The 56,989-nt window shown below is 72.3% G+C and carries 49 protein-coding genes (2 of these 49 only partly in view); 22 read left to right on the plus strand and 27 right to left on the minus strand.

Annotation, left to right across the window (positions count from 1 at the left end; translation table 11 throughout):
* The 6 genes from AB0N02_RS04675 to AB0N02_RS04700 all read left to right on the plus strand — a co-directional run.
* Positions 1-477 carry the 3' portion of a decaprenyl-phosphate phosphoribosyltransferase gene (locus AB0N02_RS04675; RefSeq protein WP_363943425.1) on the plus strand. It extends 363 nt beyond the left edge of the window, so the window shows 477 of its 840 coding nt (coding positions 364-840); its start codon lies off the left edge, out of view; its stop codon occupies positions 475-477.
* The gene (locus AB0N02_RS04680; protein WP_363942749.1) at positions 474-1,799 is read left to right on the plus strand and encodes an FAD-binding oxidoreductase; all 1,326 of its coding nucleotides are present in this window, start codon (positions 474-476) and stop codon (positions 1,797-1,799) included. Before AB0N02_RS04675 ends, AB0N02_RS04680 begins: the two co-directional genes overlap by 4 nt.
* Before the next feature lie 97 nt (positions 1,800-1,896).
* Positions 1,897-2,640, plus strand: a complete 744-nt coding sequence (locus tag AB0N02_RS04685) for a decaprenylphospho-beta-D-erythro-pentofuranosid-2-ulose 2-reductase (protein WP_363942752.1) — start codon at positions 1,897-1,899, stop codon at positions 2,638-2,640.
* A 228-nt stretch (positions 2,641-2,868) separates the two neighbouring features.
* Positions 2,869-3,411: an RICIN domain-containing protein gene (locus AB0N02_RS04690; protein WP_363942755.1), complete on the plus strand. Its 543-nt coding sequence runs from the start codon at positions 2,869-2,871 to the stop codon at positions 3,409-3,411.
* A gap of 137 nt (positions 3,412-3,548) precedes the next feature.
* Positions 3,549-3,950: a DUF1622 domain-containing protein gene (locus AB0N02_RS04695; RefSeq protein ID WP_363942757.1), complete on the plus strand. Its 402-nt coding sequence runs from the start codon at positions 3,549-3,551 to the stop codon at positions 3,948-3,950.
* Positions 3,943-4,254: a hypothetical protein gene (locus AB0N02_RS04700; RefSeq protein WP_363942759.1), complete on the plus strand. Its 312-nt coding sequence runs from the start codon at positions 3,943-3,945 to the stop codon at positions 4,252-4,254. The genes AB0N02_RS04695 and AB0N02_RS04700 overlap by 8 nt, the downstream gene beginning before the upstream one ends.
* Here AB0N02_RS04700 and AB0N02_RS04705 read toward each other — a convergent pair.
* The gene (locus AB0N02_RS04705; RefSeq protein WP_363942761.1) at positions 4,223-4,867 is read right to left on the minus strand and encodes a LysE family translocator; all 645 of its coding nucleotides are present in this window, start codon (positions 4,865-4,867) and stop codon (positions 4,223-4,225) included. The two genes, AB0N02_RS04700 and AB0N02_RS04705, sit on opposite strands and share 32 nt — an antisense overlap.
* 102 nt (positions 4,868-4,969) lie before the next feature.
* A complete protein-coding gene (locus AB0N02_RS04710; RefSeq protein ID WP_363942764.1) occupies positions 4,970-5,836 on the minus strand; it encodes a LysR family transcriptional regulator in 867 nt (288 codons plus the stop codon).
* Between the two features lie 75 nt (positions 5,837-5,911).
* Here AB0N02_RS04710 and AB0N02_RS04715 point away from each other — a divergent pair, with 75 nt between their 5' ends.
* A complete protein-coding gene (locus AB0N02_RS04715; RefSeq protein WP_363942767.1) occupies positions 5,912-6,436 on the plus strand; it encodes a cysteine dioxygenase family protein in 525 nt (174 codons plus the stop codon).
* A 22-nt stretch (positions 6,437-6,458) separates the two neighbouring features.
* Here AB0N02_RS04715 and AB0N02_RS04720 read toward each other — a convergent pair whose 3' ends face one another.
* The 7 genes from AB0N02_RS04720 to AB0N02_RS04750 all read right to left on the minus strand — a co-directional run bounded on the left by AB0N02_RS04720 (position 6,459) and on the right by AB0N02_RS04750 (position 15,294).
* A complete protein-coding gene (locus AB0N02_RS04720) occupies positions 6,459-7,205 on the minus strand; it encodes a PspA/IM30 family protein (RefSeq protein ID WP_363942770.1) in 747 nt (248 codons plus the stop codon).
* A gap of 9 nt (positions 7,206-7,214) precedes the next feature.
* Positions 7,215-7,949 carry a hypothetical protein gene (locus AB0N02_RS04725; protein WP_363942773.1) on the minus strand — a complete coding sequence of 245 codons (735 nt, stop codon included), beginning with the start codon at positions 7,947-7,949 and terminating at the stop codon, positions 7,215-7,217.
* Positions 7,949-9,796, minus strand: a complete 1,848-nt coding sequence (locus AB0N02_RS04730) for a substrate-binding and VWA domain-containing protein (RefSeq protein ID WP_363942775.1) — start codon at positions 9,794-9,796, stop codon at positions 7,949-7,951. The genes AB0N02_RS04725 and AB0N02_RS04730 overlap by 1 nt, the downstream gene beginning before the upstream one ends.
* A 247-nt stretch (positions 9,797-10,043) precedes the next feature.
* Positions 10,044-10,793, minus strand: coding sequence for a TetR/AcrR family transcriptional regulator (locus AB0N02_RS04735; RefSeq protein ID WP_363942778.1), 750 nt, complete (start codon positions 10,791-10,793; stop codon positions 10,044-10,046).
* A 14-nt stretch (positions 10,794-10,807) separates the two neighbouring features.
* Entirely contained in the window at positions 10,808-13,111 is a 2,304-nt protein-coding gene (locus AB0N02_RS04740; RefSeq protein ID WP_363942781.1) for a YhgE/Pip domain-containing protein, read from the minus strand.
* A complete protein-coding gene (locus tag AB0N02_RS04745) occupies positions 13,108-13,776 on the minus strand; it encodes an ATP-binding cassette domain-containing protein (RefSeq protein WP_363942783.1) in 669 nt (222 codons plus the stop codon). Before AB0N02_RS04745 ends, AB0N02_RS04740 begins: the two co-directional genes overlap by 4 nt.
* A gap of 171 nt (positions 13,777-13,947) precedes the next feature.
* The gene (locus AB0N02_RS04750; protein ID WP_363942785.1) at positions 13,948-15,294 is read right to left on the minus strand and encodes a M20/M25/M40 family metallo-hydrolase; all 1,347 of its coding nucleotides are present in this window, start codon (positions 15,292-15,294) and stop codon (positions 13,948-13,950) included.
* Between the two features lie 292 nt (positions 15,295-15,586).
* Between AB0N02_RS04750 and AB0N02_RS04755 the strand changes: the two genes are divergently transcribed.
* Together AB0N02_RS04755 and ald are read left to right on the plus strand one after the other, a co-directional pair.
* Positions 15,587-16,981 (plus strand): aspartate aminotransferase family protein, encoded by a 1,395-nt coding sequence (locus tag AB0N02_RS04755; RefSeq protein WP_363942787.1) that lies wholly within the window; start codon positions 15,587-15,589, stop codon positions 16,979-16,981.
* Between the two features lie 114 nt (positions 16,982-17,095).
* Complete coding sequence (ald, locus tag AB0N02_RS04760; RefSeq protein ID WP_363942789.1) at positions 17,096-18,211, plus strand: alanine dehydrogenase; 1,116 nt, start codon at positions 17,096-17,098, stop codon at positions 18,209-18,211.
* A gap of 300 nt (positions 18,212-18,511) precedes the next feature.
* On the opposite strand, the gene AB0N02_RS04765 is transcribed toward ald, so the two are convergent.
* The 8 genes from AB0N02_RS04765 to AB0N02_RS04800 all read right to left on the minus strand — a co-directional run bounded on the left by AB0N02_RS04765 (position 18,512) and on the right by AB0N02_RS04800 (position 26,299).
* Positions 18,512-19,927, minus strand: a complete 1,416-nt coding sequence (locus AB0N02_RS04765) for a sel1 repeat family protein (protein WP_363942791.1) — start codon at positions 19,925-19,927, stop codon at positions 18,512-18,514.
* Between the two features lie 93 nt (positions 19,928-20,020).
* On the minus strand, positions 20,021-20,776 hold the full coding sequence (locus AB0N02_RS04770; RefSeq protein ID WP_363942793.1) for a heme ABC transporter ATP-binding protein: 756 nt from the start codon (positions 20,774-20,776) through the stop codon (positions 20,021-20,023).
* Positions 20,773-21,804, minus strand: a complete 1,032-nt coding sequence (locus tag AB0N02_RS04775) for an iron ABC transporter permease (RefSeq protein ID WP_363942795.1) — start codon at positions 21,802-21,804, stop codon at positions 20,773-20,775. Before AB0N02_RS04775 ends, AB0N02_RS04770 begins: the two co-directional genes overlap by 4 nt.
* A gap of 77 nt (positions 21,805-21,881) precedes the next feature.
* A complete protein-coding gene (locus AB0N02_RS04780; RefSeq protein ID WP_363942797.1) occupies positions 21,882-22,859 on the minus strand; it encodes an ABC transporter substrate-binding protein in 978 nt (325 codons plus the stop codon).
* Complete coding sequence (locus tag AB0N02_RS04785; protein WP_363942799.1) at positions 22,856-23,470, minus strand: DUF3386 family protein; 615 nt, start codon at positions 23,468-23,470, stop codon at positions 22,856-22,858. Before AB0N02_RS04785 ends, AB0N02_RS04780 begins: the two co-directional genes overlap by 4 nt.
* Positions 23,471-23,677: 207 nt before the next feature.
* Positions 23,678-24,358, minus strand: a complete 681-nt coding sequence (locus AB0N02_RS04790) for a Uma2 family endonuclease (RefSeq protein WP_363942800.1) — start codon at positions 24,356-24,358, stop codon at positions 23,678-23,680.
* A 160-nt stretch (positions 24,359-24,518) separates the two neighbouring features.
* The gene (locus tag AB0N02_RS04795) at positions 24,519-25,166 is read right to left on the minus strand and encodes a response regulator transcription factor (protein ID WP_363942802.1); all 648 of its coding nucleotides are present in this window, start codon (positions 25,164-25,166) and stop codon (positions 24,519-24,521) included.
* Positions 25,163-26,299 (minus strand): sensor histidine kinase, encoded by a 1,137-nt coding sequence (locus tag AB0N02_RS04800; protein WP_363942804.1) that lies wholly within the window; start codon positions 26,297-26,299, stop codon positions 25,163-25,165. The genes AB0N02_RS04795 and AB0N02_RS04800 overlap by 4 nt, the downstream gene beginning before the upstream one ends.
* 129 nt (positions 26,300-26,428) lie before the next feature.
* Between AB0N02_RS04800 and AB0N02_RS04805 the strand changes: the two genes are divergently transcribed.
* Complete coding sequence (locus AB0N02_RS04805; protein WP_363942806.1) at positions 26,429-28,177, plus strand: gamma-glutamyltransferase family protein; 1,749 nt, start codon at positions 26,429-26,431, stop codon at positions 28,175-28,177.
* Positions 28,178-28,294: 117 nt separating this feature from the next.
* Here the strand turns inward: AB0N02_RS04805 and AB0N02_RS04810 are convergent, their stop codons facing one another.
* Together AB0N02_RS04810 and AB0N02_RS04815 are read right to left on the minus strand one after the other, a co-directional pair.
* Complete coding sequence (locus AB0N02_RS04810) at positions 28,295-29,752, minus strand: NAD(P)/FAD-dependent oxidoreductase (RefSeq protein ID WP_363942808.1); 1,458 nt, start codon at positions 29,750-29,752, stop codon at positions 28,295-28,297.
* A gap of 162 nt (positions 29,753-29,914) precedes the next feature.
* Complete coding sequence (locus AB0N02_RS04815) at positions 29,915-30,082, minus strand: hypothetical protein (protein ID WP_363942810.1); 168 nt, start codon at positions 30,080-30,082, stop codon at positions 29,915-29,917.
* Between the two features lie 143 nt (positions 30,083-30,225).
* On the opposite strand from AB0N02_RS04815, the gene AB0N02_RS04820 reads away from it, so the two are divergent.
* Positions 30,226-30,978, plus strand: a complete 753-nt coding sequence (locus tag AB0N02_RS04820; protein ID WP_363942812.1) for an SURF1 family protein — start codon at positions 30,226-30,228, stop codon at positions 30,976-30,978.
* A gap of 55 nt (positions 30,979-31,033) precedes the next feature.
* Positions 31,034-31,345 (plus strand): DUF3817 domain-containing protein, encoded by a 312-nt coding sequence (locus AB0N02_RS04825; protein WP_363942813.1) that lies wholly within the window; start codon positions 31,034-31,036, stop codon positions 31,343-31,345.
* Between the two features lie 146 nt (positions 31,346-31,491).
* On the opposite strand, the gene AB0N02_RS04830 is transcribed toward AB0N02_RS04825, so the two are convergent.
* Positions 31,492-31,683, minus strand: a complete 192-nt coding sequence (locus tag AB0N02_RS04830; protein ID WP_363942815.1) for a hypothetical protein — start codon at positions 31,681-31,683, stop codon at positions 31,492-31,494.
* Positions 31,684-32,024: 341 nt separating this feature from the next.
* Here AB0N02_RS04830 and AB0N02_RS04835 point away from each other — a divergent pair, with 341 nt between their 5' ends.
* Positions 32,025-32,957, plus strand: a complete 933-nt coding sequence (locus AB0N02_RS04835) for a helix-turn-helix domain-containing protein (protein ID WP_363942816.1) — start codon at positions 32,025-32,027, stop codon at positions 32,955-32,957.
* A 44-nt stretch (positions 32,958-33,001) separates the two neighbouring features.
* Here the strand turns inward: AB0N02_RS04835 and AB0N02_RS04840 are convergent, their stop codons facing one another.
* The 4 genes from AB0N02_RS04840 to AB0N02_RS04855 all read right to left on the minus strand — a co-directional run bounded on the left by AB0N02_RS04840 (position 33,002) and on the right by AB0N02_RS04855 (position 39,925).
* Positions 33,002-34,348, minus strand: a complete 1,347-nt coding sequence (locus AB0N02_RS04840) for a hypothetical protein (protein ID WP_363942818.1) — start codon at positions 34,346-34,348, stop codon at positions 33,002-33,004.
* A gap of 75 nt (positions 34,349-34,423) precedes the next feature.
* Complete coding sequence (locus AB0N02_RS04845; protein ID WP_363942820.1) at positions 34,424-35,941, minus strand: protein kinase; 1,518 nt, start codon at positions 35,939-35,941, stop codon at positions 34,424-34,426.
* Positions 35,934-38,195 (minus strand): hypothetical protein, encoded by a 2,262-nt coding sequence (locus tag AB0N02_RS04850; RefSeq protein ID WP_363942822.1) that lies wholly within the window; start codon positions 38,193-38,195, stop codon positions 35,934-35,936. The genes AB0N02_RS04845 and AB0N02_RS04850 overlap by 8 nt, the downstream gene beginning before the upstream one ends.
* Positions 38,192-39,925, minus strand: coding sequence for a serine/threonine-protein kinase (locus AB0N02_RS04855; protein WP_363942824.1), 1,734 nt, complete (start codon positions 39,923-39,925; stop codon positions 38,192-38,194). The genes AB0N02_RS04850 and AB0N02_RS04855 overlap by 4 nt, the downstream gene beginning before the upstream one ends.
* 286 nt (positions 39,926-40,211) lie before the next feature.
* Here AB0N02_RS04855 and AB0N02_RS04860 point away from each other — a divergent pair, with 286 nt between their 5' ends.
* Positions 40,212-41,024 (plus strand): hypothetical protein, encoded by an 813-nt coding sequence (locus AB0N02_RS04860; RefSeq protein ID WP_363942826.1) that lies wholly within the window; start codon positions 40,212-40,214, stop codon positions 41,022-41,024.
* Positions 41,025-41,401: 377 nt separating this feature from the next.
* Here the strand turns inward: AB0N02_RS04860 and AB0N02_RS04865 are convergent, their stop codons facing one another.
* A complete protein-coding gene (locus tag AB0N02_RS04865; protein WP_363942828.1) occupies positions 41,402-42,250 on the minus strand; it encodes an arylamine N-acetyltransferase in 849 nt (282 codons plus the stop codon).
* A 570-nt stretch (positions 42,251-42,820) separates the two neighbouring features.
* Between AB0N02_RS04865 and AB0N02_RS04870 the strand changes: the two genes are divergently transcribed.
* The 3 genes from AB0N02_RS04870 to AB0N02_RS04880 all read left to right on the plus strand — a co-directional run bounded on the left by AB0N02_RS04870 (position 42,821) and on the right by AB0N02_RS04880 (position 49,098).
* Positions 42,821-43,762: a GNAT family N-acetyltransferase gene (locus AB0N02_RS04870; protein WP_363942830.1), complete on the plus strand. Its 942-nt coding sequence runs from the start codon at positions 42,821-42,823 to the stop codon at positions 43,760-43,762.
* A 278-nt stretch (positions 43,763-44,040) separates the two neighbouring features.
* The gene (locus tag AB0N02_RS04875; RefSeq protein WP_363942831.1) at positions 44,041-44,730 is read left to right on the plus strand and encodes a response regulator transcription factor; all 690 of its coding nucleotides are present in this window, start codon (positions 44,041-44,043) and stop codon (positions 44,728-44,730) included.
* 45 nt (positions 44,731-44,775) lie between these two features.
* Positions 44,776-49,098 carry a DUF4153 domain-containing protein gene (locus AB0N02_RS04880; RefSeq protein WP_363942832.1) on the plus strand — a complete coding sequence of 1,441 codons (4,323 nt, stop codon included), beginning with the start codon at positions 44,776-44,778 and terminating at the stop codon, positions 49,096-49,098.
* A gap of 89 nt (positions 49,099-49,187) precedes the next feature.
* Here AB0N02_RS04880 and AB0N02_RS04885 read toward each other — a convergent pair whose 3' ends face one another.
* Positions 49,188-50,312, minus strand: coding sequence for a glycosyl hydrolase family 8 (locus AB0N02_RS04885; protein WP_363942834.1), 1,125 nt, complete (start codon positions 50,310-50,312; stop codon positions 49,188-49,190).
* A gap of 319 nt (positions 50,313-50,631) precedes the next feature.
* On the opposite strand from AB0N02_RS04885, the gene AB0N02_RS04890 reads away from it, so the two are divergent.
* From AB0N02_RS04890 to AB0N02_RS04905, 4 genes are all read left to right on the plus strand, one after another.
* Positions 50,632-52,155, plus strand: a complete 1,524-nt coding sequence (locus AB0N02_RS04890) for an amidohydrolase family protein (RefSeq protein WP_363942835.1) — start codon at positions 50,632-50,634, stop codon at positions 52,153-52,155.
* A gap of 202 nt (positions 52,156-52,357) precedes the next feature.
* Positions 52,358-53,467, plus strand: coding sequence for an alanine racemase (locus AB0N02_RS04895; RefSeq protein ID WP_363942837.1), 1,110 nt, complete (start codon positions 52,358-52,360; stop codon positions 53,465-53,467).
* Positions 53,468-53,521: 54 nt separating this feature from the next.
* Positions 53,522-53,908, plus strand: coding sequence for a Rid family detoxifying hydrolase (locus AB0N02_RS04900; protein ID WP_363942839.1), 387 nt, complete (start codon positions 53,522-53,524; stop codon positions 53,906-53,908).
* A 32-nt stretch (positions 53,909-53,940) separates the two neighbouring features.
* Complete coding sequence (locus tag AB0N02_RS04905) at positions 53,941-55,152, plus strand: hypothetical protein (protein WP_363942841.1); 1,212 nt, start codon at positions 53,941-53,943, stop codon at positions 55,150-55,152.
* Positions 55,153-55,275: 123 nt separating this feature from the next.
* Here AB0N02_RS04905 and AB0N02_RS04910 read toward each other — a convergent pair whose 3' ends face one another.
* Positions 55,276-56,673: an MDR family MFS transporter gene (locus AB0N02_RS04910; protein WP_363942843.1), complete on the minus strand. Its 1,398-nt coding sequence runs from the start codon at positions 56,671-56,673 to the stop codon at positions 55,276-55,278.
* Positions 56,674-56,751: 78 nt separating this feature from the next.
* Between AB0N02_RS04910 and AB0N02_RS04915 the strand changes: the two genes are divergently transcribed.
* A protein-coding gene (locus AB0N02_RS04915; protein ID WP_363942845.1) for a TetR/AcrR family transcriptional regulator C-terminal domain-containing protein crosses the window boundary here: on the plus strand, positions 56,752-56,989 show its 5' end (the start). It continues 539 nt past the right edge of the window; the window shows 238 of its 777 coding nt (coding positions 1-238); the start codon lies at positions 56,752-56,754; the stop codon falls past the right edge of the window.

Raw genomic sequence — 56,989 nt, forward strand, 5'->3', positions numbered from 1 at the left:
TACCTCAAGCACCAGGAGGTGGTCGACCTCGTCGCGGTCGCGGGCTGTCACGTCATCCGGGCCTTCGCCGGGGCCATCGCCGTTCAGGTGCCGGTGACGAGCTGGTTCCTCGTGGTGATCTCGCTCGGCTCGCTCCAGCTCGTGGCGGGCAAACGGGAGACCGAGCTGCGCGCCTCGGCGGGCAACGCCACACGGGCCATCCTGGCCGCCTACACGCCCGGCTACCTGGCGGGTGTCCGGGCGATGGCCTCCGGTGCCATGATCGTGACCTACTGCCTGTGGGCGCTGAACGAGCACCCGGGTCCCTTCTACCCGATCAGCATCGTTCCCTTCGTGCTCATCGTCCTGCGGCACAATCTCCTGGTCGACCGCGGAGTGGGCGAGGAGCCCGAGGAGCTCGCCCTGCGCGACCGGCCCATGCAGTTGTACGTCGTACTCCTTCTCCTTCCGCTCCTGATCGGGATCTACCTGAGATGACCTTGCTGACCGGCTGGGGCCGTACCGCGCCGACCGCCGCGCGCCTGGCGCGTCCCCGCTCGCCCGAGGAGGTCGCCGACCTCGTACGGCGGGCGTCCGACCGAGGCGTGGCGGCCCGCGGGCTCGGCCGCTCCTACGGCGACGCCGCGCAGAACGCCGGAGGGCTCGTCCTCGACTGCACCGCGCTGACCTCCTGGTCCCTGGACGAGACCACGGGACTGGTCACCGCCGCCGCCGGGCTGAGCCTGCACGACCTGATGGCGGCCCTGGTGCCCCGGGGCTGGTTCGTCCCCGTGACGCCGGGCACCAGGCACGTGACGGTCGGCGGGGCCGTGGCGGCCGACGTGCACGGCAAGAACCACCACGCGGACTCCTCCTTCGGCGCCCACCTGCGCTCCCTCACACTGGTCACGGCCGGGGGCGAGAGCCGTACGCTCACGCCGGAGGACGACCTGTTCTGGGCCACGGTCGGCGGCATGGGGCTCACCGGGGTGATCACCGAGGCGGTCTTCCGGTGCCTGCCGATCGAGACCTCGCGCATGCGGGTCGACGTCGAGCGCACCCGGGACCTGGACCACACCCTTGAGGTCATGACCGCGACCGACGACCGCTACCGCTACACGGTCGCCTGGATCGACCTGCTGGCCTCGGGCGCCAGGATGGGCCGCAGCGTGCTCACCCGGGGCGACCACGCGGGCCGTGACGAGCTGCCGCGCGGTACGGACCCGCTGGCCTTCGGCCCGGGATCGCTGCTGACGGCCCCGCCGTGGGCGCCGAACGGCCTGCTCAACCCGCTGACCGTGCGGGCGTTCAACGAGGCGTGGTATCGCAAATCGCGTCCCGCGACCGGCGTGATCCAGGAGATCTCGCCGTTCTTCCACCCGCTGGACTTCGTGGACGGCTGGAACCGGATGTACGGCTCGAAGGGCTTCGTCCAGTACCAGTTCGTGGTGCCGTTCGGCGAGGAGACGACGCTGCGGCGGATCGTCTCCCGTCTCTCCGCCGAGGGCGTGGTCTCCTTCCTGACCGTGCTCAAGCGGTTCGGTCCCGGCACGCTGGGAATGCTGTCGTTCCCGATCCCCGGCTGGACGCTGGCCCTGGACATTCCGGCGGGCCAGCGGGGGTTGGCCGGGCTGCTGCGGGAGCTCGACGGCTGGATCGCGGAGGCGGGCGGGCGGCTCTACCTGGCCAAGGACTCGCGGATGTCGGCGAGGACGATGGCCGCGACGTATCCCCGGCTGGAGGAGTGGCGTAAGGTCCGCCACGAGGCGGATCCCGCGGGGATCTTCCGCTCCGACCTGGCGAGAAGGCTCGGCCTGTGAGCCGGAGCCTGTCATGTGAGGCCGGTCCCGCGAGACCGGCGAGGAGGTGCGTTCCTGTGAGGTTCGGTTCCGCGCGGCCGCCGAGGAGGGCTGCCCGGTGAAGAACGCCCTGGGCTCGGTCGACACCGTGCTGCTGCTGGGCGGCCGCAGCGAGATCGGCCTGGCGATCGTCGAGCGGCTGGTCCGGAACGGCGCGAGCAGGGTCGTGCTGGCGCTGCGCGATCCCGGTGACACGCCCCCGGCCATCGGGGGCGCGGAGGTGCACCTGGTGGAGTTCGACGCCTCCAGGCCCGAGACGCACGGCGAGGTGATCGAGACGGCCGTGAAGCTGGTCGGCGACCTCGACGTGGTGATCCCCGCCTTCGGCGTCCTGGGCAGCCAGGCCGTCTACGACGACGACCCGGTCGCCGCCGTGCGGGCGGTCGCGGTCAACTACGGCGGCCACGTCTCCGCCGGGCTCTTCGCCGCCCGGCGGCTGCGCGAGCAGGGCCACGGCACGCTGGTGGTCCTGTCCTCGGTCGCGGGGGTGCGGGTGCGCCGGGCCAACTTCGTGTACGGCTCGGCCAAGGCGGGCCTGGACGGCTTCGCGCAGGGACTGGGCGACGCGCTGCACGGTTCCGGCGCCCGGGTGATGATCGTACGGCCCGGCTTCGTCATCGGCAGGATGACCAGGGGCATGTCCCCCGCGCCGATGTCCTCGACCCCGGGCCAGGTCGCCGACGCGGTGGTGGACGGGCTGCGCTCCGGCGCCGAGATCGTCTGGGTGCCCGGCATGCTGCGCGCCTTCTTCGCGGTGATGCGCGTCCTGCCCCGCGCGATCTGGCGGAGAATGCCCCGCTGAGACCTCGCCGAGACGGGGCCGCTTCCCGCCCGCGCCTCCGCTCCCTCCGCCTCCCCTCTCGCGTGTGCGCTCACGCGGGACGGGGGCGGGGCCGTGGAGGCGACGGTTACCGCCGGCCCCAGGAACGGTCTCCACACCTTCAACTACGCGGTGTCACCTTTCGGCGGATCTTGGCGCCCGTGCTACGACGGGCTCAATGATCTTTCAGAGAGCGTCTCAGGAGGCCTGATGGCACCCGTCCGTGCTGTTCGCACCGTAGCCCTCGTCGCCGTTCTGCTCGCCGGTCCACTCGCTCTTCCGGCCGCCGCCGCGCCGGCCGTACGCGCCGACGGTTCTCCCGCGCGGGCGGGGGCGATATTCACCGCCAACCTCATCGCCCGCCAGAGCGACAGATGCCTGTCGGTCTCCACGGGCAGCACCCGGAACGGCTCACCCGCGATCCAGTGGGACTGCGGCTCCCAGCTCGACCAGCTGTGGAGGATGGTCTCGATGGGGGGCGGCTTCTACCACCTGCGGGCCACCCACAGCAGCAAGTGCCTGTCGGTGGCCAACGGGAGCACCGAGGACGGGGCCGTCGTGATCCAGTGGGAGTGCGGCCCCCAGTACGACCAGCAGTGGAAGCTCGTCCAGAAGGAGGGCGGCTTCTTCGCCTTCGTCGCCCGGCACAGCGGCAAGTGCCTGTCGGTGTACGACGGAAGCGCGCAGAGCGGCGCCTCGGTGATCCAGTGGGAGTGCGGCACCCAGCACGACCAGCAGTGGAAGTTCGCCTGACAGGCCGACCGCCTGATCACCCGGCCGTCCGGCGACCCGCCGGACGGCCGTCTCCCCGAGAGGGGGCGTGCCCGCCGAGGCGGGAGAGGGGCCGGTGTGAGCTCTTGGACGGCGCTCCCGCGGGGTACCGGTAGCGCATGGGGGATGTTCTGCCCCAGGAGGTCCTCCGGGAGGTGGTCGACCTTCTCGTCCGCCTGGTCGAGGCGGCCGGGGCGATCATCATCTTCGTCGGGGCGGCGATGGCCTTCGCCCGCTTCCTGGTGCTCGTCGTGCGCCGGCGCGACGGTGGCGGGTTCGTCGCCGTGCGCCTGTTCCTGGGCCGGTTCCTCGCGCTGGGGCTGGAGTTCCAGCTGGCGGGGGACATACTGCGTACGGCCATCTCGCCGAGCTTCGCGCAGATCGGCCAGCTGGCGGCGATCGCGGCCATCAGGACCGCGCTGAACTTCTTCCTGAGCAGGGAGATCGAGCGGGAGGGGCGCGAGGTGGACGCGGCGGGGAAGCCGGGTGGCCGCCCCGTGACCGGTGCCGGAAGTGGCTGACACCGTGCGGGCGACCGTCACCCTGGCCGTCACGCTGGTCGTCGCCATGGGGCTGGTCGCCGCGCTCGCCGTACTGCTGCTCGGCGGGGGACCCGGGGGCGCGATGGCGACGCTGCTGGACTTCCTCCTCGCCGCCGGGCTCCTGCGCCTGTCCCAGACCCAGACGTGGGCGGCGATCGCGGTGGCCGCGCTCACGGTGGTGATCCGCAAGGTCGTCGCCGCCGGGTTCCTGCGGTCGCGGCAGGTCGTCGCGGGTGGGGCGGGGCCGGGCCTCAGGCCCTGGCGGCGGCGCTCTCGCCGGTGAACGCGGCCACCGCGCCCAGACCGAGATAGACGACGCCGCTGGTGACGTCCAGCCGGCGGCGGGCCCGGGCCGAGCGGCGCAGACGGCCCGCCATGGCCGAGGCGAGCAGGGCGAACGCGCCGTCGCTGGCCATGCCGAGCGCGATCCAGACCAGGCCGAGCACCACGACCTGGACGGCCACCGGGCCGCGTGCGGGGTCGGTGAACTGGGGGAGGAAGGCCAGGAAGAAGATCGCGGTCTTCGGGTTGAGCACGTTGATCACGAAGCCCTCCCAGAACAGCCGTGTCCTGGACGCGAGCGGTGGTTCGGCGGCCTCGTCGCCGCCGGAGCGGGCCGTCAGCTTACGGATGCCGAGCCAGACCAGATAGGCCGCGCCCAGATACTTGACCACGGTGAACGCGGTCGCGGACGCGGCCACCAGGGCGCTGACGCCCAGGGCCGCCGCGACCACGTGCACCACGGAGCCCAGATGGATGCCCAGGACGGACACCAGCCCGGCACCGCGGCCCTGGGCGACGCTGCGGGTCACGATGTAGAGCACCGCGGGACCCGGTACGAGGAGGAGGGCGAGGGTCGCGGCAGCGAAAAGGGCGAGTGTCATCACATCTGGCATATCCGGATCGTAGGCTCGGCGGGTTTCGGCCGCCTCGTATTTTCCGCTGGGGTTCCGCTGGGGTTCCGCGGAGGCTCGGTGGGCTGTGCGGAAGGGAACGGCCTACGTGTTCACCGTCGCGGTCAGGGCGGCCAGGAGGGCGGCGGTCGCCGGCGGGAGCGGGGGCTCGCCGTACGTGGCGGCGTAGACGTGCCGGATCGAGCCGGGCACCTCGATCGCGTCGACCCCGGGATGACGGTGCGCCTGCAGGGCCAGTCCGGGCAGGACCGTCACCCCGATCCCGGCGGCGACGAGGGCCTGGACGGCGACGACGTCGTCGGTGGTGAAGGCGATCTCCGGTTCGAAGCCCGCCCGCGCGCACAGGTCGAGCAGGTGGCTCCGGCACCGGTCGCAGCCTCCGATCCACGGGGAGTCGCGGTGCGCGCGCAGCCCGTCGGCCCGTCCCGAGGTGACCAGGTAGCTGGGGTCGTCCAGCAGGGGGACCAGCCGGATCCCCTCGGCCTCCGGGGCGGTGTCGTCGTAGCGGAAGATGACCGCCACGTCCACGTAGCCCGCGCGGAGCATGCGCAGGGCCTCCGGCGGCTCGGTCTCGGTCAGGCGCAGTCCCAGCCCCGGATGCTCCCGGGCGAGCAGCGAGGCCGCCTGCGGTACGAACGTGCCCAGCGCCGAGGGGAATGCCGCCAGCCTGACCCGGCCCGCGCGCAGGCCGACGTGCGCGGAGAGCTCGGCGGAGGCGGAGTCGACGCGGCCGACGATCTCGGTGGCCCGCTCGGCCAGCAGACGGCCCGCCTCGGTGAGCCTGATGCCCCGGCCGACCCGCTGGATCAGCTTCGCGCCGGTCTCGGCTTCGAGTCTGGCGAGATGGTGGCTGACCGAGGGCTGGGAGTAGTGCAACTCCTTGGCGGCGGCGGTGACCGAGCCGTGTCTTGCCACGGCGGCCAGTACGCGAAGCCTGACGAGATCGAGCATGTATTAAAATTATCGATGAATTACCAGAAAGATAGACATTAGACGTTATATATTGCCGCGGCGCACGCTTGGGGCATGGGAATCACGACGCTCACCCGTCCCGGCCTGGCGGAACTGGTGACGAAGGTACGAGAACTGACCGATCGGCCGACAAATCCCCGCGTCACGGCATTCGCCGTGGCCGACGCGCTGCGTGAGCAGCTGCCCTCGCCGGAGATCCTGACCGCCGAGGAACGCCTCGGAGACCCCGACCGCTACGTCAGCCACACCCTCCATGCCGAGGCGGGTTTCTCGATCGTGGCCCTGGTCTGGCGGCCCGGACAGGAGACCGTGATCCACGACCACATCGCGTGGTGCGTGTTCGGGGTCCTGCAGGGGGTGGAGTACGAGACGCTCTACCGCCTCGACGGCGACCACCTGACCGAGATCGGCCGTACGGCCAACCAGGTGGGCGACGTCAGCGGCTTCGCGCCGCCGGGGGACGTCCACCGGGTCCGCAACACCGGCGGGACCACGGCGATCTCCCTGCACGTCTACGGCGCCGATGTCAGCGCCACCTCCAGCAGCGTCCGCCGGGTCTACGACCTGCCGGTCCGCTGAGAGTCGCGGGCCGGTCCCCGGCTCAGCCCTCGGCCTCGGGCCTCTTACCGAGGCCGAGACTCTCCCTGATGGCCTCCAGGCGGGCGGCGCCCTCGACGTCGATGGAGGCGCGCTCGACCTCGATCATCCTGGCCTCCACGGAGTCGGAGGCCAGCTCGGCCTCGCCGAGGGCGCGGGCGTAGCGCTTCTCGATCTTCTCGCGGACCTCGTCCAGGGTCGGGGTCTCCCCGGCGGGCGTGAGGCCGGACAGGTCGCCCATGGCCCTGTTGAGCTGCTCCTGCATCTTGGCCTGGTCGAGCTGCGACAGCAGCCGCATCCGCTCGGCCAGCTTCCTCTGCAGGGCCGCGGCGTTGGTCTCGACCGCGGCGCGGGCCTGGGCGGAGGCCTGGACGGCCCGCTCGTGCATGAGCCGGGCGTCCTGCGCCGCGGCCTCGGCGGCGACGAGACGGGAGGCGAACGCGCGGGCCGACTCCTCATAGGACCGGGCCTTGCGTTCGTCGCCCGCGGCCCTGGCCCGCTCGGCCAGCAGGAGCGCCTGGCGGGCGTTGGCCTGGAGTTTCCCGCTCTCCTCAAGTGACCGGGTGAGCCTCATCTCCAGCTCGTGCTCGTTGCCGATGACGGCCGCGGCCTGCTCGGTCAGGCGCCGGTGCTGCTCCTTGGCCTCCTGGATGGCCTGCTCGATCTGAACCCGGGGGTCGGAAAGCTCGTCCAGCCTGCCGGACAGGGCGAAGACCAGATAGCGCCAGGCTCGGCGGATGACCTTGAACATGGAGGCTCCTCAGTGATCCAGCGCGTCACGCGTGATCTGTTCGGTTTCGTGCAGGCCCCGCCGGATCCCCTCAAGGCTGCCCGCCAGTTCGTCGAGCACCCCGGCGGGCTCCAGGACGCCGGTCGCGGATGTCGCCGACAGCTCGACCACCCGGGCGAGGAGCCCCTCGATGCTGATCGCGCTCGACTCCATCCGGGTGAGCACCCGCTCTCTGGTCTCCGCGAGCCGGTCGACCACCTCCAGCTGGGAGGCCAGTGAGGCGAGCGCGCGGTCGATGTCCTCGACGAGCCCCTTCCTGGCCTGCTCCCTGGCGCCGGTCAGCCGCAGGCGCTCCCGCATGAGCTGGTCGAGGTCGAACCTGGCCAGGGCGGTACCGGTCACCGAGGCCTGCTCGGCCAGGCGCTCCAGCGTGGCCGTCGCGTCGTCGATCTGGGCGCTCATCAGGGTGATCCGCTCGGCCAGCGGGCCGCGGCCCATCGAGGCGCTCAGCTCGTGGAAGTCCCGCGCAGCGGAGTCCGCCCGCCGCAGCCAGGACTCCTCCTGGCTGCCCGGCGCGACGGCGGGCCTCCCGCGCTCCCCGCCCCGTTCCTGGAAGGCGGCGACCGCCGCCTTGGCCAGCCAGACGGTCACCCCGACGAGCCCGGCGGCGGCCGGGTGCACGTTGACGGCCCAGGCGGCTCCCGCGGCGGTCGCGCCGAGCAGCAGCCCCCAGGGGTCGCGCAGTTCCTCCACGATCCGGGACATCAGAAGTTGGACACCACCGCGGTGAACACCTGGTCGATGCTTCCCGGTTCGCGAGAGTCGTAGGCGGCGGCGTTCGTCGTCTCGGAGATCCGCTTGAGCACGCCGAGGTCGGCGTCCTGGCCGTAGGCGATCGTGAACATCCGCACCGACTCCTGGGCCGACTCGGCGCGCAGGCCGGGCAGCAGGTTCTCCAGCGAGAGGCTGTTGGTGTCCTCGTTCTTCCCGTCGGTGAGGAAGACCACCGCGTTGATCGCGTCACCGCTGTGCCGCCCGCGCACGTGCCGGTAGGCGGCGAGCGCCGTGTCGTAGAGGCCGGTCCCGCCGTCCGGGACCAGCCCTTCGAGCCTGGCCCGCAGCCGCTTGCGCTGGGCGTCGTCGACGGTGGCCATCGGGGCCAGCTCCAGATGGTCCTTGTCGCCGTCCCGCTTGGTGGAGAACATCCACAGCCCGACCTGGTCGTGCGGGCCGAACTGGGGCAGCGCGTTGATCGCCGCCTGCTTGGCCAGGTCCAGCTTGGTCCTGCCCGTGCCGGGCACCTCGGCGCCCATCGAGCCCGAGACGTCGATCACCATGAGGACGTTGGCGGGCTTGCGCAGCTCGGCCCAGCTGGACAGCACCTTGTCGAGCACGTTGGGGGCGGGCGGGTTGAGCGTGCTCGTCGGCTCGGCGGGGAGCAGCCCGTTCGCCTCGGTGATGAGCCTGCCGGGCTTGCCGTCGTGCGACCTGAAGGCGAAGTCGGTGAACCGCTTCTGCTGCGGCGCCGCCCGCAGGTAGGCCAGGAAGTCGGCGGCCACGGCGCGCTTGGCGTCGTCGACCCACGGCGTGGTCAGCACCGCGTACGGACTGTCCGAGTAGAGGGTCCCCTCCTTCGGGTAGATCGCCACCAGCGGCACCTTGGGCTTGGCGTGCTTGCCCAGCGTCGTGGGGTCGCCGGTCGGATTGCCCTCGTTGTAGTCCCAGACGGACTTCTCCTCCACGGCCACGGCGGAGATGTAGCTCAGGCCCGCCCCGGCGTCGTCGGCCCGTTGCAGGTTCGACAGGAACGTCAGCGTCGTGTCGCCGTAGTGCACGATCGAGTGCTCGACCCCCCGCACGAACTCTCTCGCCCCGGGGTCGGCCACGTTCTTCTCCGACAGGTCGCCCGACAGGCCGGTGGCGGCGAAGTAGGTGCCGATGGTGGCGTTCAGGCCGCTGGTGGAGAAGTTGGGGTTGGTCTTGCCCAGGCGGAACCGGCCCCACTCGGGGTGGCCGTACTTGGCCCACGAGCTCTTCGACAGCTCCAGCAGGTCGGACCAGCCCAGCTTCTTGCCCGGCCAGCCGAGGGCCTCCGCCATGGGCTTGGGCATCGCGATGACCAGCGGTGTCTTGGCGATCGACGGGTTGTCCGCGGAGACCGGGGAACCGGTGTCGGCGCCGGCGGCGCGCTGCCGGAGCAGGGCGATCCAGCTGCTGCTCGCCGGGGACCAGACGTCGGGGCGCGGGCCGTCCTGGCGCTCGTCCCACCCCCTGGCCAGCGCCTGGATCACGCCGCCGGTGGACTTGGTCATGACGACCTCGGCGCAGCGGCCGCCGACCTTCCTGCCGCTGTAGTCCGCCGCCATCTTCCGCAGCAGCTCGGTCTTCTCGATGGACGCGGCCACGGTCAGCCGCACCCCTCCGCCGTCGCAGGACCTGGTCTGGGACACGGCCTGGGACGCGCCGTCCCCCGGCGTACCGCCGGTGCCGCCGCCGCCCTGCTCCCTGCTCCCGATGAACAGCCGCAGTCCGACGATCAGGCTGCCGGCGAGGAGGATCGCGATGATGAACGGGGCGAAGTTCCTGCGCCGTCGTTGCGGCTGTTGGTACACCCGGCCTCCCGGTGATGTCGGTACCTGTCCGACGAACGAGCCCCCGCCGGAGTTCGCCGTGTTCGGAAATCGTTCTCCGTGCTCAGCGGTCGGGAAGGGCGTGCCGGTCGGCGCCGGGGGAGCGGCGCGGTCCGGCGGGCGGCCCGATGAACGGCCCGATGAACGGCGCCGCGGCCACAGGGGGGAGGAGCCGCCGGAGAGGCGGTATGTCGGAGGTGACCATCAGACGATCGTAGGAAGAACCGTTTTACTCGGACAAGGGGTGATCGGCTACCCGGCCGTGAATGAGATCTACGAGGGTGGCGTGCAGCTGCTCGATCGGACGGTCGGGATGCAGCGCCCTGCGTTCGATCGAGACCGTCAGCACCATGCCGAACACCGCGGTCGCCGCGGTGTCCACGTCCAGGTCCGCGCGGATCGCGCCCTCGGCGACCGCCCGGCGCAGCACCCCCGCGTAGACGCCCAGCGCCTCCTCGCGCAGCCTGGCCACCGCGTCCTGCCAGGCCGTACGCCACATCTCGGTCAGCAGCACGCGGGCGAACGCGCCGTACTCCTCGAAGAAGCGCAGCTGCGCCATGACCACCGCGTCCAGGGCCGCCGACGCGCTCTCTCCCGCCTCCGCCGCGCCGCCGCCCGCGGTGCCCTCCCGCCGGAGGCCCTCCCGCACGTCGCCGCCCGGCCCGGTGTCCGCCGCGCGCATCGCGTCGGCGAGCCGCTGGATCCCGTGTTCGAGCAGGGCCGCGAACAGCGCCTCCTTGCTGCCGAAGTTGTAGAACACCGTGCCCTTGGCCACCCCGGCGCGCTCGGCGATCGCGTCGACGGTGGCCGCGGTGTAGCCCTGCTCGGCGATCACCTCGACCGCGGCGGTGAACAGCCTGAGCCTCGTCTCGGCCCGGCGGCCGTCCCCCCTGCCCGGAGAACGGCCGCCGCCGGGCACGCGCCACTCCCGTCTGTCGCGCGCGCTCACGTCTCCGGCTCCGGTCCGCTGCTCCGTCATGCGGCCAACCGTAGTCAAAGCGCCAGCTCCGGATGGAGGCGGCGCATCGACCAGGTGCGTCCCCTGTGCACCGCGTACACGCTCAGGGCCAGGCCCAGCAGGGTGGCCAGGGTCAGCACCCCGCAGGCCTGCCAGACCACGGTGAGATCGCCGCCGCTGATCAGCCTGCGCAGCGCGCTGACCACCCAGCTCATCGGAAGCCAGGGTGAGATCGCCCGGAAGAAGCCCGGCGAGGTCTCGATGGGGTAGGTTCCGGCGGCCGAGGTGAGCTGGAGCATCAGCAGCGCCAGCACCGCGACCCGTCCCGGCGGTCCGAGCAGGGCGTTGACCGCCTGCACGATCGCCAGGAAGGCGGCCGAGGTGAGCAGCAGGACACCGGCCACCCCGGCCCGGTGCGCGGCCTCCATGCCGAGGCCGAACCTGATCACCGCCAGCAGCACGCCCACCTGTGCCGAGCCCAGCGCCAGGCCGGGCAGCCAGCCAGCCAGCGCGATCCGCCAGGCGGGAGCCGTACCGGCCAGGAGGCGGGGGTTGAGCGGGCGCAGCACCATGTAGCTCACCATCGCGCCGACCCACAGCGCCAGCGGCACGAAGAACGGCGCGAAGCCGGTGCCGTAGTTCGGCACCCTGTTGAGGACCTGGCCGGCCAGCCTGACCGGCTGGCTCATCATGTCGCCGCGTTCGGCGCGCTCCCGGCTGTCATAGTCGGGGATCCGCCCGGCCCCGTCTTCGAGTTTGTCGCTCAGCTCCTTGGAACCGTCGGCCAGTTCGCCGAGACCGGCGGTGAGCTCTCCCGCCCCCTGGTGCAGCCTGCCGACCCCGGTGTCCACCTGGACGGCGCCGTCGCTCAGCTTGACGATCCCGCCGTCCAGCCGGGTCAGGCCCCGGCCGAGTTCGGTGGCGCCGTCGCCGAGCCGCGACAGGCCGGAGGTGAGTTTCCCGCCGGCCGCGCTCGCGTCGCCGAGTCCGGTGTGGACCTTGGCCGCGCCCGTGGTCAGCTTCTCCAGCCCCGCGTCCAGCAGGTGGATCTCCTTGCCCACCCGTTCGAGGCTCCGCTCCGCGGACGGCGCGATCTCGGCGGTGCGGGCCGCGATCTCCGCGATCTTCCCGGCGTCCCGCCGCAGCCGCGCCGCGGCGTCCCCGGCGGCCCCGGTGCCGCCGCCGGTCGGGCCGCCGAGCCCGTCGAGCGCCTCCTGGGTCGACTGGGTGAGCCGGTCGGCGATGGTCCGCAGCCGAGGGTCGGCGTCGGGGGCGGCGTCCAGCCACTCCCGCAGCTGCTGTGCCTGCTGACGGGCCCGCCGCGACGCCTGGGCCGCCCCCTGCCGGCTCTCGTCCGGCCGGGAGGCCGCGCCGTCGGCGACCAGGCCGGCGCCGCGTTCGACGGCCTGGGCGAGCGAACGCAGCCGCGCGCCGTTGTCCTTCAGCACCGGGACGACCTGGCCGGTCACCTCGTCGAACCTCTCGACCTGGGTGTGGACCCGCCGGTAGACCTGGGCGTTGCCGTCCGCGACCTGTTTCGCGCCGTCCCTGAGCCTGACCAGTCCCCGGCCCAGCTCGCGTGAACCGCTCTCGGCCTCGCCCAGGCCCTCGGCCAGCCGCTCCGCCCCGGACGACAGCCTTCCTGTGGCGGTGTTCGCGCTGTTCAGGCCCACGGCGAGCCGGTGGGTCCCGCTCTTGGCCTGGCCGAGCCCGGTGCTCAGGCTTGAGGCGCCCTCGCCCGCCTTCGCCGTACCGTCGTGCAGCTCGCCCGCACCGTCCGCCGCCTTGGCGGTCGCATCGTGCAGCTCACCGAAGGACACGAAGACGCTGTCCCAGTAGTCCTTCAGCGCGGTACGGCTCGCCGCGTCCCTGACCTCGGTGAACACCGCGTCGGAGATCGTTCCCATGATGTAGCTGCGGCCGGTGTCCACCCGCACGCCCAGCTCGGCGGGTGTCGGCGTGCCCTCGCCCGAGGGGGAGGCGAGCCGGGCGCTGAAGTCGGCGGGAATGGTCAGGGACAGGTAGAAGTCACCGTCGCCGACGCCGTCGGCGGCCTGCCGGGCGTCGACCGTGCGCCAGTCGAAGATGTGACGTTCCCGCAGCTCGTCGGCCAGCTCCCGGCCCGCGTCGACCGTCTTTCCGCCGACGGTCGCGGGCCTGTCCTCCACGACCAGCGCCACCGGGACGGCGCCGAGATTGCCCTGCGGGTCCCAGAACGACCACAGGTACAGCCCGGCGTACAGCAGCGGCAGCGTCACCACGCCCGCGAGCGCCGCCCGGGTCAGCCGTGAGCGGGCGAAGCGCAGCAGCTCCAGCCTGCCCAGCCGCAGTGATCTCATCGCTCCTCCTCGCCGGCCGGGACCGCCGGAACCTCCGACGGGATTCGGGAGGGCAGGCGCAGCGTCGCCGCCTCGCTCCCGGTGCACGACGCCACGACGGTCAGCCCCCGCTCCGCCAGGTCCGCCAGCGTCGCCCGGAGCGCGTCCCGCCGGTCTTCGCCGAGCCCGGTGTCCACGTTGTCGAGGACCAGCAGCCCCGGCCCGTCCAGCAGCGCGAGCGCGATCCCGAGCCGTACCCGCCGCTCCCTGCCGAGGTCGCGGATCAGGGTCCTGTCGTCGGGGGAGCACTCCAGCCCGGCCAGGGCCAGCGCGGCCCCGGCGCGTTCCGGCCGCCGCCTGTTCCGGAACGGTCCCGCGACCCGCTCGCGCAGGTGCTCACGGACCGACAGCGCGTCCTCCAGGTCGTTGACCCCGTCGACCAGGCCGAGTGCGGCGACCCGCCTGATCGACCTCGGGGTGACGTGCCCTCCGACGGAGAGGGCGCCCCCGGTGGGTTTCATCCGTCCCGCCAGGGTCAGGAGCAGGCCGGTCCGCCCGCTGCCCGCCTGCCCGGCCACGACGGTGAGACTTCCCGGGCCGGCCTCCAGGGCGACGTCGCGGTAGACCCATCCGTGGCCGCCCCTGAGGGACAGGCCGCTCGCGCGCACCGCGACCCCGTGGAACACCGCGCCTCCCCTGCTTTTGAACTGACTGGTCAGTGCAAAAATTATCACGAAGGAAAGCCCTACCCGGAGCGGGGTAGGGCTTTCTGGGTGATTAGTCGGGTTTCAGGTGATCTACGGGCTTCTGTGCTGTTTGCTGGGCTTTGTGAGAGGGGTGCCGCGGCCCGGTTCCGGTCAGCCGACCGCGGAGCCGTACTCCTGGAGGAAGAGCGCCTCGGTGAGCGCCGTACGGCGCAGCTCCTCGATGACGACCCGCTCGTTGGGCGCGTGGATGGAGGCGTCGTCGTCCTCGGCGCCGAAGAGCAGGATCGAGGCGGCGGGGAACTGCCGTACGAGCGTGGAGACCAGCGGGATCGAACCGCCCGCGCCGACGTCGCGCGGCGGCCTGCCGTAGGCGCGCTCCATCGCCCGGTTCAGCGCCGAGCGGGCCACGCCGCCCGAGTCGGTGAGGAAGCCGGAGCCCAGTACGTAGTCGCCGTAGCTCACCCTGACGCCCCAGGGGGCGACCTGGTTGAGGAAGTCGATCACGGCGTCGACGGTCGTCTTGGGGTCGCCCGCCGGGGGGACCCGGACGGTCACCCGTGCCCGCGCGATCGGCTGGACCGCGTTGATGGCGGCGGAGACCGACGGCACGTCCAGCCCGGTGACCGTGATGGCGTACGAGGCCCACAGGCGGTCGGCCAGCGAGCCCGAGCCGACCAGCGAGACGCCGTCCAGGACGCCCGCGGTCGCGCGGAACTCCTCCTCGGAGGGGCCGGGGCCCAGGAAGGTGCCGCGCGGCAGGCCGGGCACGCGGATGTCCCCGTGATCGTCGTGCAGGGCGGCCAGCATCCGGATCAGCGCCGCGAGGGCGTCCGGGGCGGCGCCGCCGAACGCGCCGCTGTGCAACGACTCCTTCAGGGTGCGCACCTCGACGGTGAAGGCGCCCAAGCCGCGCAGCGAGGTGGTGACCGCCGGGTCGCCCACGCGGGGGTTGCCGGTGTCGGCCACGATGACCGCGTCGGCCCGGACCAGCTCGGGGTTGCGCTCGACGAAGGACTCCAGGCGCTCCCCGGCGTACTCCTCCTGGCCCTCGATGATCACCTTGACGCCCACGGGGAAGCGGCCCCGGAAGGCGCGGAGCGCGGCGACGTGGGAGATGATGCCGGACTTGTCGTCGGCGGCGCCGCGGCCGTGGACGGCGCCGTCGATCTCCGTCGGCTCGAATGCGGGGGTGCGCCACAGCGCGGGGTCGCCCGCGGGCTGCACGTCGTAGTGCGCGTAGAGCAGGACGGTCGGCGCGCCGGGCGGGGCCGGGGCCTCGGCGTAGACGGCGGGGAAGCTCCCTTCCACCGGAATCCGCCGGACGTGCGGCAGACCCGTGCTGCGCAGCAGTTCCTCGGTCACCGCGGCGGCCGCCAGCACCGGCTCCTCCGGGTAGCCGGGGAAGGCCACGGAGGGGATGGAGACGAGCCGCTTGAGGTCTTCGATCGCCTGGGGCAGGCCCGCGGCGACGGCGCCCTCGATCTCGTCAGGAGTCACGACGTTCCCTCGCATCTCAATATCTGGTCCGTTCTATTGGATCACAACCGGTGGGCGGGGGTGCCTCGGTGCTCGCGCCTGGCCGTACAGGGTGATTCCCGGGCGATTCCACCGGATGGGGCCGAGGCCCGAAGGGCCGGAAGTCACCGAATTCCGGTCGCGGATTTCGTTGTGGCTGCATGGATCCTTTGCGGATTTCGAACCACTTTCGCCATGTTGCCACGTTTTCACTTGGCAAGAGGCCGTTTGGCGTGCAGACTGTGAAGAGCTCAGCTCACAAGGGAAGATCGCGATGAACCACCCAGAGAACACCGACGTGGCCTCGGTCATGAAGGCCGCGCAGGACAACCTGTGGATGCACTTCACCCGGCACAGCTCCTACGAGGGCTCCGAGGTGCCGATGATCGTGCGAGGCGAGGGCACCTACATCTACGACGTTCACGGCAAGCGCTACCTCGACGGCCTGGCGGGACTGTTCGTGGTCCAGGCCGGGCACGGCCGCAGCGAACTGGCCGAGGCGGCCGCCAAGCAGGCCCAGGAGCTGGCGTTCTTCCCGCTCTGGTCGTACGCGCACCCCAAGGCGGCGGAGCTGGCGCACCGGCTGGCCGAGCAGGCTCCCGGTGACCTCAACCGGGTCTTCTTCACCACCGGTGGCGGCGAGGCCGTCGAGACCGCGTGGAAGCTCGCGAAGCAGTACTTCAAGATCACTGGCAGGCCGCTCAAGCACAAGGTCATCAGCCGTCAGATCGCCTACCACGGCACCCCGCAGGGCGCCCTGTCGATCACCGGCATCCCGGCCTTCAAGCAGATGTTCGAGCCGCTGGTCCCGGGTTCGATCCGGGTGCCGAACACCAACCACTACCGCGCCGACGAGATCACCGGCGTGCCCGGCATGACCCCCGAGCAGTACGGTTACTGGGCCGCCGAGCGCGTCGCCCGCGCCATCGAGATGGAGGGCCCGGACACCGTGGCCGCCGTCTTCGTCGAGCCGGTGCAGAACGCCGGAGGCTGCTTCCCGCCGCCGCCCGGATATTTCCAGCGCCTGCGCGAGATCTGCGACGAGTATGACGTCCTGCTCGTCTCCGACGAGGTCATCTGCGCCTTCGGCCGCCTCGGCACCATGTTCGGCGGGCAGAAGTTCGACTACGTTCCCGACATCATCACCTGCGCCAAGGGAATGACCAGCGGTTACTCGCCGATCGGCGCGATGATCGCCTCGGAGCGCCTGTTCGAGCCGTTCAAGAACGGCACCGAGATGTTCGCCCACGGCTACACCTTCGGCGGCCACCCCGTCTCCTCCGCCGTGGCCCTGGCCAACCTCGACCTGTTCGAGCGCGAGGACCTGCTCGGCCACGTGACCCGTAACGAGCCCGTCTTCCGTGCCACCCTGGAGCGCCTGCTCGACCTGCCGATCGTCGGCGACGTGCGCGGCTCCGGCTACTTCTGGGGCATCGAACTCGTCAAGGACAAGACGACCAAGGAGACGTTCAGCCTCGACGAGTCCGAGCGCCTCATCCGCGGTTACCTCTCCTCGGCCCTGTACGAGGCGGGTCTGTACTGCCGCGCCGACGACCGGGGCGACCCGGTGATCCAGCTTGCCCCGCCGCTTATCTGCGGTCCCAAGGAATTCGACGAGATCGAGGCTATTCTTCGTTCAGTCTTGACAGAGGCGTGGAATCGGCTCTGACGTCACTGCGGTACCAGCAGAATAGGTTTCACCCAATCGTCACGGTATTTACTGAAACGTCACCCCGTTTGGTGAGCCGTGCCGTGACACCGTTGAAACCTGAGAGGGACCGCAATGAAGATCGGTGTGCCTGCCGAGGTCAAGAACCACGAGTACCGCGTCGCCGCTACTCCGGCGGGCGTCCACGAGCTGGTCCGACACGGCCACGACGTCTACGTGCAGCGCGGCGCGGGCCTCGGCTCGCACCTGACCGACGAGGAGTACCTGTTCGCCGGGGCCAAGATCCTTGACACCGCGGACGAGGTGTGGGGTGAGGCCGACATGATCCTCAAGGTCAAGGAGCCGATCGCCGAGGAGTTCCACCGCATGCGTGCGGGCCAGGTGCTCTTCACCTACCTGCACCTTGCGGCGGGCCGTGAGTGCGCCGGTGCCCTGCTCGATCGGCAGGTCACCGGCATCGCGTACGAAACCGTCCAGGTCGGCGCCACCCTGCCCCTGCTCGCCCCGATGTCCGAGGTCGCCGGGCGCCTGGCCCCCCAGGTCGGCGCCTACAACCTGATGCGCTTCAACGGCGGCCGCGGCGTACTGCCCGGCGGCGTGCCCGGGGTGGCCCCGGCCAAGGTCGTCGTCATCGGCGCGGGCGTCTCCGGGCTCAACGCGGCGCAGATCGCGGTCGGCATGGGGGCCGACGTCACGGTCCTCGACCTCAACGTCGACCGGCTGCGCTTCATCGACGCCATCTACCAGGGGCGTATGAAGACCCTCGTCTCCACCTCCTACGCCATCGAGAAGGAGGTCCTGGAGGCCGACCTGGTCATCGGCGCGGTGCTGATCCCCGGGGCCAAGGCGCCGACCCTCGTCTCCAACGAGCTGGTCTCCCGCATGAAGCCGGGCTCCGTGCTCGTCGACATCGCGATCGACCAGGGCGGCTGCTTCGAGGACTCCCGCCCGACCACGCACGCCGACCCGACCTACCAGGTCCACAACTCGATCTTCTACTGCGTGGCCAACATGCCCGGGTCCGTCGCCAACACCTCGACCTACGCGCTGACCAACGCGACGCTGCCCTACGCGGTCAAGCTCGCCGGGCTGGGCTGGAAGTCGGCCCTCCAGCAGGACGCCGGCCTCGCCGGAGGCCTCAACACCCACGCGGGCAGGCTCACCAACGAGCCGGTCGCGCTCGCCCTCGGCCTGCCGTTCACGCCGGTCTCCGAGATCATCGCCGACTAGGGCGACGACCGCGCACCGCCACCTGGCCGGGTCGCTCCCGGCGCCGGTGCGCGGTGCGCGGGCCGTTCAACCTGGCCGTTCAACCTGGCCGTTCAACCTGGCCGTTCAACCTGGCCGTTCAACCTGGCCGTTCAACCTGGCCGTTCAACACGGCCGTTCAACACGGCTGTTCACCGTGGCCGTTCAACGTGGCCGTTCACCGCGGCTCCTCAGTGCGGCCCTTCAGCGCGGCCCTTCAGCGCGGCCCTTCAGCGCGGCCCTTCAGCGCGGCCCTTCAGCGCGGCCCTTCAGTGCGGTCCTTCAGCGCGGCCCGAGCCGGATCCGCAGCGCGCGGGCGGTGGTCAGGGCGTGCTCGACCTCGGTGAGGGTGGGCCAGGGGGAACCGCAGGGCCGCAGCAGCGTGGCCCGCACCGAGCCCAGGTGCTCGATCGCGTCCGGGGACAGCCCGCTCCGCCCGGCCAGCCACGTCACGACGTCGGTGTGGTCGCGCAGCGGCCGGGTGACCAGGTCCCAGGTGCCGAGGATCTCGGTCAGGTCGTCGGCTCTCAGCGGGGTGTCGCCCCGCCTGGCCACGGCGGCGGCGGTCAGCTCGGCGCGGGCGACGAGCTCGGGCTCGGCGACCCGGTCCCAGGCGGGGGAGGATCGCTCGGCCAGCCACCGCTCGGCTTCGCGGGAGAAACCGGCCGCCGACAGCAGCGACGCCAGCTCGGCCGCCGCCCGCGGATGCCCCGCCTGCGCCGCCTGCCGGAACCAGTGCTGGCCGCCTAGCAGGTCGTCGTGCTCGGCGATGAGCAGCAGGCCGAAGGTGAAGGCGGCGTCCGCGTCGCCGCCCGCGGCGGCCCGGCCGAACCAGTGGCCGGCCGCCAGCGAGTCGCCCATCTCCACGCACACGAACCCGGCCGTCCGCTGATCGTGGACGCGCCCGGTGTGGGCGGCGCGCTCGAACCAGACACGGGCGGTGCGCAGGTCGCCGCGTGACAGCGCGATCCCGCCGAGCTGCGACGCGGCCCCGGGATGGTCGTTCCCCGCCGCCAGCCGGTAGAACGCCTCCGCCCCCTCGGGATCCTGGTTGGCCTGCAGGAACAGGCCGAGATGGTAGGCGGCGCCCGCGTGGCCCCCGCGTGCCGCCACCTCCCACCAGCGCAGCGTCTCGTCCTCCTCGCCGCAGCCGTAGGCGAGGAAACCCAGGTCGTGGGCGGATGCCAGGTCGCCGTCGACCGCCGCCCTGCGATGCCACTCCCGGGCGGCCTTCACCTCGTCGGCGTCCTCGCACAGCAGCGCGAGCCGCCGGGCCGCGGCCCGGGAACCGGCGTGGGCCGCAGTCTCGAACCACCTGCGGGCGGCGGAGACGTCGCCGTGCCGCTCCAGCAGCAGCGTCGCCAGATTCGCCGCGGCCTCGGCGTCCCCGGCGTCCGCGGCCAGTTCGTACCACCTGACGGCCTCTTCCAGGCTGCCGTGCTGTTCGTGCCAGACTCCGAGGTTGTACGCGCTGTCCATGTTTCCTCCGGCCGCCGCCCGCTCCCACCAGTGCCGCGCGGCCGAGCGGTCGCCACGCTGCGCGAAGTGACGGCCGAGCAGATGCGCGGCCCGCGCGTCCCCGCCCCGCGGGACCGGACAGGGACCGGTCTCGCCGCCCGCCTCGCCCCCGTGCCAGGTGCTCCGGGAGGGCGGCGCCGGGGTCGCGACCGTCTCCGGATCGTCCGGCCACCACCCCACGTCGTCCTCCTCGCCGCTCGATGCACAGGGTGATGTGTAATGGTACGACAGCGGAGTGTGGTCGCCGGGCCGGATTTCGCGGGAACCGGCCGGTCAGCGGGGACGACGGGGGGAGACCAGGAGGCCGGAGGCGCCGTGGTGGACGTCGATGGCGCAGCCGTACACCTCGCTCAGCACGCCGGGGGCGAAGATCTCGGCGGGGGAGCCGTGGGCGGCGACGGCGCCCGAACTCATGACGATCACGCGGTCGGCGTAGGCGGCGGCGAGGTTGAGGTCGTGCAGGACGACCGTGACGGTGTCCCCGGCCACCGCGCGGTCCCTGGCGACCCCCATGACCTGCTCCTGGTGCCTGATGTCCAGGGCCGCGGTCGGCTCGTCCAGCAGCAGCACCGGGGCCCGCTGGGCCAGGACCCTGGCCAGGGAGACCCGGGCCTGCTCCCCGCCCGACAGGGTCGGGTAGGCGCGGGCGGCCAGGTGCGCGACGTCCGTCGCCGCCATGGCCTCGGTGAGGATCTCCTCGTGGTGGCGGGGGGCGAGGCGGGAGCCGTACAGGCCCATCGCGACCACCTCGGCGACCGTGAACGGGAAGGCGACCGTGACCCGCTGCGGAAGCACCGCCCGCAGGCGCGCCAGGCCGGCCGGGCGCAGCGAGCGCACCGGCCGCCCGGCCAGGGTGACCGATCCCGACGACGGGACGGCGTCCCCGGCCAGCACGGACAGCAGGGAGGACTTGCCCGCGCCGTTCGGCCCGACGATCGCGACCAGCTCGCCGGGTTCCACCCGGAACGACACGTCGGTCAGCAGCCGCGCCGATCCCGCGCTGAGGGAAACCGAGCGGACGTCGATCATGCCCATCCTCCTTGCCTGGATCGGGTACGGCGCAGCAGCCACAGGAAGAACGGCCCGCCGAGCAGGGCGGTGAGCACGCCGATCGGCACCTCGGCCGGAATCGCGACGGTCCGCGCGATCAGGTCGGCGGCCAGCATCACGAGGGCGCCCGCCAGGGCCGAGGCGGGCAGCAGCACCCGATGGCCGGGTCCCGCGGCCAGGCGGATCAGATGCGGCACCACCAGGCCGACGAAGCCGATGATCCCGGCCGCCGCGACGGCCGCGCCGGTCAGCAGCGCGGCCAGCAGGATCACGCCCAGGCGCACCCGCTCGGTGTCCACTCCCAGGTGCCGGGCGCCCCGCTCGCCCAGCGCGAGCACGTCCAGCGCCCTGGCGAAGAACGGCGTCAGCGCCAGCCCGGCCACGGCGAACGGCAGCACCCCGGCCACCACCGGCCAGGTCGCGCCGCCGATGCTGCCCAGGCTCCAGAAGGAGATCGAGCGCAACTGCGCGTCGTCGGCGAGGAAGGTCAGCAGTCCGACGATCGCCCCCGCGACGGCGTTGACCGCGATCCCGGTGAGGACGAGGGTGACGACCTCGGTCCTGCCGCCGGAGCGGGACAGCAGATAGACGGCGAAGGTCGCGACCAGCCCGCCGAGGAAGGCGGCCACGGTCACCGACCACTCGCCGAAGGCGCTGACGCCCAGCACGATCGCGCCGACCGCGCCGACCGCCGCGCCCGAGGAGACGCCGACGACGCCGGGTTCGGCGAGGGGGTTGCCGAAGACGCCCTGCATGGCCGCCCCCGCCACGCCGAGCGAGGCGCCGATCAGAACCGCGAGCACGACCCGGGGAAAGCGGATCTGCCACAGCACCGCCTCGTGCGGTCCCGCGCCGCCGAAGAGGGTCTCCATGACCTCGCCGAACGGCACCGGGACCGCGCCGATCCCCGCCGACACGACACACAGCGTGGCGAGCAGCACCGCGAGGGCGGGGATCAGCGCGTTTCTGAACACCGCGCGCCCGGACCGGGGAGCGGACGACCCCATCGCTCCAGCCTTCCCGGTCCGGACGCCGGTGGCGGCGGGGGCGCTGTGGGACGCCCGCGCCGCCGTCTTCGGGGATCTCACCGGCTCTGGAAGGCGGTGACGAGCTTGTCGAGGGCCTGGCCGGTGCGCGGGCCCATGCCGATCAGCTCCAGGTCGTCCAGCGAGACGATCCGGCGGTTCTTGCCCGCTGGGGTCTCGGCCACGCCGGGCAGCTTGAGCAGGCCGTCGACGCCGCCGACCGACTCCAGGCCCATGGACATCACGAGGATCTGGTCGGGCGCGGCCTTCACCATCGCCTCGGCGGTGATCGGCTTGTAGCCCTGGACGCCGGCGGCGGTGCCCGCGTCCTCGGCCCCGGCCGCGGCGATCATCGCGTCGGCCCGGGTGCCCGCGCCGCCGAGCTGGTAGGTCTTGGACTGGCCGCGCAGGTAGAGGAAGGCGACCTTCGCCTTGTCCGTGCCGGTGACCTTCGCCTTGGCGGCGTCGATCTCCGCCTTCGTCCTGGCCGCCAGCTCGGCGCCCTTCTCCGGGACGCCGAGGGCCTTGCCGACGAGCTCGATCTTGCCGGGGACCTCGTCCACGCCCCCGGCTCCGGACGGAACCGTGACGATCGGGATGCCCGCGCCCTTGAGCTGCTCGATCACCGGCGGCGGGCCCGCCTCCTCGGTGCCGATGAGCACGGTCGGCTTGAGCGAGAGGATGCCCTCGGCGGCCAGCGACCGCTGGTAGCCGATCTGCGGCTTCTGCCGCGCCTCCGGCAGGCCCATCGCCGACAGGTCCACGCCCACGACCTTGTCGGCGAGGCCCAGCGCGAACACGATCTCGGCCACGTCCCCCGTCATCGGGACGATCCTGGAGGCGTCCTTCACCTCGACGTCCGTACCGTCCGACGACCGCACGGTGACCGGAAGCCCCTGGGCCTGGGGGGTGACCTGAGCCTGGGCCGTCGAGGCGGATGCCTCGGGCGCGGCCTTCGCCGGGGGCTCCGTCGTGCTCCCGCAGCCCGCCATGACGAGCGTTCCCGCGGCCAGGAGGGCGGCCAAACCGTGCTTCATCGTTCTGCCTTTCGATATGTGCTGAGCTCGACGACACGGGTGACGACCCCGCTCGAACTCTGGCTGATCACCGACCGTCTGGCCGGAAGCATGACCCCGTCCACCTCGACGTACCGCTCGTCCAGCAGTTCGAGCCGGGTGATCGCGCCGCTCCGCGGATCGCTGAACGTGCCGGCGATGTGAGAGGGGAGGAACCTGCCGTCGGGGGCCGTCTCCCGGCTGACCGTGTAGACCCGCAGGGTCGCCTCGGGCAGGTGCCGGGTGATCTGGGTGATCCAGTCGCCCCTGACCCGGTAGGCGGACCTGAACCGGTCGTCCGTCGTGACCAGGACCCCGAGCGGATGGTCGGACGCGTCCTCGGCGGCGACCGGCGCGGCCTCGTCCCGCCGCGGGGCGCGCCGGTGCGCGACCAGGGAGGCGAGCTGCCGGCCCACCCATTCGACCTGCTCGCCGTCCGCCCCCGCCAGCTCGATCTCCGGCCCGGCGGATCGGCCGGTCCCCACCCGTACCGTGCCCCGGAACGTGAGCGCGCCGTCCGTCAGGAGCAGCTCCGCGGAGAACCCGGCGAAGTCGGCGGGCCATCGGTAGATCGACGCCTTGGCACGTTCCAACAGGACGCTTCCTGGGGACATCCCACTCCAAATTTAGGTAAGCCTAAACTTCATTAGGCAAGGCATACCTAAACATGACCCATTGAAGACGTCAAGAGCGGATGATGTGCTTTCGTCCAAATTTGCAGCCCGCCACCGCCGGTCGCGGGCCGCCGAAGGGAGTCCGGGGAGCCTGCCGCCACCTCTCCGATCGGTGGGACGAGTCGGTCAGGGGAACTTCAGGGCGTCGGCGAAGACCGTGGTGTCCAGCGTGAAGCCGACCGGATCGGGGATGTGCACGGGTGTGCCGACCGCGACGCGGGAGGAGGTGAGGTAGACCCCGTCCTTGGGGTCGCTGAGGACCGTCACGGTCGCGGGCGTGGCCACCGGGTCGATGATGACCATCACGGGGATCCTCCCCGCGGCGTAGATGGCGGGCTTGCGGTCACGGTCGTCGACGGCGCTGCCGGGTGAGACGATCTCGGCGACCATGAGCAGGCCCGAGGAGAGCAGCTCACGCTCTCCCCGGCGCGGGCAGTCGGGCGGGGCCAGAACGAAGTCGGGCTCGACGGGATCGCGGGGCCCGTCGATGCAGACGTCGACGTTTCCGGTGTAGGCTTCCCAGCCGCGTTCGGTGATCGGTGAGCGCAGTTCGCAGGCCAGCAGCATTGCGAGCCTGGCATGCTCGGGGGTGCCCACGGGACTCACCACCAGTCTCCCGTCGATGACCTCGGTGCGGAGGCCGGGAAGCTGTGGGAGTGAGTCGAAGAGTTCGCGCGCCGTGTGGGGTAGGGGGCGAGACGTGCTTTCCGGTGTGGGTCTCAGGTCGGCGGGGCGCCGTCGTGACGTCATGACCGCACGATTTCCCTTCGTGTCGTAATGAACACGAACGGTATCGTCGAATGTCATGGAGGGGCCGGGTTTTGGCAAGGCCGGTCCCGGGCCGGTGCTGTGACCGGGAACGTCCGCCGGGCTGAGCGCCGCTCATCGGCGCCGATCCAGTCCGCTTCACCGCCCGCCGTACCGGCGCCCGGAGTGCCACGGTCATGGTGAGGGTGGGCGGGCGTCGCTAGAGCCAGCCGGGGCGGACCAGGCCTGATTCGTAGGCGATGACGACGAGCTGGGCGCGGTCGCGGGCGTGCAGTTTCATCATGGTGCGGCTGACGTGGGTCTTGGCGGTCGCGGGGCTCATGAAGAGCTTCTGGGCGATCTCGTCGTTGGTCATGCCCGTGCCGACCAGCGTGAGGACCTCGCGCTCGCGGTCGGTGAGAGGGGCGAGGTCCCGGGAGTCGTGGGGCGGCTTGGCCCGGCTGGCGTACTCGGCGATCAGGCGGCGGGTCACGCTGGGGGACAGCAGCGCGTCGCCGGCGGCGACGACGCGGACGGCCTGGATGAGCTCGGCGGGTTCGGTGTCCTTGACCAGGAACCCGCTGGCGCCGTTGCGCAGGGCCTCGAAGACGTACTCGTCGAGCTCGAAGGTGGTCAGAATGATGATCTTCGGTCCCGGCGGCATCTCCCTGGTGGCGGTCAGGCCGTCCATGCCCGGCATCCGGATGTCCATCAGGACCACGTCCGGATCGTGCTCGGCGGTCAGCCGCAGGGCCTGGGCCCCGTCGCCCGCCTCGGCCACGACGGTCATCCCGGGCTGGGCGTCGAGCAGGGCGCGGAACCCGGCCCTGACCAGGGCTTGGTCGTCGGCGAGAACAATCTTGATCATGCGGGTTCCTCCGGGATCGGCAGCCGCGCCTCGACGCGGAAACCTCGTCCGTGATGGGCGGCGGTCAGCGTGCCCCCGAGGGCCGAGGCGCGTTCCCGCATGCCGGGAATGCCGTTGCCGCCCCCCAGATTCTCGGCGGGGGCGGTGCCGCCCGAGTCGGTGACCCGGATCAGCAGCTCATGGGGGCCGTACTCCAGCAGGATCGTGACCGCGGAGCCGGGCGCGTGCCGGGCGGCGTTGGTGAGCGCCTCCTGCACGATGCGGTACCCGGCCCGGTCCGTCCCCGGCGGCAGCGGCCTCACCCGTCCCGAGATCCGCCGGGTGACCGTCAGGCCGCCGTGCTCGGTGCGCTCGACGAGCTCGCCGAGTCTGTCCAGTCCGGCCGTCGGGGAGCGGGGGGCGCCGTCGCGGAGTACGGCCAGCACCGAGCGCATCTCCGTCAGCACGTCCTTGGAGGCCTGCTTGATCGTGGTGAGGGCGGTGCGCGCCTGCTCGGGGTGGTCGTCGATCAGGTGCAGCGCCGTCGAGGCCTGCACGTGGATGAGGGAGATGTTGTGCGCGAGCACGTCGTGCAGCTCCTGCGCCATGGTCAGCCGCTCCTCGCTGGCCTGCCGCCGGGACTCCTCCGCCTCGACCCGCTCGCGCTCGGCCAGCCGCTCGCGCCTGGCCCTGGTGTACTCGCCCGCCGCCAGCACCACGCCGATGAACGCCGCGACGGCCAGGTTGTGGTACCAGTGGGGGATCGGCAGGACGGCGAACCAGGTCGCGTAGGCGAAGAAGAACGCGTACAGCAGGCCCGAGGCCGACCATGCGGCCCGCCGGTGACCGGCGGCGACGGCACTGTAGATCGCGACGACCGGGCTGGCGAAGACCGGGCCGTAGGCGTATCCCATGACGATGAAGACGCAGGTCACGAGGATGGTCACGGTCAGGGTGACGACGGGGTGGCGGCGCCGTACGGCCAGGGCGAGCGGGCCGGCCAGCAGCAGCGCGTAGCCGGGCGGGCCGAGCGGGACGCGCATCAGCCCGGTGCTGTGCACCTGACCCCACTGCGTGCCCTGGGTGCCCACGATCTGGACGGCCGCCACGAGCAGTGGAAGCAGGGGGACGATCCAGCGGTGTTCGGCGCGCACGGTCTGCACTTTACGTTCACCTCCTGACCTGCGCGTCCGCCGGGAGAGGCAGCGGGAACTACGACACCGGGGGTAGCAGGGGGCTGACAAGCCCGGTCAACTGAGTCAAGCTGACTGCGGGAGGCCAACATGATCATTCGCCGCTTAGCCGTGCCCGCCGCCGCGATCCTGGCCGGTGGTTCGATCCTGCTCGTGCAGCCCGCCACGGCGTCGCCGCCGGGGGTGGACAAGAAACCCGTCGCCGAAGGGTACGGCGGCGCGGTCGCGACCGTCGACGTGGACGTCAGCCGGGCCGCGCTCGGGGTGTTGCGCCGGGGCGGCAACGCGATCGACGCCGCGGTCGCCGGTGCGGCCACGCTCGGCGTCACCGAGCCCTACTCGGGGGGACTCGCCGGAGGCGGGTTCATGGTCTACTACGACGCCGGGCACAGGAGGGTCCACACGATCGACGGCAGGGAGACGGCGCCGCGGGCGATGACCCCGGCATCCCTGGAGGGGATCCCGTTCGACGACGCGGTGACCAGCGGCCTGTCGGCCGGGGTGCCGGGCAGCGTGGCGCAGTGGGAGCTGGCCCTGAGCCGGTTCGGCACGATCTCGCTCAAGGAGGCGCTCCGGCCCGCGATCGAGGTCGCCACCGACGGATTCACGGTCGACCAGACCTTCCACAACCAGACCGCGGCCAACGTCGCCCGCTTCAAGGACTTCACCTCGACCGCCAGGCTGTACCTCCCCGGCGGTGCCCCGCCGGCGGTCGGCTCGACCTTCCGAAACCCCGAGCTGGCCGAGACCTACCGGCAGCTCGGCAGGCGCGGAGGCGACTGGCTGTACGGCGGCCGCCTCGGCGCGGAGGTCGTGGCCACGGTGAAGAACCCGCCGGTCACCCCGGGCTCCACCCGCACCGTACGGCCCGGCCTGATGGAGCTGTCCGACCTGGCCGCCTACCGGGCGGTCGAGCGCCCGCCGACGAAGGTGACCTACAAGGGCATGGACGTCTACGGCATGGCGCCCCCGTCGTCGGGCGGCTCCACGGTCGGCGAGGCGCTCAACGTCCTTGAGGTGCTGCCCAAGGTCGGCCTGCACGAGTATCTGGAGGCCTCCAAGCTCGCCTTCGCCGACCGGAACAAGTATGTCGGCGACATTCCGGGCGTGCCGCTGAAGGAACTGCTGTCCGACGGGTTCGCCAAGGAGCGCGCCTGCCTGGTCGGCGAGCGGGCGTTGGCCGCTCCGGTCGCGCCGGGGGACCCCGACGGCTCCTACGGGTGCCAGGCCCCGCCGCCGCCTGCCCAGGCCGAGCGGACACCCCCCGAGGGGCCGGAGACCAGCAACCTGGTGGTGGCCGACCGCTGGGGGAACGTGGTCGCCTACACCCTCACCATCGAGTCCACCGGCGGCAACGGCATCGTCGTGCCCGGCCGCGGCTTCCTGCTCAACAACAATCTGACCGACTTCACCTTCGGGCCCGCCCCCGGCGACCCCAACCTGCCGGGTCCCGGCAAGCGGCCCCGCTCCTCGATGTCCCCGACGGTCGTCCTGGACGACGGCAGGCCGCTGCTCGCGGTCGGCTCGCCGGGCGGTTCCACGATCATCACCACCGTGCTGCAGATCCTGTTCAACCGCTGGGACCTCGGCATGTCGCTGCCCGAGGCGCTGGCGGCTCCGCGGGCGACGCAGCGCAACACCGCCCAGGTCCAGGCCGAGCAGGCCTTCATCGACCGTTACGGGCCCGAGCTCACGGCCAGGGGGCACAGCTTCGCGCTGAACCCGGAGATCGGCGCGGCGACCGGCGTCGAGTTCCTCGGCGGCGGCAGGCTCCAGGCCGTCGCCGAGCCGGTCAGGAGGGGCGGCGGCAGCGCGCTGGTGGTGGGCGGGCACCGCTGACCCCTCCCGCGACGACGCCGCGCGGCGCGACGACGACGCCGCGCGGCGAGCGCCCCGAGCACGAGGCCGCCCGAGGGGCCTCGGACACGAGGCCTCCTGAGGGGCCGCGCCGGGTGCTCAGCCGATGAGCTCGTAGGCCTCCGGCCTCACCTTCCGGGTGCGTGCCCAGTACTCGAAGGTGGGGCCGGGCCACACCGCCCGGTTCACGCCGTGCTCGTCGAGGTACCAGCTCCGGCAGCCGCCCTCGCTCCAGACCAGGTCGCGCAGGCGGCTCTGGAGGCGGTCGTTGAACGCCCGCTGCACCTCCGGCCTGACGTCCAGGGCCCTGGCGCCGGTCCTCGACAGCAGGCGCAGGCACTCGAGCACATAGCGGACCTGAGACTCGATCATGAAGACGACCGAGTGGTGACCGAGGCCGGTGTTGGGGCCCAGTAGGAAGAACAGGTTCGGGAACCCGGCCGTGGTGATCCCGTAGTAGGTCTCCACGCCGTCCTGCCACGCCTCCTGGATCTTCCGGCCGTTCCTGCCGACGATCCGCCGGTCGGCCATCGCCTCGACGACCTTGAAACCGGTGCCGTAGACGATCGCGTCGACCTCGATCTCCCCGCCGGTCGCGTCGACGATCGAGTTCTCCCGGATCTCGGCCACGCCGTCCGTGATCACCTCGACGTTGTCCCTGGTCAGCGCCGGATAGTAGTCGTTGGACAGCAGGATGCGCTTACAGCCGATCGTGTAGTCCGGGGTCAGCTTCGCGCGCAGCGCCGGGTCGGGCACCTGCGCGGCCAGGTGGCGCAGCGCCAGCGCCTCGTGCGCCCTCATCAGGCGCGGGTCGACGGTGAAGCCCAGCGCGCGGGCCTCCAGCGCCCAGTAGATCGAGGCGCGCAGCGTCCGGGCGGCGCCGGGCAGGCCGAGGACCGCGCGCATCCGCGACGAGATGGGGAAGTCGGGCCTGGGCTGGATCCACGGGGGCGTGCGCTGGAAGAGATGGAGCCGGGAGGCCCGCTCGGCGATCCGCGGTACGAACTGGACGGCCGAGGCGCCGGTGCCGATCACCGCGACCCGCCTGCCGGTCAGGTCCGCCGAATGGTCCCACTCGGCGGAGTGGAAGGCGGGCCCCCTGAACCTCTCCCGTCCCGGGATCCGGGGGAACGACGGGACGTGCAGCGCGCCGGTGCCCGAGATCACCGCGTTGGTGGTGAACACCGCGCCGTCGCCGGTGCTCACCCGCCAGTTCCGGGCGCCGTCGTCGTACTCCAGCCCGACGACCTCCTTGCCGAAGCGCAGGTGCGGCGCCAGGCCGTACCTGGTGACGCAGGCCCGCATGTAGTCCCAGATCTCGGCCTGCGGGGAGAACATCCGCGACCAGTTCGGGTTGAGCGCGAAGGAGAAGGAGTACATGTGCGAGGGGACGTCGCAGGCGCAGCCCGGATAGGTGTTGTCCCGCCAGGTGCCGCCGAGGTCGTCCGCCTTCTCCAGGATCACGAAGTCGTGGTAGCCGGCTTCCTTCAGCTTGATCGCCATGCCCAGCCCGGCGAAACCGGAGCCGATGATCGTTATCCCGGGGCGAGTGCTCATGCGGTCTCCTGGCCGACGTTCCGGCGTGCCGAACCCGCGCCGTTGAACGCCTCGTCCGACACGTCCACGGTATCCCGCCGTCCTGCCGCCGGTGCCGGGAGAGGCCGGAGAACACGAAAAGCGCCGAGGGCGGTCGCCGTCGGCGCTGCCGGTCGTCCTCTCCTAGAGGACCAGATAGGCGACGACGGCGATCACGACCACCACCGCGAGCGCCACCACGATCGGGACGGTCATCGACCGCCTGCCGGGCGCGGCCTCCGGCTCCTTGCCCTGGGCGAACGCGCGGAACTGCTGGGTGTTACCGGCCGGGTCAATCTGAGGATCAGACATGGGTCGACTTTAGCGACATTCTTTGCCACCGCACTACCGATTCATGCCCGTTTCGTAGGGGACCGTGGCGGGTGGGACCTTGGATGCCGGTGAGGTGCGGTGCTGACGGCGGGACCGCCTGAGCAGGCGGATAGCGTGGGGGCATGCTCCGGATCCTGTTCTCTCCCCGCGTGCTGGTGCTTCACCTGCTCGCGATCGGAGCGCTCCTCGCGTGCGCGCTGCTCGGTCGCTGGCAGCTCGGGGTGTTCGAGGACTCCGGCAGGCCGCACGCGGCACGGGATCCCGAACCGGTGGCGGTCGCCACGCTCACCCAGCCCGGCAAGCACCTGACGTCCGAGGCGGCGAGCCGCCGGGTCACCGCGGAGGGGACCTTCGACGCCTCCCGGCAGTTGCTGGTCGCCGAGCGAGGCGAGGGACTGTGGCTGCTCACCCCGCTCGACCTCGGCGACGGCACCTTCATCCCCGTGGTGCGCGGCTGGGTGCCCGCGGCCGGTGATCCGGCGACGGCCGTACCCGAGGGGAAGGTGACCGTGACCGGACGGCTGCAGCCGTCGGAGGGCGTCGAGAGCGTGCGGCGCACGGCCACGCGGCTTCCGCAGGGGCAGGTGCTGACGGTCTCGTCGGCCGAGCTGGTCAACCTGTGGCGGGGTGTGAAGCTGCGCGACGGGTTCGTGGTGGCCGCCGCCCAGACCCCGCCCCCCGCCGTCGCGGCCAAGCCGGTCGCCGTGCCCGCCCCGACCGAGCCGGGCGGGCTCACCTGGCGCAACCTCGCCTACGCCGCCCAGTGGTGGATCTTCGGCCTCTTCGCGGTCTTCATGTGGTGGCACTTCGTGCGGGACATCGTGCGCAGCCGTACGGCGGAGCAGAAGCCGAAGCCCGAGCCCGCCGCGGCCTGAGTCCCCCCGAACCCGACATATCTTTTCAGTGTCCCGAACTCCCAGACCGAGGTAGATGACCGTGGAATCCGCCCTCAAGCCCTTCCGCATCCTGGCGTACGTCGTCGGCGTGATGCTGCTCGTCCTGGTCTCGTGCATCGTGCTCAGGTACGGCTTCGGCATCGAGGGCCCGTCGAAGGTCGTCTCCCCGATCCACGGGTTCCTCTACATGATCTACCTCGTGGCCACGATGAACCTGGGCATGAAGGCCCGCTGGTCGTGGCCGTACATCGCGGGGGTGATGCTCGCGGGCACCATCCCGCTGCTGTCGTTCGTGTTCGAGCGCAAGGTCACCCGGCGCGTGGAGACCGAGCTCGCGACCGCCTGACCCCGTGGGGCCCGCCCCTCGTCGGGGCGGACCCCGAGTCTCCGGGCTCTCCGGGCTCCTCGGGACCGTCAGGACCTCTGGGAGCCGTCAGGATTCCTTCGGGACCGCCGGGCTCCCCGGTCCGGTGGGTCGGCGGTCCGGTGGGGTCAGCGGTCGATGCCGCGCCTGCGGATGCGCCGGAGCCTGGCGCGCTGCGACGGGTCGAGCATCAGATAGCCGACGACCGGGGCGGCGATGACCCCCAGCAGCACCAGGGTGAACAGCAGGTTGGGCAGGAACAGCCACGACAGGACCACCACCACGCCTGCGCCGAGCAGGTATTTCTGGACGGGCGACATCCTCAACATCCTCCGAACGCGGAGCGAGCGCCCCGCCTGTCTTCCATTCTGCGTCTCCTGCTCAACGCGTGGGATCGCCGCAGGGTTCCATCCGAGATATATCGTGTTTTCCCGGCCCGGCGCGACCCCCTGAACGGTCTCGCGGGAACGCGCCACCACAGGTGCACCAAAACCCCCGATACGGCGTCACATCTAACGGATCTGCGCTTCGTTCGCTATTCGGACAAGCGGCTTCGGGCAAGCAGTTTCGGACAGGCGGCTTCGAACACGCGGCTTCGGACAGGCGGCTTCGGGCAAGCGGCTTCGGGCAAGCGGCTTCGGGCGACCAGTGGAGGACGGGCGTGGGCGGCACGGGACGGCGGGAGGTGAGCGCCGAGCCCGGCGCGGCGGGACGGGCGCTCGCGATCCTGGGAGACCGGTGGGTGCTGCTGATCCTGCAGCGGGCCTTCGCGCTCCGGATCCGCACCTTCACCGGATGGCGCGACGCCCTGGGGATCTCCGAATCGGTTCTCGCGGCCCGGCTCAGGGAACTGGTCGGCCACGGCGTCTTCGAGCCGGCCGCCTACCGCGACGGCCGCACCCGCCACGAGTACCGGCTGACCGGCCGGGGCCTGGAGCTGTGGGCGCCGCTGCTGGCCGTCCGGTCCTGGGAGAGGGAGTGGACCGACGGGCGGACGCCGCCGTTCCTGCACGACGGGTGTGGCCGGGAGGCCCGGCCGTACGTCGGGTGCGGTGCCTGCGGCGGGCCCGCGAGCGCGCGTGACACCCGTACCGAGCCGGGGCCGGCCGCGTCCTTCCGCGGGATCGGGCCGTCGCGCGGGCACCGCCGTACGGTCCGCTCAGGTGCCGGATCCGATCCGGGCGGCTACCACCGGGACTCGATGGAGATCCTCGGCGACCGCTGGAGCATCGCGGTCCTGGCCGTCGCCTTCCTCGGCGCCCGCCGGTTCGCCGACTTCCAGACGGTCCTCGGCATCGCCCCCTCGGTCCTCGCCGACCGGCTGCGCCGCTTCACCGAGCTCGGCGTCTTCGCGCCCGATCCCGGCGGCTCCTACCGTCTCGCGGAGCGGGGCCTGGCCCTGTTCGGGGTCTTCGCCCTCCTGGTCGACTGGGCCCAGCGCGAACTGCCCGCCCCCGAGGACTCGGCGCTGGCCGTCACCCACGAACCCTGCGGTGCCGCCCTCGTCCCCGTCCTGCTCTGCGCCTTCTGCGACCGGCCGCTGCGGCGGCGCGAGGTCCGTCTCCTCACCGGCTCTCCCAGCGGTGGCGGCTGAGCCTCAGCGGTGGTGACTGAGCCCTCAGCGGTGGTGGCTGAGCCTCACCGGTGGTGGCTGAGCGCCTCGACCGCCCACCCGGCCGCGGTGCGGGCCCCCTGCCTGATGTCCTCCTCCGGCCCGCCCGCGTTGTTCTGGTACTGGACGCTGATGATCAGGTTGTTGACGCGGACGATCACGGTCACCCCGTGACCCGCGTTGACGACCTCGCCGGAGAAGGCCTCGTTCCCCAGCCCGTCGATCTTGCGGGGGGCCGTCTGCGTGCTTCCGTCCTTGGTGCCCGCCATCCGGCCGCTGCTGGTGAAGCGGTTGGCGAACGCCTTGGAGGCGTCGGCCGCCGTGGGATACAGCTTCTGCTTGACCGAGAGCATGCGCTGGAGGGAGCCGGGATCGCCGCCGTTGGCCGTGCCCCAGATGAGCTCGTCCCCGAGACCGCTCGGTTTCGCCTTCACGCCGAGCCGTGCCAGCTGCTCGGCGGTGAACAGTCTGTCCAGCCGGGGCTTCCTGGCGAAGGGCCCGGGGTCCACGTACGGCGCGACCCGGGCGGGCGGCGGTGAGGTGTCCCGCGTGCTCCAGAGCACCCCGCCGGTCACCGCGAGCGCGCAGGCGACGGCGGCCGCGATGACGAGGGGGATCCGGAGACGGGCGGCCCCGGACCGGGGGGAGACCCTCTCCAGCGCCAGGCGGACCGAGGTCACGTCGGGACGGTGGGCGGGATCGGCCGCCAGCAGCCCCTCGACGAGCGGCGCCAGCGGCCCCGAGCCGGTCACGCCACCGGTCGTGCCGCCAGTCGCCGTGACGGAGCCGGGGTCGGCCAGGGGCGAGCCGTCCGGCATCCGGGGCACGGTCTGCGATCCGGTGTCCGGCGCCCGGCCCTCGACGGCCGTGAACAGTGTGGTGCCGAGGTCGCGCAGCTCGTCGGCGGGAAGGGCGGGGAAGGGAGCCGGCACGGCGGTGAGCACGACCCGGCCCTCCGGGGTGAGCACCACCGTGTCGGGGGTGGCGGTGAGGTGGACGCCCCGCCGGTGGGCGGCGTTCAGGGCGTCCAGCACGCGCAGCCCGACCTCGGCCGCCCGGTCGGGGGCCAGCGGCCCCTCGGTCCTGACGGTCTGGATCAGCGACCGGCCGGTGACCGCCTCCGTGACCAGCCACATCCTGTCGGGGGCCGAGATCACGTCGTGCAGGGTCGTGACACCCGGATGCCGGAGGTCGGCCGCCGCACGGACCTGGCCGAGGAGGTGGTCGTGGTCGGGGCCGGGGGGCGGGAGCCGTACCTCGGAGATCGTGACCTCCCTGCCGAGCAGCTCGTCGCGGGAGCGCCAGGAGGTGCCGGTGTGGTCGCGGCGCTCCAGCAGCCGGTAACGCCCGGCGAGCAGGTTGGGGTCGGTCATGACGGCCTCACCGTCCGGAGGGCTCCGATCCCCGATGTCCCCTCTCCGCCTCGGGGAGACCCGGCCTGGCGCGTCTCAGTCACGGCTGTTCAGCTCCTCCGCGACGAGCCGGGCGACGCGCACGCTCCGCCCGCGCAGTTCGGGGGTCACCCGCTTGTCCTTCTCCGACAGGTTGACCTCGATCAGCAGGTTGCTGACCCGGAACCGGACCACCGTGTGGACCCGGTCGAGGGCGCCCACGTCGTAGGCGAACGCCTCGGCGCCGATCCGGTTCACGTCCCGCAGCGGGCCGACCCAGCCGAGGGGGCTCGTCCCCCTGTCGGCCTTGGTCTTGACACGCTCCGCGGCGAAGAACGCGTGGGCCGTCTCCGGCGCCGTCCTGCCCGGGGTCGGCGCCTTGTGGCCGAGCTCCACCCGCAGCGTCGGCCCGCCCGACGGGTCGCTCCAGCTGCAGTAGGCCTCGTCGTCCCCCTTGGCCTCCCCGGAGGTCGGCGCGGAGGTCGGTCCCACCGCGCGGACCGCGGCCGCGCCGAGCAGGGAGCACGGGTCGGGATCGGCTGCGAAGCGGCCCGCGCCCGGGTCTGGGGTCGTGGGGGAGGACGAGGGGGAGGGGTTCCCGGATCCGCCGCCGGTCAGCAGCACCGCCGCCGCCACCCCGGCCGCGGCCACCGCCGCCCCGGCCCCGGCGAGCAGGCCGGTACGGCGCCGCCCCGGCCGTGGGGCCCGCGCCTCGGTGACCGGTCCGGTCGCGGGGGACAGCGGACCCGGGGGCAGACCCTGGGCGACCCGCCGCAGCGCCGTACGGAGCACGGCCTCCCCGGGCCGCTGCCGGGGATCCTTCTCCAGTACGGCCAGCAGTACCGGAGCCAGGTCGCCCGCCCGCGAGGGGAGAGGGGTTCGCTCGGTCAGCACCGCGCCCAGGGTGGCGATGGGGACGCTCCGCTGGAACGGGCCCCGTCCCTCGACGGCGGCGTAGAGGGAGGCGCCCAGCGACCACAGGTCGGCGGCCGGTCCGTCTTCGCCTCGCAGCCGTTCGGGGGCGATGTAGCCGGGGGAGCCGACGAGCGCGTCCGGGGATGTCAGCTGGGCGTCGCCCTCCACCGTCGCGATGCCGAAGTCGGTCAGCAGCACCCCGCCGTCGTCGGCGAGCATGATGTTGGCCGGTTTCACGTCGCGGTGCATGATGCCCCGGCTGTGCGCCAGGGACAGCGCGTCGAGCACGGCCAGGCCGATCGCGGCCACCCGAGGCGGCGGGAGCGGTCCGTCCCTGCGGATCGCCTGCTCCAGGGAACCGCCCCGGACGAGGTCCATCACGATCCACGGACGGCCGTCCTGGGCGATGACGTCGTGTACGGCCACGATGGACGGGTGGCTCAGCCGGGCGGCCGCCCGCGCCTCGCGGAGGGTGCGCTCCCTGGCCTCGGCCCGCTCCGCCTCGGACAGGCCCGGCCTGAGCAGCACCTCCTTGATCGCCACCTCGCGGTGCAGCAGTTCGTCCACGGCGCGCCAGACCACACCCATGCCGCCCGCGCCGAGCCGGTCGAGCGCCCGGTAGCGGCCCGCGAGGACGGGCGGAGCGGCCTGGTCAGCCATTGCTCTTCAGGGACGCGGTGAGCCAGCGGGCGACCTGCGCGGCACCCTGCGCGATCTTCCCGTCGGCGTCGTCCTTGACGCCGCCCCGCCTGTACTCGATCTCCGCGATCAGGTTGCTGACCCGGACGACCACGGTGACCCTGTAGGAGCCGCCGTAGACGTCGAAGGTGCTGTACTTCCCGGTGGAGAAGGCCTCGTCGCCGATCCCCTTCAGGTCCTGGGGCGGAGCGGGCTTGGGGGTGGCGTACTTGCCGCTGTTGACGAAGTCGTTCCTCTTGCCGGAGATGTACTGCTTGGCCCGGGTGATCCCGGAGGCGTCCTGCTTCTGGGCGACCAGCCGTACGCTGAGGTCGAACTTCTCCGTGCTGGGCTTTCGCCAGTCGAGCTGGTTGAGCCAGTCGCAGGCGGCGAACTCCACCTCGGAGCTCCTGAACCCCGGCACGACCTGTTCCACCTGCTTGTCGTCGAGCAGGCTGCACGCCCGGGGCGCCGAGGCGAACCGTGCCCCGGACGTCGAGGAGCCCGCCCCCTGGGCGTCCTCGGCGTCGGCGGAACCGCCGATCATCGGGGCCACCAGGACGCCGATGGTGACCGCCATGGCCAGGAGCAGGCCGCCGGTCAGACCCACGACCGAGCGGGGCACGAACACCCCGGCCCGGCGGTCGGCGGACGGCACGGTCGGGCCGGTCTCCCCGGACGTCTCCTCCGATCCCGAAGGCGCGGAGGGGCCTCTGTTCCGGTTCCCGGAGACCGGGACGAGTTCCTGTGAGACGGGTACAGGGGCGGGAACCGGTGCGGGCTGCGCCTGGAACGGCTGCTCACGGGGATCGTGCGGGGGAGGCGTGACGGGGCCGGGGCCGGGGCCGAAGGGCGGGGCCGGAACGGCCGCTCCCTGAGGGGGAGCGGGCGGGGCGGCCACTCCGGGGTCGAAGCCCGGTGGGAAGGAAGCGCCCGCCTCGGGATGGGAGAACGGGGAGGCGGGGGCGGGCGGCCCGGGCTCGGAGGTGGGCGGCGCGGGGGTGGGGGAGGCGGCCCCGAAGGGCGGCGGGAGCGGGACGGAGGCATCCGGGAAGGCCGTCTCCGGGAAGGCCTGGACCACCGTGTCCCGCGGGTTCGGCGCGGCGGACGGGGAGGGCGGGGGCGGCGAGGACGGCGGGAAGGACGCGGAGGATACGGAGGACACGGCGGGTTCCGGGAAGGCTCGCCCGGCCGGGTCGGGGAAACGCGAGGCGGCCGCGCCGGGCGGGCCCGCCGCGGCGGACTCGGGGAAGGTACGGGTGCCCGTCTCCGGAGCGCGTACGGCCGTCTCGGGGAGGCGCGTGGTCTCAGGAAGGCGCGCGGCCTCAGGAAGGCGGGCGCTCTCAGGAAGGTGCGCGGTCTCGGGGAGGCGCGCGGCCGTCTCCGGGAATGCCGGAGGCGCGGACAGGACGGTGGCCCCGGGCCCGGAGGGCCGGGCGAGCCGGACGGTCGTCTCCGGTTGGGCGGACGACGCTCCGGAGCCGACCGCCTCGGGCACGAAGGGCCTCGGGAAGGCCGCCGGGGAGGTCAGCGGGGTGGCCGTCGGGGGGGACGAGGGCTGGACCTCCGGGAAGGCCGGGACGGGAGACGCCGCCGGAATCACCGGAATCTCGGGGGAGGGGGAGGCGAACTCCTCGGGGAAGGGCGAGGACGCCCAGGGGGACGGCGGCGGCACCGCGTCGGCGCGGACCGGGGGCAGCGGGGTGTGGGCGCCGTTGCGGGCCAGGTCGAGCAGGACGCTGCGCAGGGTGCCGGGGGCGGGCCGCCGGCCGGGGTCGCCCGACAGCATGCCGAACAGGATCGGGCCGATCGGGCCCGCGTTGTCGAGCGAACCGCCCGGCGACGGCGGGCGCCCCTCGACGGCGGTGTAGAGGGTGGCGCCCAGCGACCACAGGTCGGCCGCCGGGCCCGTCACCCCCTCCGGGGCGGTGAAGGCCGGGGAACGGAGAGTCGGCGCCGCGAGGGTGATCTGGTCGTGGGGGCCGAGCAGCACCGAGCCCGGCCGTACGTCACCGTGCAGCATCCCGCGGTTGTGCACCGCGACGAGCTGGTCCAGCACGGCCAGACCGACGGCGGCGACCCGCTGCGGCGTCAGCGGCCCGAACCGCCCGATCATCTGCTCCAGGGAGGTCTGCTCCAGCACCGCCGGGCTCACCGCCTGGGCGGGGCCTGGCTCGGCCACGGCGTGCCGGCCCGCGTGCCTGCCCTGCGACCGGGGGACGTCTGGATGGTTCATCCTCTCGCCTTCTGCTTGTTCAGCGCTTCCGCGACCCGGGTCGCGGCGGTGTGGGCGCCCGCCTGGATCGCGGGGGCGTTCTTGCTGCCGTCCACCACGGTGTAGGCGACGTCGAGGACCAGGTTGTCGATGCGCAACACCACGTGGCTCTGCTCCAGCCTGCCGGTCTTCCGGTTCTCGTACAGGTCGTAGCCGAACGACTCATCCCCGGCCGGTTTGACCGCCAGCGGCGCCGTGGACCTGGCCGACCGCACTCCGGCCTGGATCTCGGGCCAGCTCCAGGCCGTCTGCCCGTTGGGCAGCACGCCGTTGCGCTGGTTGACGAACAGCTCGTGGGCCTGGCGCGGGCTCTTGCCCCACTGCTTGTCGGTGCCCGCCGGGGCCACCTCCAGGCCGATTCCGGAGCTCGTCCACTCGCAGCCGCCGTTGTTGGTCGGCTGGCCGGCCGCCTTCATCGCGGGCAGGAGCTGTTTGACGTCGGTCGTGGGGAGCAGCTTGCAGGTGTCCACCGGGACGGCGAAGGCGCCGGGCTTCTCGCTGAGCCTGACCGGGGCGTTCTGGACCGGAGTGTCGGAGACGAGGCGGACCACGCCCGCGGTGACCGCGATGACGGCCAGGACCGCTCCCACCTCGGCCGCCGCCCACACGGCGGCGCTTCTTCCGCGCGGAGGGGACGCCGGAGTCCGGGGTCGCGCGCCTGACCGGCCCCGCCTCCGGGACCGCCCCGGCCTGCGGGTCTTCTCCCGCTCCGGGAACGAATCCCGGGCCTCGGCCTCGGCCGCGTCCGCCGCCAGCCGGGCGAAGGGAGCCTCGGGCGCGGGAACGACGGCGTCCGCTCTGACCGCTCCGGCCGTTCCGGCTGCTCTGTCCGCTCCGAGGGGAGAGCGCGAGGGCAGGACGGTGGCCGGGCGGCCGAGGGCGATCTCCTGAAGGGCCGGGGCGATGTCGTCGAAGGACGGCCGGTCCTCCATCCTGGGGGCGAGCATGAGCATCAGCAGCGGCCCCAGCAGCCCGGCCCGCTCCGGCGGCCTGACCGGTTCGGTGAGGACCCTGCCGATCGCCGCGATGGAGTTCTCCGCCGGGTGCGGCGGCAGGCCCTCGACGGCGAAGTAGAGCGTGGCGCCGAGGGACCACAGGTCGGAGGCGGGGCCTCCGCGCTCGCCGCGCAGGCGTTCCGGGGCGATGTAGTTGGGGGAGCCGACCAGATGGCCGGTGCGTCCCTCCGTGGCCTCGCCCTCGACGGTGGCGAACCCGAAGTCGGTGAGGACGGCCCGGCCTGTCCGGGTGAGGAAGACGTTGTCCGGTTTGACGTCCTGGTGCACGACCCCGGTGGTGTGCGCTGCGGCGAGCGCGCTGAGGACTCCCACTCCGACCCGGGCCGCCTGGTGTGGCGGCAGCGGTTGCCGCTGGCGTACGGTCTGCTCCAGGGAGGCGCCCGACAGCAGCTCCATGACGAGCCAGGGCCGCTCCTCCTCGACGACCACGTCGTGGATGGTCACGATCGAGGGGTGCTTGAGCCGGGCGGCCAGGTTGGCCTCGCGGAGCGCGGCGGCACAGGCCTCCCGCCGCCTGACGGGGTCGAGGTCCGGCGGGAGCCGTATTTCCTTGACCGCCACGTCACGGCGGAGCATCTCGTCTGCGGCGAGCCAGACCGCTCCCCTCTCGCCCTCGGCGAGGGGATTGAGCAGCCGATAGCGGCCCGCTAGCACTCGAGTGTCGATCCCGCTCACCCCGTTCGCCGTCCCATCGCGGACAGAAACATAGTCACTTAGCGGCATATGGACCAATGAATGAGAACTTGGTGAAGCGAAAGGACCTGGCCGACAGGTTGTCCACAGGCCGGGGAACATGTCTTTCGCCTGTCCACAGAAAGCGGTTCGGTGGCGTGGGCGCGCTCCGGAACCGGCGATCCTGCCGCACATGACAGCTGTGAGTTCCCCCGAGCGGGATGAGCCGATCCGTTCCCGGCGGAAAGACGTGACCCGGCGGGTTTTCTGGCATGCCCTCTCCCGGCACGTGATCCGAAACCGCCCCGTCCCCGGCCGGTGGGTCGCGCTCCGCCTCCGCCGGGGTGTCCGCGAGATCCTCACCGGTCCGGCGAGGGCCGCCGAGTTGTGGAGGGCCGCCTGGCGGGCGGAGCCCCCGGACACGAGGGCCGTTCGGACGCCGACGGTCTCCTCCCTCCTGGAGAGGCGTTACCGCCGGAAGGTCGAGCGGGCCCACGCCCTGCCCCATGGCGTACGGCGAGCCCGGCGCGCGGAGCCCGGCACCGGCCAACGCGACGACGTCGTCTACGAGGCGTGCCGTACGGTCGTCCGCCTCGACGGCCTCGACGGCCTCGACGGCCTCGACGGCCTCGACGGCCTCGACGGCCTCGACGGCCTCGACGGTCCCGGCGGCGGGCCTGGCCGGGGCCGGTGCCACGACGCCTTCCCGGACGCCCGCGAAGCCGGCCACCATCGCAAGGGCGCCTTCCCGGATGCCCGCGAAGCCGGCCACCGCCGCAAGGGCGCCTTCCCGGACGTGTGCGGGAGCGGTCACCGCCACGAGAGTGCGTTCCAGGAGGTGAGCGGAGACGATCACCTCCATGGGAACGCCTTCCCCGGTGCGTGCGGCGACACCGCGGGAAGAGACGGGATCGTGCTCCGTTACGGCTACGCCGACGTCGCCCGCGATCCGTGCGGGATCGCGGCCCTGGTCGCCGGGGCTCTGATCGCCCGGGGCTGGAGCGGGCGGCCGGTCGTGTGCGGCCCGGGTTGCGCGGTCCGTCGTTCGAAAGAGGCGCGGTCTCGCTCCCGGGCGGGCACACCGGACGCTCCGGCCCCTTGAGGAACGAGGTCCCTGGGGCCGGGAACGAAGGGGCAGGGCTGAGAGAAGAAGAGCGGGAATGGCCGATGACGGAGGCCCGATGAGATCGGCAGAAGCCATGGGGCCGGCGCGGGCCACGAGATCGATGCGAACCGTGGAGGTCAGCGTGGACCACGAGATCGTCGTGAACCTTAGGAGTCGGCGCCGACTGTGGAAGTCGGCGCGGACTGTGGGGGCAGCGTGGACCACGAGATCGTCGCGGACTGGACGAACTGAACCGGACGGCACGCCGCTTCCAGGCAGCGTGGACCATGGGACCGTCGCGGACCTCGGAAACCTCGTCGCGGACCTCGGAAACCGGGGCGAGCCGTGGGAGGGGCAGCGTGAGCCGTGGGGGGTCAGTGGGAGCCGGACCACTGCTCGTGGGCGGTCCACAGGCGGCGCCAGAGCTTGGCACGCTCGGCCGAGGTCACGTTGTCCAGTGTGAGGGCGAAGATGTCGGCCAGCGTCTCGAAGTAGTCGCGCTCGGTCTCCAGAATCAGGGTGTGTTCGCGGTCGCCGACGCGGGTCAGGACCAGTCCCCGAACGATGTCGACGCCCTTCGCGTCGCGCCGCTGCACCGTGGCCACGCGTGTGAAACCGGACTCGGGCGAGGTGGAAAGAAACTCATGCATGGCGGCGAACGCCGTCATCTGGGCAGGTTCGGGGCGAAAGTCGAATCCGAAGAAGGAGCCGCGAGGGTCGTGGTCGAACCGCCATCCGCCGGGTTCGACCTGGGAGGGACGCAGGCCATAGGTGAAGGGGCCCTGTCGATAGACGCCCTCGACGAGGGGGAGCGGGTCGTGGAACCCGTCGCCCAGCCCCTGGTCGACCATCCACACACCGCCGGGGTTGTCCTGGCTGGGCAACCCGGACACCGTGAGCACGAGATGCCCTCCGTCGGCGCCCGCGGGGGAGTCTGCGGTCCGCTGCGCCCCGCCGACGTGCCGGACCACCCGATAGCCGAGCGCCTCCAGCAGGAGGCCGAACGCGCCGTTCAGGTGATAGCAGTAGCCACCCCGGCCCCGCAGGATCCGCGCGACCGACTCCGCCGGGTCCACCGTCGTCGGCCGCCCCAGCCAGATCTCCAGGCATTCGTACGGCACGTGCTCCAGATGCGCCCGATGCAGCAGGTGAAGCGACTCCACGCTGGGAGGCCCTTCGACCCTGACCCCGATCCTGCTGAGGTAGGCGCGGATATCGATCACCCCGTCACGATATGCCAGAGAAATTCTCTCGGGGAGGCGCGGAGCATCGGGCGTCGCTTTCCGGGCCGATGCCGATTGTCCGGCCGGATGTGGATCGGTCGGCCGGATGTGGATTGGTTGGCGGGGTGTGGATCGGTTGGCCAGGTGTGGATTGGTTGGCGGGGTGTGGATCGGTTGGCCGGGCGCCGATGTTCGGCAGGATGTCGGCCGTTCGGTCGTTCGGCCGTCTGCCGACGGTTCGGCCGCGGACCGGTGCGCGGATCGACGAGTGGACCGAGGGCCGCCGCTCCTTGGGCCTGGACGTCCTCGTCAGGTGCCGGATGCGCGTCATCGCAGGTGGTGCGTCGCGACGCTTCCCGATGGTGGCGCGGACCCCTCGACTGTTCGGCGGCTTCTTCGGGGGCTTCTCGGTTATTCGGTTGAGGGGCGGTCATGCCCGGAACTAGGCTGGCCGTCCCTTTGAGCATGAGGAGGTGAGGAGCAGATGTTCGCCAACCTGGTCACGCGCTCCCGCCTCGGGCGACAGGCCGCCTGAGGCCCGGGAAGCGCACGCGCTTTCTGGAGTTTTCCTTGTCCGATCTGCTTTTCCGCCCGCTCGAAGCGGACGAGTTCGAGCTGTTCCACCGTTATGGCCCGTTGCCCGCCTCGGGCGTCGGGGCGCGGCATCTTCCCTTCGACGAGCTCGACTACCGGCCCGGATGGGTCTGGGTCGCGTTGCGCGGTGACGATGTCGTCGCGCGTGCGGGGTTCTGGGGGCCGCGTGGCTCCGAGCGTCCGATGAGCCTCGACTGGTTCGACCCGGGGCTCGGCCCCGACCGGATCGAGGTGGGGGCGGCCCTGCTGCGGGCCGCCTACGCCGCGCTGTCCGCCCCGGGACACGCCACACGGGCCGGTGAGAGGCCCGACTACCACCTTTTCCTCCCGGCCGACTGGCGCGAACGGCCCGACGCGTTCGCCGACGCCACCGATCGGATCCGCGCGGCGGAGGAGGCCGGGTTGCACCGGTCCGTCGAGCGGCTCAACCTCCGCTGGACCCCCGAGTACGGCCTGCCGCCCAGGCAGGGCCGGCTCACCTTCACCCGGGCCGTCGACGACGAGTCGGTGATCGACCTGCTGGCCCGGATCACCGAGGGCAGCCTGGACGCCTGGGACAGACGTCTTCTCGCCGAGAAGGGGGCGAGGGAGACCGCCAGGGAGACCCTGTCCGTCATCGCCGGAATGGCCGGTGGGCGGGACCGCTGGCGGCTCGCCCGCGACGCCTCGGGCGAGCCGGTCGGCATCGTGATGCCAACCCGCAACGACGAGTTCGCGACGATCGGTTACGTCGGGGTCGTCCCCGCTCACCGGGGCCACGGCTATGCCGACGATCTGGTCACCGAGGCGCTGCACATCTTCACCGCCGAGGGCGAACTCGAGGTCAGGGACAACACCGACGTGGGCAACACGCCCATGGAGGCCTCGTTCGCCCGAATCGGCTACCGGGTGACGGGACGCAGAATGATCCTCATCTGAGGTCTGTTCTCGGATCCTCACCACGGCGGGGATCGGCCGGACGGCCGCACCGCGAGGTGCCATCCGGCCGACCGTGGCAGGCGGAAAGGTGCGGTGTCCGGGGCCCCGCCGGACGGGAGACCGTTCGGCGGGGGCCTTCGTGGCCGTTCCGGATGGGAGGGCTTCCGCCGACCTTTGGTTCTCCGGGAGACGTCGGCCCGGCGAGCTGGGGGAAGGTGCGCAAAATATTCACAATTCACCACAGGGCATCTGCACACGCCGCCCCTACGCTGCCGAACATGACATCCCCTCAGCAACGACGTGTCCTCGTGGTGGAGGACGACGAGACGATCGCGCGGGCCGTACGGCACCGCCTCGCGGCCGAGGGCTTCGACGTCCAGGTCGTCGGAGACGGTGAGGGGGCGCTCGCGGCCTACGCGAGGACCGGAGCCGACGTCGTGGTACTCGACCGGTTGCTGCCCGGACTCGACGGGCTGGAGGTCTGCCGGAGGATGCAGGCGGCCCGGCCGGTTCCGGTGCTCATGCTCACCGCCCTGGGCGAGGAGACCGACCTGCTCGTCGGGCTCGGGGTCGGCGCCGACGACTACATGGCCAAGCCGTTCAGCATGCGTGAGCTGGTCGCCCGGGTGCACGCGCTGCTGCGGCGGGTCGAACGGGCCTCCCAGCTCGCCGGGGCCGACACGATCATCCGCGTCGGCGACATCGAGATCGACACCGCCGAGCGGCGCGTCTACGTGCAGGGCGCCGAGGCGCAGCTCACCCGGACCGAGTTCGACCTGCTGTGCCGTCTCGCGGAGCGGCCGGGCCAGGTGTTCGAGCGGGAGCGGCTGCTCGCCGACATCTGGGGCTTCTCCGAGGCCGCCGCCACCCGCACGGTCGACAGCCACGTGCGCGCGCTGCGGCGCAAGCTCGGCCCCGGCGTCGTCAGGACCGTCCACGGAGTGGGCTACGCCCTCGTCCGACGCTGAACCAAATCCTTCTCTCATCACTCGAACACTGGGATGAGTCAACTATTGAGACCCCTCGATTTCCTGGGCCGGATCAAGGTCAAGCTCGGCATGATCATCCTGCTGGCCGTGGCGGTGGCGTTCGTCGTCAACGAGGTCGGCATCAACGCCGGTTACTCGCGCAACGTCCGCGTCGCGGTCGCCGTGGTGTTCGCCCTGGCCATGATGCAGCTGCTCGCACGGGGGATGACCAAGCCGCTGCGCGAGATGGCCGCCGCCGCGCAGACCATCGCCAAGGGGCGCTACGGCCTGCGCGTCACCGCGACCTCGCGTGACGAGGTCGGCGAGCTGGCCCGCGCGTTCAACGCCATGGCGACCGACCTGGGAGAGGTGGACCGGCAGCGGCGGGAACTGGTGGCCAACGTCAGCCACGAGCTCCGCACGCCGATCACCGCGCTCAGAGCCGTGCTGGAGAACGTGGTCGACGGCGTCTCGACACCCGACCCCGTCACGCTGGGGACGGCGCTCGCCCAGACCGAGCGGCTCGGCAGGCTGGTCGCCCAGCTGCTGGACCTGTCCCGTCTCGACTCCGGGGCCCGGCCGATCGAGCTTGAGGACGTCGAGCTCGGGCCGCTGTGCGACCAGGCGTTGCGCGAGGCCGTACTGGCCAGGGACGGGGTCACCGCCCGCTGCGAGGTGCCCGAGGGGCTGAGCACCCGTGCCGACCCCGACCTGCTGGCACAGGTGCTGGCGAACCTGCTGGACAACGCGGTACGGCACAGCCCGGAAGGCGGTGTCGTCGTGCTGGCGGCGGCTCCCGAAGGGGCCGGGGTACGGCTGCGCGTGACCGACCGGGGGCCGGGGATCCCGATGGAGGACCGGACCCGGGCTTTCGAACGCTTCTCCCGCCTGGACGCGGGACGGGCGGCCGACGAGGGCGGCGCCGGGCTCGGCCTGGCCATCGTCAAGGAGATCGTCGAACTCCACGGCGGCTCCATCCGTGTGCAGGACGGCCCCGGGTGTCGGATCGCGGTGGATCTCCCAGAAAGGATCATGATGGACGTTCCGTCCGTGCCCGGTCTCGCCGAGGACTCTTCTGCCCCGAAGGTCTCCCGTGGCCCCGAGGTCGCCGGAGGTGCTGAGACCGACAAGATCACCGAGTTCGCCATGGGAGCCGAGACCCGCAGGACCGATAAGGCCGACAAGGCTCTCAGGGGTGGCGAGGCGGGCAAAACCGATGAGGCCGCCGAAGACGCCGAACTCGTCAGGGTGGTTGAAGGCGCGGAGGTTGTCGAGCCCGCCAGGAGGAGCGAAGGCACGGGGGCCGCCAGGCTTGCCGGGGTGGCCAAGGACGTCGAGGACGCCGGAGCCGCCGAGCTCGCCGGAGCGGTTGGGGATACCAAGGGCACCGGGGCCGCAGAGCTCGCCAGGGGGATCGAAGGCGCGGGGGACGTCAAGCTCGCCGGGGCGGTCAAGGGCACTGGGACTGTCGGAGCGGTCGAGGGCACAGGGACCGTCGGAGTCGCCGGGCCTGTCAGGGGGGTCGAGGGCACCGGGACCGTCGAGCTCGCCAGGGCGGGCGAAGGCGCGGGAGTCGCCGAATCCGCCGGGGCGGTCGAGGGCGCCGGGGACGTTGGAGTCGCCGGGGCCTCGCAGGCTCTCGCTCCTGCCGGGCGCTCGCCGAGTCTTGCTCACGCGGGTTCCCCGCAGGCCCCCGCTCACGCCGGTTCCTCGTCGGCTCTGGCTCACGCCGAGTCCTCGCGGGTTCCCGCCGACGCCGGGACAGTGTCGGTGTCCGCCCACACGGGCTCTTCCACGCCCGCTCCCGTATCCACGTCCGTTTCCGCGCTCGCGTCCGAGTCCGTTTCCACGCCCGTGTCTGTTCACGTGCCTGGGGCGGCGCCCGTGTCCGTGCCGGTGCCCGCGTCCGCCCAATCCCCATCTCCGGCGCCCGCGTCTGCCCGATCCCCATTTCCGGGGACCGCTTCCGCAGGTGATCACGTCACCTCCGATGCGGCCAGGACCTCTTCCACCGCTGAAGCGGCCGGAACGCCCTCCGCCGCTGGACCGGCTGGGGCCTTCTCCGCCGCTGGACCGGGTGGGACCCCCGGTGCCCCCGAACCACCGGTCGAGACCTTCTCCCTGCCGGAGGCGGCGGAGACCGGGACTCGTCTGTCCTCCTCACCGGCCTCATCAACTTCGTCGGCCTCGTCGGCCTCGCTGGACTCAACGTCCCCATCAGGCTCATCGGCTTCACCGGGATCGCTGACCTCACCGGTCTCGTCGACGGGGGCCGCGCCTCGTCCGATCTCCGCGCACGCCCGCGTGCCTGTTGTCCCGACCCGGGCCGCTCCGGAGCGCAACTGGGCGCGGGCGTTCGCCGGGCTTCTCGGGGGTGGGCTCGTCGGTGTGTTCTGCGGTGTGGTCGTGGGATTGATCATCGGGAGCGTAACGCCCGTACTGGGGGTGCTGGCGGGGCTCATCGTGACACTGACCGGAGGGTTCGTCGGCACGGTTCTCGGCGCCACCGACTCCGGACTCCCGGCTGGCGTCCCGAACGGCGTCGCGGCGGGCCGGGAGCCGGCCAGACGTGTCGCGACGACGGCCGCCGGCCTGCCGCGTCCCGCCGTACCGAGGCAGGCGGGAGCAGGCGGGGAGACGCGAGAGGCCTCTGCCTCTGCCTCCGCCGGTGGCGGTGGCGGCAGGCCGCGCGGGGACGAGACGGTCAGGACGCGGGAGACGGCGGACGGGGCGCAAGGGATGACGGACGGGTCACGCGGGGAGGTGGCAGTCGGGCCGCGTGGGGCGACGGACGGGTCGCGCGGGGAGGTGGCGGCCGGGTCGCGCGGGGATGAGGCGGTCAGGTCTCGGGAGGGGGCGGGAGGTGCCCCTCCGGGGGACTACGTGGCGCCGCCGGTGTTCCCCCGGCCCGATCTGCCCGCCACTCCCCGGTGGGTGCTGCCCGTCTGCGCAGCCGTCGGGCTGCTGGCGGCGGTGGCACTGCCGTACGGCGGAGCGGGGCTGGGGTTCGTGCTCGTCGCCGTGGCCATGGGCGTGGCGGTGCTGCCGGCCGCGAGCGGGCGGATCACGCCGTGGTCGGCGGGGCTGGGGGTGATCGCGTACGGGATGATCGCGATGGTGGTGTTCAGGGACGCGGACTGGCTCGTCGGGCTGCTCCTGCTGGCCGGGTTCCTGCTGGCCGCACTCGCTCTGTCGGGGGCGGGACGGAGCTGGCTCGGGATCGCCAGGGGCGGCGCGTCGGTGGTGCTCGGGCTGCTGCCGGTGCCGTGGTTCCTCGCGGCGCCGGTGAAGGGGATGTCGCTGCGCAGGCGGATGATGCCCGCGCTGCTGGGCCTGGGACTGGCCCTGGTGCTGGTGGCGCTGTTCGGAGGGTTGTTCGCCTCGGCGGACGCGGTCTTCGCCAGGGCCGTCGAGCGGGTCTTCCTGGCGCAGGACTGGGCGGAGTCGATGCCGCTGCGGATCGTGCTGTTCGCGGGCTTCGCGCTCGTGGTCGCCTCGGCCGTGCTGGTCGGCCTGCGCCCCGTGGCCGAGCCGAGGGTTCCCGCCCTGCGGTTCACGGTCGGCCGCGGTCTGTGGGTGACCCCGCTGGTCGCGCTGAACCTGCTGTTCGGCGTGTTCGTGGGGATGCAGCTGACGGTGCTGTTCGGCAGCACCCGGTGGCTGGTCTCCGCCGCCGGGCTGACCTACGCCGAGTACGCCCGGTCCGGGTTCTTCCAGCTTGTCGTGGTCAGCGTGTTCGTGCTGGCGATCGTGGCGGTCGCCTCGGTCGTGGTCGACCTCGGGGGACGGGAGCGGTGGCTGATGGCCGGGCTGCTCGGCGTGCTCTGCGCGCTGACCATGGTGATCCTGGTCTCCGCGCTGCACCGTCTCGACCTCTACGTCGAGGCCTACGGCTTCTCCCGGCTGCGCGCCTCGGTCGAGGCGGCGATCTGGTGGCTGGGCGCGGTCTTCGTGCTGGTCCTGATCGCGGGCGCGGTACGGCTCGTCCGGGGCGGCGGCGCGGGATGGCTGCCCAGGGCCCTGGTCGCGATGACCGGGGTGGCGCTGCTGGCGTTCGCGGTGTGGAACCCGGACCTGCGGGTCGCCGAGACCCAGGTCGCCGTGCGGGGGGTGGAACGGCTCGACCGGGCCTACCTGGGAGGCCTGGGGGCGGAGGCCGTACCGGCGCTGGACCGGCTGCCGGAGCCGATGCGCAGCTGCGTGCTGCGGGACGTGGTCGACGTCAACCGCCTGTACGCCGCCGATCCGTGGAACGGCTGGAACCTGGCCCGTGAGGAGGCCAGACGGCTGCTCAGCCGGCACCCGGTGCTCACCGAGACCGACTGTCCCACCTACTCCTCCCGGTCCGGCGTCCCCGACGAGTACTGACGTCGCACGGCCACCGACGTCGCACGGCCGCCGGCGCGGTACGGCTCCGGCCCGGAAGGCGGAGCCGTACCCGGCCGTGGCGGGGCGGGTCAGGGCGTCCAGCGGTTGCCGGAGACGGTGATCATGGCCTGGAGCTGGACGCTCGCGGCGAAGTAGTCGTCCGAGCCGAAGGTCGTGGACGCCATGGTCTTCCACAGGGCGTCCAGCCAGGTCTGGGCGGACGGTTCGGCCAGCGCGGCGACCGCGAACGGGGCGATGAAGGCGGGCTCGCCCTCCTCGCCGATCGGGGTGCCGTCCAGCTCGTAGCCCGCCGTGATCCGGCCCGGGTCGCCGCCGGTCGTGCTCCTGATCCAGGCGGTGAGCTTGCGCGCGGCGGCTATCGACCTGGGGTCGCCGCCGGTCACCGCGTCGTCGCCGATCCGCCACGGGTCGCGGAGCGCGTTCCAGAAGTAGGCGCCGTCGTGCTTGTCCTCCAGCACCTTGCCCTTGGCGGGCTTGCCGTCCCTGACGAAGTCGGGGAGCAGGCCGGTGTCGTGCCGCTTCTGGAGCGCGGCGATCAGATCCTGGTGCGCGGTCCTGATCGTCGCCCAGTCCGCGTCGCCGGTGGCCTTCTCGAACGCCCGGAACCGGTCGATCATCCAGTCGGACGAGCGGCTGAGGCGGTGCAGCGGGTCGTCGGGGGTCGCCCAGTCGCCGAGGGTCAGCAGGTGGGTGTCCGGATCGACCTCCGACGCCTTGATGGCCGCGATGTGCCTGACGGCGAGCCGCCGGTAGTCGTGCCTGCCGGAGCCGCCCCACTGGCGGTCGGCGAGCAGCAGGCCGTAGGCGACGTCGAGGTCGCCGTCGGTCGCGGAGTCGCCGCCGTTGACGCTCTTGCAGGAGGTGTTCTGTTCGGCGGCGAGCAGGTCCGGGTTGCCGGTCGAGGGATGGGCGAGGACATAGTCGACGAGGCCGTCGAAGATCTTCCTGGCGTCGGGGTCGGCCCCGGCCATGGTCGCGGTGATGACCATGCCGTACCCCTGGGCCTCGGCCACGTGGGGATGGTCGGCGTCGGGGGAGATCACCTGGAAGGATCCGCACCTGTTCCTGACGAAGGCGGCCTTCCAGCGCTCGTAGGCCTCGACCACCGTCCGGTCGAGCGCGGCCGGCTCTCCACTGGGCCGCAGCGTCCCGGCCGCGTAGGGGATCGTGTGGCCGCCGAAGGGCACGCTCACCCTCTCCTGGCTCTTTTCCCCCTTTACGGTTTCCGGGGACCTCGCGGGTTTTCCGGTTTCCGGGGTTTCCGTCTCCGCGCCCGGCGTGGGGCGCGCCCCCTCCGCGGCGGACGGCCCGGTTCCCGGCGCGGCCGAGCATCCGGCCGCGGTCAGGGCTGTGAGCAGGACCGACACGGCGAGTGAGGCGAGGGTGCGGGCATGCACGATGAGATTCTCTCCGAGAGGACGGGGAAACAGCGACTCCTGGGAAAGGAGACGGCAGAGAGTATGGGGTATCCGCAAGATGCAACAAATCCCTCTTCGATGATTGAATCCCGATATGTCGTTTGATGTGCTGATCAGGAATGGTTGGGTGCTGGACGGCACGGGGGCCCCGGCCTTCCTGGCGGACGTCGGCATCACCGGAGACGAGATCACCGCGGTCGGCAGGCTGACCGGCGCGGAGGCCGAGACGGTGATCGACGCCTCGGGCCGGCACGTCATGCCGGGCATGATCGACTGTCACGCCCACGGCGACGCACTCGTTCTCACCCCCGAGGTACAGCTCGCCGCGCTGCGCCAGGGCGTGACCACGTTCGTCCTCGGCCAGGACGGGCTCTCCTACGCCCCGACCTCGACCGCCGAGGCCTTCGCCTACGCCACCCGCTACTTCGCCGCCGTGAACGGGACCCACCCCTCGGCGGACGGGCCGCTCGGCGTGCGGGAACTGCTGGCCGGCTACGACAGGGCGACCGCGCTGAACACCGCCTACCTGCTGCCGCACGGCACGATCCGTTACGACGTGATGGGCCCGGCCGAGCGCGCCGCGTCCGCCGGGGAACTGGCCGCCATGCTCGCCCGCGTCGAGCGCGGCCTGTCCGAGGGGGCGGTCGGGCTGTCCACCGGCCTGGAGTACGCCCCCGGGCGCTACGCCGACGCCGCCGAGCTCGCCGCGCTCTGCGCGCCGCTGGGGAGCCTGCCGTACGTCACGCACATGCGCGGGTACGGCGCGAAGGCCGGGACCGGTATGGCCGAGGTCACCGACATCGCCAGGCGCTCCGGCGCGGCCGTGCACGTCTCGCACTACCACGGCCCGGCCGCCACCCTGCTGCCACTGGTCGACGAGGCCCGTCGCGACGGGCTGGACGTCACCTTCGACACCTACCCCTACCTGCGGGGCAGCACGATCCTGGCGATGGTCGCGCTGCCGTCGTGGATCCCCGCCGCCGACACCGGCAGGGCGCTGGAGCTGCTGGAGTCGGAGCCGATCGAGTGGGACGAGACGATCTGGCCGAGGATCACCTTCTCCCACGTGCCCGGCGCCGAGTGGGCCGAGGGACTGACGCTCCCCGAGGCCGCCGCCGGGGCGGGGGCCGAGCCCGGTGAGTTCTGCCGCAGGATCCTGATCGACACCCGGCTTGAGGCGGGCTGCGTGATGGCCCGCCCCGACGAGGGGCCGGAGGGCGAGGAGTCGGTCCGCGCGATCCTGCGTCATCCGGGCCACACCGGAGGCTCGGACGGCATCTACGTCGGCGGGCACCCGCACCCCCGGGGCTACGGGGCGTTCGCCCGCATGCTCGGGCACCACGTCCGCGAGACCGGCGACTGGACCCTGGAACAGGCCGTCGTCCACATCGCCTCGCACCCGGCCCGCCGCTTCGGCCTGGCGGGCCGGGGCCTGATCCGCCGGGGCCAGGTGGCCGACGTCGTCGTCTTCGACGCCGCGGCGGTCTCCGACCAGGCCACCTACGCCGACCCGCGCGTCCCGGCGACCGGCGTCGGCGACGTGATCGTCTCCGGCGTCGCGGTGCTCACCGGGGAGAAACTCACCGGGGCCACCCCGGGCAGGGCGCTGCGTCCCTGAGGGACGTTTCCAAGGGGCCCTCGACGGCCCGGCCCCCGGAGTCCCGGAAACGGCCCCGGAAGTCCCGAGGACGGTCCGGAGGTTCCGGGGACGGTCCGGGGAGTTCCCCGGGCGGCGCCGGGGATTCCCGGGGGCGGCGCTGAGGATAAGGTCCACAGGGCGAGACAGGGCTCACAGGGTGAGTCGGCGAAGGGGGCATCACATGAAGGGGATCGTGGATCCCGGCGGGGCCGTGGGGTCCTCACTGTTCGGCGGGGCGTTCACCTTCCCCGTGATGGTGGCGCACCGCGACGCGCTGAGGCACAACATCACGACGCTCGCGACCTTCGCCGCCGAGCACGGGCTGCTCCTCGTCCCGCACGCCAAGACGACCATGTCGCCCGAACTGGTCCGGGCCCAGCTCGACGCGGGCGCGTGGGGGCTGACGGCGGCGACCCCCAGCCAGGCCCTCACCCTGCGCGAGTTCGGTGTGCCGCGCGTCCTGCTCGCCAACCAGGTCTTCGACCCGGCGGGCCTCGACGCCATCGCCGCGCAGCTGGCCGGAGACCCGTCGTTCGAGTTCCTCTGCTTCGTCGACTCGGTCGCCGGGGTCGAGGCGCTGTCCAGGCACGCGGGGGCCAGGCCGTTCCGGGTGCTGGCCGAGCTGGGGCACGAGGGCGGGCGGGCGGGCAGCCGTACGCTCGCGGACCTCCTGGAGGTCGTCGCGGCGGCCCAGCGGGCTCCGGGGGTCGAGGTCGCGGGCGTGGCGGGCTACGAGGGCGCGCTGAAGACGGCCGAGGAGGTGCGGGGCTACCTGCGGCGGCTGGTCGAGGCGCTCGAGCACCTGCGGGTGCGCGACCCGATCCTGTCGGTCGGCGGCAGCCAGTGGTTCGACGTGATCGGCAGGGAGCTCGCCGCCTGCCAGGCCAGGGTCATGCTGCGCAGCGGCGCCTACGTCTCCCACGACGACGGCTACTACCGCGAGCGCACGCCGTACACCCGGATCAAGGGGGAGCTGCGGGCCGCGCTGGAGATCTGGGCGCACGTGCTGAGCATTCCCGAGCCGGGCCTGGCCGTCGTCGGCTTCGGCAAGCGGGACGCCCCCTTCGACGAGGGGCTGCCGATCCCCCGCGGGATCGTCGCCGACGCGACGGTGCTCAAGGTCCAGGACCAGCACGCGGTACTGCGGCTCGCGCCCGGCTCGCCGGTCAGGCCGGGCGACCTGGTGTCGTTCGGCATCTCCCACCCGTGCACCGCCTTCGACAAGTGGCGGGTCATGCCGGTCGTCGACGACGACTACGTGGTCGTCGACCTGATGACCACCTGTTTCTAGTTTCCGGTTTCCCCGTTTCCCGATCGCGGGAAGTTTCCAACAAGGAGCTGTGACATGAGCGGCAAGCAGGAGCTGAGGACCGACGAGGGCGCCGCGCCGGTCGGGGCGTACTCGCAGGGCCTCGTGGTCGGCGACTTCGTCTACACCTCGGGCATGGGCCCGCTGGACCCCAAGACCGGTGAGGTCGTGGGCACGGACGTCGCCGAGCAGACCCACCAGACGATGCGCAACCTCGGCGCGGTCCTCGCGGCCCACGGCCTCGGTTTCGACGACGTGGTCAAGTCGACCGTCCACCTGCAGCACCTCAAGCGTGACTTCGCCGCCTACAACGAGGCGTACAAGTCCTACTTCACCCGGCCGTACCCGGTCCGCACGACCGTCGGGTCCGACTTGATGGACATCCTGGTCGAGATCGACTTCGTGGCCTACAAGGCGCGTTAGAGTCTGACCGACTGTGTGGGAGGGACGGCGGTTTGGACAGCTCGCTATACGTCTACGTCGAGGACGTGCGGGGTGAGGGCCTGGAGACGGTCCTCGACCGGATCACCGGATACGGTGTGGCGGGTCTGACCGTCGCCGCCGCCTACCATCGCGCCCGCGACGTCACCCCGCATGGCCGCCCCCGGGTGACGATCCGCAACGATGGGGCGCACTTCACGCCGCCCGAGGACCTGTTCGGCGAGCTGCGCCTGGTCCCGCCGGTGCAGGCGGGGGCCGAGGAGGAGCCGCTGGCCGCGCTGCGCCGCGCCACCGCCGAGCGCGGCCTCAAGATGCACGGCTGGACCGTCTTCCTGCAGAACACCACGCTCGGCCTGGCCAACCTCGACGTCACCGTGCGCAACTGCTTCGGCGACCGGGGCACACCCGCCGACCTGTGCCCCTCCCACCCTGACGTCCGCCTCTACGCGGTCGCGCTGGGCCGGGCCGTGGCCAGGCAGGGGGTGGACAGCGTGGTCGCCGAGGCGCTGCACTTCGGCACCTTCGGCCACGGCTACCACCACGAGCGCAGCTTCGTGCCGCTCGGGCCGATGGACGTGTTCCTGCTCGGCCTGTGCTTCTGCGACTTCTGCATGCGCCGCGCCACCGACCTCGGGGTCAACGCCGAGGTCGCCCGCGAGGAGTGCGCCAGGATCGTGGGAGGCGTGCTCGACGGCGACCCGCCGGCGCAGGGCGAGGTGACCCGGGCGGCGCTGACCGCCTACGCCGGGCCCGAGGTGGTCGCCTACGCGCGGGCCCGCTCCGAGGTGGTCACCTCGCTGGTCTCGGAGGTCTCGACCGCCGTCACCGCCGAGGGGTCCAACCTCGTCTTCCTCGACGCGACCGGCGCGGTCAAGGGCTACACCGACGGCCTGCCCTCCTCGGGCCTGTCCGCGCACGACTCCTGGCAGCTGGGCGTGGACCTGGTCGCGCTCGGCGACCTGGTGCCCTCGCTCGGCGTGCTCGCCTACGCCCGCGACGCCGTCCGCATCGCCGACGACGTGGGCGCCTACCGCCGCTCGACGGGCAAGGACAAGGAGCTGCGGGTCGTGCTCCGTCCCGGCCTGCCCGACACCGAGTCGGTCGAGCGGCTCGCCGCCAAGGTCGGGGCCGTCCGGGCGGCGGGGGCCGACGCGGTCGACTTCTACGCCTACGGGCTCATGCCGTACCCGATCCTCGACCGTATCCCGGGCGCGCTCTCCGGCTGACCGGGACGGTCGGCCCGGGCCGCCCCGGGACTGCGGTCCTCGCGGGCCTTCGGGCTCCTCACCCGGACTTACGGGGGCCTCGGGTCGGAGCGGGGTGGGGGCCTGACGCGGGCTTCGGGGGGCTCACGCGGTCTTCCGGGGCACGGGGAGCAGCAGGGCGGGGACGAGGGAGACGGCGATGATCGCCAGAGCCCATCGGAAGCTTCCCGCGAAGGCCTCGGCCCCCGTGCCGCCCGAGCGCGTCAGCCACTGCAGGATGACGGCGATCACGGCGGTGCCGAGGGCGGTTCCCACCCTGACCACGATCTGCGAGGCGGTCGCCGCCCCGGGAACGGACGACCGGGGCAGGGTGCGGTAGGCGGCCGCCATGATCGACGGGGTGACGAGACCGTGCCCCAGACCGATGACGAACAGCGCGGCGGCCAGCGGCACCGTACCCGCCGACAGGTCGACCAGGGCGCAGGCGAGGACTCCGGCGAGAACGGTCACGATTCCCGCGACCCCGGGCAGGCGCGCGCCGAGCCGGTCGGTGAGCCGCCCGGCCAGCGGCATGGTGACGATCGCGCCCGCTCCCATCGGGGCGACCAGCAGTCCCGCGTCGAGCACGCTCGTCCCCGGCAGGCTCTGGGAGTACAGCGGCACCAGCAGCAGCACGCCGAAGACGCCGACCGAGTAGCAGAACAGGGCCGCGGCGGAGGTGGCCAGGCCCCTGTCGCGGAACAGGCGCACATCGATCAGGGCGCGTCCGGCCCGGCGCAGTGAGTGCGCGACGAAGGCGGCGACGAGCACGGCGCCCAGCGCCAGCGCCGCGGTCGCCCGCCCGCCGCCCGCCGTCTCACCGATCTGGGAGAGCCCGTAGACCAGCGCGGCCAGGCCCGGGGACAGCAGAGCCATCCCCAGGACGTCCAGGCAGCCGTCGGCGCGGGCCTCCTCGTCGCGGGGCAGCAGCCGTACGGCCAGCAGCAGTGCCACCGCGCAGACCGGGACGTTGACGTAGAACATCCACCGCCAGTCCAGGTGGTCCACGAGCACTCCGCCGAGCAGCGGGCCGAGCACGGGGGCGAGCATCGCCGGGACCGAGATGACGGCCATCACCCGCCCCATCCGCTCGGGACCGGCGGCACGGGCGAGCAGGGTCTGCGCGATCGGCATGAGCAGGCCGCCGCCGACGCCCTGCAGCACCCGGAAGGCGATCAGGGCCCCCGCCGACCAGGCGGCGCCGCACAGGACCGACCCGGCGCCGAACAGCGCGAGCGACACGATCCAGGTCGTCCTCCCGCCGAAGCGTCCGATCGCCCAGCCGGTGATCGGGATCGTCATGGACAGGGCCAGCGTGTAGCCGGTGACCACCCACTGGACGGTGCTCAGGGAAACGTGCAGGTCACGGCCGAGGACGTTGATCGCGACGTTGACGATGGTCGCGTCGAGCATGGTCATGATCGTCCCCATCACCACGGTGAGGGAGATCTTGCGAAGGTCGGGGTCGAATCGAGTTCCCGTCGGATCCTGCGTCGTGGTCATCTTCGATCACCACTTCCGTACGGTGTATCGGTTTTCCGTACATCGTATCGGCCAGCCGCTACGCCGTACACTTGTGCGGTGGGATCCGAGCAGGCGCAGGGCCCGGTCTGGGCCAGGGACGTGGCGAAACGCCGTACGAAGCTGACACGTGAGGCGATCGTGGCGGCCGCGATCGAGATCGCCGACGCCGAGGGGGTCGACGCCGTCTCGATCCGCAGGGTCGCCGCCGAGCTCGGCGCCCGCGCGATGAGCCTCTACACCCACATCGAGCGCAAGGAGGACCTGCTCGACCTCATGGCGGACGAGGCCAACGCGG

Origin of the sequence: Streptosporangium sp. NPDC051022 (assembly GCF_040683035.1) — a bacterium.
Classification (GTDB): Bacteria; Actinomycetota; Actinomycetes; order Streptosporangiales; family Streptosporangiaceae; genus Streptosporangium.

What these genes read in the sequence shown, in the direction of transcription:
- AB0N02_RS04725 (WP_363942773.1), bottom strand. Translation starts at nt 7,949, where the DNA reads ATGTCCCGGATCGTGGAGGAACTGCGCGACCCCTGGGGGCTGCTGCTC.
- AB0N02_RS04830 (WP_363942815.1), bottom strand. Translation starts at nt 31,683, where the DNA reads ATGTCGCCCGTCCAGAAATACCTGCTCGGCGCAGGCGTGGTGGTGGTC.
- AB0N02_RS04755 (WP_363942787.1), top strand. Translation starts at nt 15,587, where the DNA reads ATGAACCACCCAGAGAACACCGACGTGGCCTCGGTCATGAAGGCCGCG.
- AB0N02_RS04740 (WP_363942781.1), bottom strand. Translation starts at nt 13,111, where the DNA reads ATGAGATCACTGCGGCTGGGCAGGCTGGAGCTGCTGCGCTTCGCCCGC.
- AB0N02_RS04710 (WP_363942764.1), bottom strand. Translation starts at nt 5,836, where the DNA reads ATGCTCGATCTCGTCAGGCTTCGCGTACTGGCCGCCGTGGCAAGACAC.
- AB0N02_RS04895 (WP_363942837.1), top strand. Translation starts at nt 52,358, where the DNA reads ATGAAGGGGATCGTGGATCCCGGCGGGGCCGTGGGGTCCTCACTGTTC.
- AB0N02_RS04820 (WP_363942812.1), top strand. Translation starts at nt 30,226, where the DNA reads ATGCTCCGGATCCTGTTCTCTCCCCGCGTGCTGGTGCTTCACCTGCTC.
- AB0N02_RS04780 (WP_363942797.1), bottom strand. Translation starts at nt 22,859, where the DNA reads ATGAAGCACGGTTTGGCCGCCCTCCTGGCCGCGGGAACGCTCGTCATG.
- AB0N02_RS04690 (WP_363942755.1), top strand. Translation starts at nt 2,869, where the DNA reads ATGGCACCCGTCCGTGCTGTTCGCACCGTAGCCCTCGTCGCCGTTCTG.
- AB0N02_RS04720 (WP_363942770.1), bottom strand. Translation starts at nt 7,205, where the DNA reads ATGTTCAAGGTCATCCGCCGAGCCTGGCGCTATCTGGTCTTCGCCCTG.
- AB0N02_RS04795 (WP_363942802.1), bottom strand. Translation starts at nt 25,166, where the DNA reads ATGATCAAGATTGTTCTCGCCGACGACCAAGCCCTGGTCAGGGCCGGG.
- AB0N02_RS04850 (WP_363942822.1), bottom strand. Translation starts at nt 38,195, where the DNA reads ATGAACCATCCAGACGTCCCCCGGTCGCAGGGCAGGCACGCGGGCCGG.
- AB0N02_RS04875 (WP_363942831.1), top strand. Translation starts at nt 44,041, where the DNA reads ATGACATCCCCTCAGCAACGACGTGTCCTCGTGGTGGAGGACGACGAG.
- AB0N02_RS04900 (WP_363942839.1), top strand. Translation starts at nt 53,522, where the DNA reads ATGAGCGGCAAGCAGGAGCTGAGGACCGACGAGGGCGCCGCGCCGGTC.
- AB0N02_RS04770 (WP_363942793.1), bottom strand. Translation starts at nt 20,776, where the DNA reads ATGATCGACGTCCGCTCGGTTTCCCTCAGCGCGGGATCGGCGCGGCTG.
- AB0N02_RS04775 (WP_363942795.1), bottom strand. Translation starts at nt 21,804, where the DNA reads ATGGGGTCGTCCGCTCCCCGGTCCGGGCGCGCGGTGTTCAGAAACGCG.
- AB0N02_RS04910 (WP_363942843.1), bottom strand. Translation starts at nt 56,673, where the DNA reads ATGACCACGACGCAGGATCCGACGGGAACTCGATTCGACCCCGACCTT.
- AB0N02_RS04695 (WP_363942757.1), top strand. Translation starts at nt 3,549, where the DNA reads ATGGGGGATGTTCTGCCCCAGGAGGTCCTCCGGGAGGTGGTCGACCTT.
- AB0N02_RS04805 (WP_363942806.1), top strand. Translation starts at nt 26,429, where the DNA reads ATGATCATTCGCCGCTTAGCCGTGCCCGCCGCCGCGATCCTGGCCGGT.
- AB0N02_RS04815 (WP_363942810.1), bottom strand. Translation starts at nt 30,082, where the DNA reads ATGTCTGATCCTCAGATTGACCCGGCCGGTAACACCCAGCAGTTCCGC.
- AB0N02_RS04840 (WP_363942818.1), bottom strand. Translation starts at nt 34,348, where the DNA reads ATGACCGACCCCAACCTGCTCGCCGGGCGTTACCGGCTGCTGGAGCGC.
- AB0N02_RS04680 (WP_363942749.1), top strand. Translation starts at nt 474, where the DNA reads ATGACCTTGCTGACCGGCTGGGGCCGTACCGCGCCGACCGCCGCGCGC.
- AB0N02_RS04735 (WP_363942778.1), bottom strand. Translation starts at nt 10,793, where the DNA reads ATGACGGAGCAGCGGACCGGAGCCGGAGACGTGAGCGCGCGCGACAGA.
- AB0N02_RS04715 (WP_363942767.1), top strand. Translation starts at nt 5,912, where the DNA reads ATGGGAATCACGACGCTCACCCGTCCCGGCCTGGCGGAACTGGTGACG.
- AB0N02_RS04825 (WP_363942813.1), top strand. Translation starts at nt 31,034, where the DNA reads ATGACCGTGGAATCCGCCCTCAAGCCCTTCCGCATCCTGGCGTACGTC.
- ald (WP_363942789.1), top strand. Translation starts at nt 17,096, where the DNA reads ATGAAGATCGGTGTGCCTGCCGAGGTCAAGAACCACGAGTACCGCGTC.
- AB0N02_RS04705 (WP_363942761.1), bottom strand. Translation starts at nt 4,867, where the DNA reads ATGCCAGATGTGATGACACTCGCCCTTTTCGCTGCCGCGACCCTCGCC.
- AB0N02_RS04845 (WP_363942820.1), bottom strand. Translation starts at nt 35,941, where the DNA reads ATGGCTGACCAGGCCGCTCCGCCCGTCCTCGCGGGCCGCTACCGGGCG.
- AB0N02_RS04790 (WP_363942800.1), bottom strand. Translation starts at nt 24,358, where the DNA reads ATGACATTCGACGATACCGTTCGTGTTCATTACGACACGAAGGGAAAT.
- AB0N02_RS04890 (WP_363942835.1), top strand. Translation starts at nt 50,632, where the DNA reads ATGTCGTTTGATGTGCTGATCAGGAATGGTTGGGTGCTGGACGGCACG.
- AB0N02_RS04810 (WP_363942808.1), bottom strand. Translation starts at nt 29,752, where the DNA reads ATGAGCACTCGCCCCGGGATAACGATCATCGGCTCCGGTTTCGCCGGG.